The organism is Bartonella sp. AP30XZML (assembly GCF_042195945.1).
GTDB lineage: Bacteria > Pseudomonadota > Alphaproteobacteria > Rhizobiales > Rhizobiaceae > Bartonella.
The window spans coordinates 1-56,439 of the sequence record NZ_JBHIPJ010000044.1; the positions used below are offsets into that span (position 1 = coordinate 1).

Sequence of the window (56,439 nt, forward strand, 5' to 3'; positions counted from 1 at the left end):
TATTAAAGGGCGTAAAACAAAACAGTCCCTTCAGGGTATTTTAGGTGTACGCTATAGTTTCTAATTATATGGTTATTTTTTGATTGATTTCAATGATAATTTTGATAGGAAGCATTTAAGATTATGAAAGAAGATTCAATATTTATTGAGATTCGGTAGCGCATCTTTATGATGGGATAAGCAATTGCAGGTATTTGTATTAAAGTTTTCTTTATAATTTATTCTATGTTTTTGAGAATTTGTGTAGATTTTTGCAGAGTCACTTGGCAAAGGGCTCCTTGCTCGCTATAGAAATGGCTAGAGAATATTATAAATGAAATAAAGGTGGTTAAATGGCTTTAGAGCGTACTTTTTCGATGATTAAACCAGACGCAACCCGTCGTAATTTGACTGGCGCAATTACTAAAATGCTTGAGGATGCGGAGCTACGTGTTATTGCGTCTAAACGTGTCTGGATGAGCAGACGTGAGGCTGAAAAATTTTATGCTGTTCATAAAGAACGTCCTTTTTTTAGTGAATTGGTTGAATTCATGTCTTCTGGTCCAACCGTTGTACAAGTTTTGGAAGGTGAAAATGCAATAGCTAAAAACCGTGAAGTAATGGGGGCTACGAATCCTAGTGATGCAGAAGAAGGCACAATTCGTAAGGTTCATGCTTTATCGATTGGCGAAAATTCTGTCCATGGATCCGATAGTGCTGAAACGGCAAAAACAGAAATCGCCTTTTGGTTTTCTGAGGTAGAAATTGTTGGTTAATAAAGCGTTTATAATAATAAAGCGTATATAAGAAGCAAAAATCCGAAACACTATATTTCGGTTTTTTGCTTATGAGATTATAGATTTTTTTGAAAGCATATGGAGCATTAATCGTTTTTTTTAGCTTTTAATATTGCAGCTGCTTTTACGAAAATATAAAGCCTATTTACTGTTTTCTGAAGAGTTTTTATCTACACGCTACCCTTACTTGTAATGTGCAAAAAAGTGTTTTATTGATTTATCATTAATAGATTTAAAATAAATCAATCTTATGCTATTCTCATCTCTTATTTAAGTACAAAAAGATAAATCATCATTATAAAATTCCATACTATTCATAGGATAACGTGTTTTAAACCTGCACGAAAATAATCCCACCCTGTCCACAATGTAAGGAGGGCAGAAATCCACAGCATAGTAATGCCAAACTCTACTGTGTAAGGGAAAATTTTATTACCGGCTGGTCCAGCTAAAAGAAATACAATAGCGATCATCTGTACAAAAGTTTTCCATTTTGCAAGACGAGAGACAGGAACACTAACTTTTAACTCAGCCAAATATTCACGTAATCCTGATACAAGAATTTCTCTGCAAAGAATGATAATAGCTGCCCATAGTGTCCACCCAGCGATGGTACTGTCTGCGGCAAGCAAGAGCAGACAAGCAGAGACGAGAAGTTTATCGGCGATTGGATCTAACATGCGACCAATATTGGATGTTTGTTCCCAAATACGAGCAAGGTAACCGTCAAGAAAGTCAGTAATGGATGCAACGATAAAAATGGAAACAGCAATCCAGCGAGTGATATCACTTGATTGTAGTCGCCCTTCTAAAAAAAAGCATGCAACAACCATTGGGACTGCAACAATTCGTGCATAAGTTAAAATATTTGGAAAAGAAAAAGTATGATTTTTCATGGAGCCATTTTTAATTCTTGTGAAAGAGAATATATTTCCTAAACGTAACAAGGCGAAGGTTATGAAACAAGCCTATTTTTCATGAAAATGGTTATGAATTTTTTGTGCAATTGTCATAGAGATTCCCGTAACTTTTTTTAAATCTTCAAATGAGGCACTAGCAACAGATTTGGCACTTCCAAAATGATGAAGCAACGCACGCTTTCTTGTCGGACCGATATTTTCGATTTCATCAAGTGGGTTTTTGAATGTTGCTTTTTTTCGTTTTATCCTATGAGTTCCAATCGCAAAACGGTGTGCTTCATCACGCAGACGTTGCAAAAAATAGAGGATAGGATCACGTGGAGGAAGTGTAAAGGGGGAAATACCTTTTATAAAAAATCTTTCACGTCCCGCATGACGGTCAACACCTTTGGCGATTCCAACAACTGTGAAGAGATCATTTAATTGTAACTCAGCAAGTATTTCATGTACGCTGTTGATTTGTCCTTCACCACCATCGATTAAGATAAGGTCAGGCCAAATGGGAAAAAGATCATCATCTTTTATGTCATGACTTCTATTTGGCAGATCATACTCTTTGATAAGGCGTGAAAATCTTCGTTTAATCACTTCTTTCATCATGCCAAAATCATCGCCAGGCGTGATATCTGTTGAGCGAATGTTGAATTTTCGATATTGATTTTTAATAAATCCCATTTGACCAGCAACAATCATAGCCCCTACAGCATTTGTTCCCATGATATGAGAATTGTCATAGACTTCTATCCGGCGTGGAGGAAAAGGTAGTTGGAATGTTTTAGCAAGACCTTGAAGCAATTTTGTATGGGTGGCTGTTTCAGAAAGCTTATGTTCAAGTGCTTCATGAGCATTGAGATAGGCACGATTAACAAGAGTTTTCCGTTCACCTTGTTTGGGTAAAGAGAGGGATACTTTGTGGTTTGCTTTGAGACTAAATGCTTCTGTAAGAAGTGCTTTTTCTTCAATTTCTTCAGATAAAAGGATACTTTTGGGAAGTGGTTTATTATCGTAAAATTGGGCAAGAAAACTCGCTAAAATTTCAGTGCGGGAAAAAGAGGGATCTGCTTTAGGAAAATAGGCACGGTTTCCCCAATTTTGCCCCATGCGAAAAAAGAACACTTGAATACAAGTCATTCCTTCTTTTTGCGCAATTGCAAATACATCCGCTTCTTTTATCGTTTGAGGATTAATACCTTGATGGCTTTGTATGTGAGAAAGGGCTGATAAGCGGTCACGATAGGAAGCTGCTTGTTCAAAATCAAGATTTTCTGCGGCTTTATGCATAGCTTGAACCATATCGCTTTTAATAGATTGATCTTTTCCCGAAAGGAACGCTTTTGCTCCTTTCACCAGTTCTTTATAATCACTGTCACTAATTTCATGAGTACAAGGTGCAGAACATCGCTTAATTTGATAAAGCAAACAGGGGCGTGTACGGTTTTCAAAAACTGAATCAGTACAGGTTCGTAATAAAAAGGCGCGTTGTAAAACATGAACTGTTTGTGTCACTGCACCAGCAGAAGCAAAAGGACCAAAATAGTGAGCTTTTCGTGTTCGAGCACCACGATGTTTGTAAAGTGCAGGCACTCGATGATCATCTGTAATCATAATATAAGGGAAACTTTTATCATCACGCAGGAGTACATTAAAATGTGGATGCAATCTTTTGATGAGATTGGCTTCTAAAAGGAGTGCTTCTGTTTCTGTATGGGTGACGATAAATTCCATATGATATGTTGCACGAATCATGCGGGTAATACGATTATTGTGTCCTTGTTCACGTGTATAGTTTGAAACACGTTTTTTGAGATTACGGGCTTTGCCAACATAAAGAATATCACCATTTTCACCAATCATCCGGTAAACCCCAGGCTTATGCGGAAGGTGTCTAACAAACTCTTGTATGAACTTGATACCCTGGAATTGATTTTTCTCATTGCTTTGATTGGCATTATGCCATGTAATATTAGAGAGAAAAGAAAGATTTTCCCGTTCATTTTGCGGATAATTTGTATTATTTTTCAGGACCATTCCGTTTATTACGAATATGTTGTTTGTTTAATATATGAAATATTCTTTTTTATTAAATAATGATTATTCATGTCTTTATAATTTTTTTCTATAAATAATATCTTATAACATAAGAGTATGATTTTAGAGAGCCGATCTTTCATAAAAAAATATGAGAGTTGTTATTTTAAAACAGCTTTATGAATTTGCCTAATTTATCCATTAAAATGATTGAAATAAGAAATCCATAATGATTAAGAGGATAGGCTTTCTAAAAAAATAATTCACGCTGATCGTTATTAGCTTACTACTATAATATGTTGGTATTATTCAAAGAACTTTATCATTCAAAGTCTTTATATCTTACAACATGATATTTGATTTAGGAAAAATATCAGAGAAAGATCTAAAATAATAGATGTTCTTTTTGAAGCCACTTATGAGTTATTTTGGCATTTTCATCTTGTCCAAGACGGTTGATAAGAAAGGGGCTGAGTTTTTTCATTTCTTCTTCCAAAAGGTAGGGAGGGTTAATAATAATCATACCACTTCCATTCATTGTCGGTGGACTTGAACTTTTTCGGATACGCATTTCAAGCTGTAGAATCTTAGGAATTCCGGTTTGATAAAGCGCGTGAAGAAAACTTTCAATTTCTTTATCATATTTAACAGGATACCATAAAGCGTAGATCCCTCCAGAAAAGCGACGATAGGCTTTCGTTAATCCCTCAATAAGGCGGGAAAACTCACCAGCTTTTTCAAAGGGAGGGTCAACAAGGATAAACCCACGTTTTTCTTTTGGTGGTACATGAGCATTTAAGGAAAGCCAACCATCTAAATGCAGAACTTTTGTCTGATAATCTCCTGCAAAGTTTTTTGCTAAAATATGATAATCTTCATTGTGCAATTCTATTGCGGTGAGGCGATCTTGTTTCCGTAATAATTGACGAATAAGAACAGGAGATCCAGGATAAAATACAATTTCTTTTTCCCCTTTATTGAGGGCATCAATGATGTCACACCATGGACAAAGGAGTGTTTTTAAATCTTCTGGGATAGGAGTTGAAAAAAGTCGTTGGACACCTTCGCGCCACTCTCCTGTTTTATGTGCTTCTAAAGAAGAAAGGTCATAAATACCGATTCCAGCATGCGTATCTATAACGCGAAAAGCTTTTTCTTTGCGTTTGAGATATTCTACAATGCGAGTGACAATAATGTGTTTAAAAACATCAGCAAAATTGCCAGCATGATAAATATGCCGATAATTCATGGAGTAAACTCTATCATTATGTATAACTGTACCGGATTATTAGCATAGAATAATAGAATTGATATCCATAAAAATACTCTTGTAGAAATCAAACAATGCCCTCACCCCCCAATTATACACTACAGAAAAAATATTAATGTTATGGGAGCATTTATTCACAGAGCTATTTTTATATAATGAGATTAATCGTTAAAATTTTAATTTTTTTATATGAAAGATAGACAAGAAGAGATCAAACATTTCAATAGAGATATTTATGTTGTAAGAGAATTTTTTATGATCGCGGACTCTTTTAGGAAAACTATAAAAAACACTCAATTAACGAGAATATTAGTGAAGTTTGTTGAAAAATTGAAGGGTATCTTTCAAATTCATTCATAAATTTGCTTGTTTAAAGATTAAAGAATTTCAAATGCTTGATAAAAACATTGTTACATTGATCAGTTTTTTAGCGAGCGTAAAATTATGGAGAGAGCAATAAAGTGCTGGTGTTATAGTGATAGATTTTTGTAAAAGTATGAATGAATCTCATTGCTTTAAGCGGAGCCAAAGCTTTACATTATACACGCTAAATGGCTAGGTTATTGTGTATGACGCTAAAATAAAACTTTTGAAAATTGATATGCACTCTGCAAGCTATTTCAATAAAATGAGAATTTTAAACTAAAGTAAATAGGTTTATTTATCTCTAACACTGTATTATCGAGCGGCTTTATAAGGAAATCTTATAAAAAAGGCGAGGATAAGAAATTCTTTTTACATGAATTATGCTTCGATGCCATGCTTTTGATTGAATATAATTTTCTATTAATGCCCATTCTGGTTTCAATACTGAGATAGGTTAAACACATGATATTATGAGAACGCATGCCCAGAATCCGGAGACTTGTAATAGTTAGAGCATGCCGTGGCTTAGAGAGCTGGTTATATGGAGGTATTTTACTGAATAAAGGCACAAGCTGGTACCTTTTTTATTTTTTAGCAGTATTGCCATACCTCTTGGCACTTGAGTTGGTTCATAAAGTACATTTTTACTCTTTCCGCTAATAGTTTTTATTTACACGACAGATAGTTAATTGAATACGATGATGGCTCATATTTCGTATTGTATATGGAATAATGGATGATAAAATTCCTACCCCAACGCAAAGAATAAATGTTGTGCGTAAGATGATCGTTTTTGAAGAGACCGATGATGTGTTAAGAAAGTTTTTTAGAGATTTTTCTTTCTGATTTTTTTAATTGAATACGTAAAATGTTTTACAGCATGTTATGATTTTTATCAGTAAAGGATAATTTGGCGGAAATGTTTGTAATGATACGTACAACATTGTTTAAAAGGAAAGACATTGGCTATAGTATTTACAGGAAGATGAGTAACCTAAGAGATCAGATGAAGTTATTTTAGAAAAGTTTTTAAGTGTTTTGAACTTTGTATGAAGTGGTTTATCATTTTTGAATGGTTTGTGTTATAATACGCTAAAAAAGGATGAGAGGATAAAAAGTTCTTTTTGCAATAAAAGCGTGTAATTGCTTTTAAGTTAAGAAGAAAATATATAAGTAAGATATTATATTTGATACATTCTTCAGAGGAAGCATGAATAAATGAAATCAAATTTAAAAGCATAAAGTTAGAGAGAATAATGGGTAATATTTTTTCACCAACGCATTTAATTATAATTTTATTGATTATCTTTGTGCTTTTCGGTCGCGGTAAAATTTCTGAATTAATGGGCGATGTTGCTAAAGGAATTAAAGCCTTCAAAAAAAATATGAAGGAAGAAGATGATAGCATTGAGGATAAAGTTGAAATGGCTCCTAGTTCCCAAATGATTGATGTAGAATCTCAACAATCTCAGCCGTTATCGGTAAAACATGCAACAGCGCGCAGAAAGGTTTCTTCTGCTTCTAAAAAAAGCAAAACATCTGTTGCTAAAAAACAGTAACAAAAACGCAATCATCATTGTGCAATATTTTTTGATGAGAAAGTCGAATTAAGAGATGTTTGGGATTGACGGACCAGAGTTTATCGTAATCTTACTTGTTTTCATCATTGTCGTTGGACCAAAAGATTTACCTAAAATATTAAAGACAGTAGCAAAGATAAGAGCGTATGTGTATTCAACAGCAAATGAACTTCGTCATCAGTTTGATGATATAATAAAACAAATCGAGCGCGATGATTTGCAAAAAGTATGTTTGGATATTAGCGATTCAAGCAAGAAATTGGCAGAAACTTTTGATCCCACTCAAAATATATTAGAGGATATCCACGATAATTGGGATGTTAAGGAAACACATCATAAATCAAAAAAAGATAAAGAAATTTTGGAATGTGATCAAAAGGTAATCAAGAAAGATATGACAGTTTCTATAGCTTCTCATCATTCTGAAAACATTTTTGTTTCTCCTAAAGATAAAGAAAAAGAAGATGTGTCATGAATGTAAAAAAAGATGAAGTTGATGCTAATATGGCTCCACTTTTAGAACATTTAATTGAACTTCGTCAGCGAATTATTTCTGCTTTGGTTGCATTTATGATCGCTTTTATGATGTGTTTTCTTGTTAAAGATTATATCTTAAATTTTTTACTATGGCCATATCAGTGGGCAATGAAAATAGCAGGGGGTAACCCTGAGGGTATTCGTTTGCAATCAACGCAAGTATGGGAAACTTTTTTAACGAAGATGAAGCTTTCTGCTTTTGGGGGAATTATTTTATCTTTTCCCTATACGGCTTTTCAGTTTTATAGTTTTATTGCACCAGGGCTTTATAAAAATGAGCGGATGGCTTTTTTACCATTTGTCATTGGGGGGCCTATTTTATTTTGTATTGGGGGAGCGTTTGTTTATGGTCTATTAGCGCCAATAATACTATGGTTTAGCCTTTCTCAACAATTTCTTCCAGATGTTCATTTAAAAATAGAGTTTATAGTGCGTATTTCTGATTATTTGGGCTTTATGACATCATTTATCCTAATTTTTGGTTTGATTTTTCAATTACCTCTTGTCATCAGTCTTTTAACAAAAATTGGATTTTTAACGTCTCATGATTTGGTGTCTAAACGAAAATGGGCTATTTTACTCTCTTTTATCATTGCGGCAATCATAACGCCGTCGGATTTTTTTACGATGTTTGCAGTGGCTTTACCAACGATAGCACTTTACGAGATTTCAATTTTAATTGCTTACAGTATAGAAAAGAGAAGAAAATCCGCTTAAGAAAAGTGTATAATCTTATGCGATAAGGAATGAATAAAAACAATATAAATGAGGAATTTTTATGCTTGATATTAAGTGGATTCGTGACAATCCTGAGAAATTAGATAAAGCACTCGTAAGTAGAGGTCTTGAGCCACAAGCTGAAAGGTTAATACAACTTGATCTTGCACGTCGGTCGCATATTGCTAAGGTGCAATTGGCGCAGGAACGTCGCAATGCTGTTTCAAAGGAAATAGGACAGGCTTTAGCGGTATCGGATCAGCAAATGGCTGAACGTCTTAGAGCTGAAGTTGAAGAGATTAAAGCTTTTCTTTCCTCTGCAACAGTGGAAGAAAAACAGCTGACGGAGAGTCTTGAGAAAATTCTTTCAGCACTTCCAAATATTCCATTAGATGATGTTCCAGAAGGTAAAGATGAAAGTGATAATGTCGTCATTCGACATTTTGGTATACCTCCAACATTTAATTTTACACCAAAGGAACATTTTGATCTTGGTCAAGATCTCAAACAGATGAATTTTGAACGAGCTAGTCGTTTGTCTGGAACACGTTTTACAGTACTTTCAGGGGCGTTAGCACGGCTAGAACGAGCATTAGGCCAATTTATGCTTGATGTGCATGTCAATGAGAATGGTTACACAGAAGTCTCAACACCTCTTCTTGTTCGTGATGAGATTGTTTACGGAGCAGCACAATTACCGAAATTTGCTGAAGACCTTTTTCGTACAACAGATGGTCGATGGCTTATTTCCACAGCAGAAGTGCCATTAACCAATTTGGTCAACGATGAAATTCTTGAAATATCAGATTTACCACTGCGATTTTCTTCTTTATCTCCCTGTTTTCGTTCAGAGGCGGGAGCAGCCGGTCGTGATACGCGCGGTATGTTGCGTCAGCATCAATTTTGGAAAGTTGAAATGGTCTCGATTACCAGTGAAGAGCAGTCTTTAATTGAATTGGAACGTATGACGGAATGTGCAGAAGATATATTAAAACGGCTTGGTTTGCCTTTTCGCACAGTGGTTCTTTCTACGGGTGATATGGGGTTTGCAGCGCGTAAAACCTATGACATTGAGGTTTGGCTTCCTGGTCAAGAATGTTATCGTGAAATTTCTAGCTGTTCAGTTTGTGGAGATTTTCAAGGTCGTCGTATGAATGCGCGCTATCGTAAAGACGGCGATAAAAAATTGCATTTTGTTCATAGCCTTAATGGTTCTGGTACGGCTGTTGGACGTTGTCTTATTGCCGTACTTGAAAATTATCAACAGGCTGATGGATCAATTATTATTCCAGATGTTTTACAACCTTATATGGGAGGCATGCGCTGTATTACTGCTTAATTTTACGAAAGGAGAGACAATATGCGTTTATTGCCAAGAGGTGATGATACACAGACGCAAGTTTTTGCCATTTTAAAAGAAGCAGTTTGTCAGTGTGATAAAAGTGTACCTCCATTGGAGATTGAATGATACTATGGGGCAAAAGGGTATTTTACAATTTCGTGAGGAGTTAGCCGCTCTTGTACTGAAAATGCGTAGCAAAGGCATTGATGACGTGCGATTTTTTTCGGCATTAGAGAAAATTCCCCGTCAACAGTTTGTTGCTGCTCCTTGGTTCAATAGTGCTTATGATAATAAAGTTATTCCCCTTGAGTGTGGTGAATATATGGAACGTTTGGAAGAACAACTCTTAATTCTTTCGGCATTATCGTTGAAAAAAAGGCATCGTGTCTTAGAAATTGGTACAGGATCTGGTTTTTGTACTGCTCTTATGGCATGTCTGAGTGACCGTGTGACAACGATTGATCGTTATAAAACGCTTGTTGATTTAGCACGCCAAAAATTTCAAACTTTAGGAATTGAAAATATTGTTATACGGCAGATTGATGGAAGTCATAGCGTGACAGGCTTAGGATCATTTGATCGCATTCTTATTTGGCCATCACGGTTTGATGAACCAAAGGAATTTTTAGAACTTTTAGCTGAAAATGGAATTCTCATTCAGGCGATAGGACCTGACGAAGGGGTACAAACAGTGACGCGCTATACAAAAATTGGTAGTCGATTTGAGTGTTTAGAACTGTTCCAAGTGCGTTACCAACCTTTTATTAAAGGCATTGCGGAGATACTTTAATTTTTAAAAGCTAAGAAGTTTCTGCAAATTGTCTACGTTAAATTCATTTTAATCTTATATAAAGATATTTATGAATAAAACATCTCATTTTAACTCTTCGGTAATTTAAAAAAGCTTTAATGGATTGAGTTGATTATTGATGAGTGAGCAAAACGATGTATCTAAAAGCTTTGGATAATATTTTCCAGCATAATTTTCAGAGAATAACTTTTTTAGCGGTGGTAACTATTGTTGCTGGTTGTAGTTCTGGTACACAGCGTTTTTCCAATACGTTCTCTCATCGTACGGTATCATCTCAATCAAATATATCAAGCACTATGTATACAGACCCGCGAATGCTATCATACGGTAGTGGTATGATACAAAGCACTGAATTGCCACCTGTGGAATCAGGTGATGATTCGTGGGGAGATGACAATTCTCCCTATAATTTTCCACATCAAGATAGGATAACTTCTTCTGATGGTCGCGTTATGGGCTCCCCTCCACGTAATCTTGGAACACTTTCTCGTTCACAAATGGATAAATCTCCTATTTTTCGGCGGAATTCTTATATTGTCCAGAGTGGAGATACACTGCTCAGTATTGCACGACAAGTAGGGATTAGTGTTGAGGCATTAAAATTAGCAAATGGTATAAACAGCAATTCCATTTATATCGGTCAGGTCCTTGTTGTTCCAAGCAGGCGTACATTAGCAGCTTCAAATGCACACAATAATAACGATTGGGCAGTGTCAACAACAGAATCTGCATCCCAATCTCAAGTGATGTCCTCTATAAAAAACAAGAAGTCCTCTCCTATATATAAAGCTCCTGTAATAACGCCACCCTCTGCAAAGATGAACAAATCAAGCTCTGAGAAAAATTTTTCTAAACAGATGACGCAATTGAAATATGAGACTGGTTTGTCAAGTACTGTTACGAATACAGATAATATGATGACTCCGCAAGCCACAGGAATTTCTAAGATGCGTTGGCCAGTACGAGGGCGTTTATTAAGCCAGTTCGGTCAAAAAAAGGGAACAGTAATGAATCGAGGAATAGATATTGCAGTGCCTGAAGGGTCTTCGGTAAAGGCGGCAGAAAATGGTGTGGTTATTTATGCGGGAGATGGACTAAAAGAGCTTGGTAATGTTGTGATGATTCGACATGAAAATGATATTATCACTATTTATGGATGTAATAGTAAGCTTGTTGTTAACAAAGGACAAAGGATAAGGCGCGGTGATGAGATTGCTAAATCTGGTGTTTCAGGAAATGTTAAAACGCCACGTGTCTATTTTGAGATGCGTAAGAATTCATTACCTGTTGATCCCCTTAAATATTTAGAAAACTAATTTATTGATGACTTTTACATTTGAATAGTCTTACAGTTTATAGAAAATTAATGAAAAATAATTGATTTTCTTAAATCAATAACATTGCAGCAAAAAATCATTGGTTTTAGGAAAGTAGTTCGTTGGGGTCGGTAGATATTACCATTTTTGTATTTATGAAAGTGTAAGACAGTAGTATCATACTATTTGTCAGCTTTGAGTGTTTCAATTGCTCTTGCATTTGAGAGGAGCATGAAAAAAGATATTTCACGCCTTTCTTAAAAAGTTTTTATCTACAGGCTCATTTCATATGTGTGACGTGCAAGAAAATCGTTTTGATTAATTCAGAAGGTTTGAAATGAGAGCGTTTTATTGTATTTAGATCTGTCATTTGATATCAAAAACGATAAATTATCTATATAAATTAAAGTTTGTTCATTAGAAAAATTATCTTGTATAATTTATTGAGTTAGTGAAAAGATTTGTATTGTAGGATATACAATAGGGGAAAGTGAATCTATTTTTTAAGATTTTTCTCATTGTATTTTGGTATTCTGCCTCTTAAGGATTTATTGTATTTTTGTAAAGCTGTGATTAGATTATGTAGTTATTGCTTTTTATGATAAATTCTTTAGGAATTTTTTCTGTATCGGAATTTCATTTTAATAGAGTGGGAAATACCTGAGGTTTAACTATAGGAGATAAAAATGTTTATTACGAACGCTTATGCTCAAGTTGCAGGCGATGTTTCCGGTGGAATTTCATTTGCTAGCGCTGTCCCATTCATTTTAATTTTTGCAATTATGTATTTTTTTATCATTCGTCCACAGCGTGCCCAAATGAAAAAACGCCAAGAAATGCTTAATGCAGTACGTCGTGGTGATACAGTTATAACAGGTGGTGGTATTATCGGCAAGGTTACGAAGGTTCACGACGAGAGTGGTGAATTAGAGGTTGAAATTGGTGAGAGTATGAATATTCGTGTTATTCGCTCAACATTAGCTGATGTGCGCGTTAAAGGTGAGCCGATTGCAGAAAAAAAATCAAAACTTAATGCTAAAGCAAAAAGACCACAAAAGTCTAAATCTAAAACGACAACGAAAGAAGATATGAGTATCTCTAAAGAGAAAAAAGCTATATCAAAGGAAAATGCATCTTAAGGTGTAATGGCAGTTTATTACATTTTTTAAGCATTTTTATAAAAAGCTTGGCAAGATCAAGACAATTTCATTGAAAAAGGGGCTTTTATAGTGGCTACAGAAAATGGAGTTTTTGTTTTCTTTAGATGATTAAAATAGTTGTTTTATTTATGGAATATTACGCAATTTTTTCTGTTTTTAAAACAAGATCATTGTTTCTATAAAAAGAAATTTGCGAGTAAATAAGCTGAGAAAACTTTTTAAAAGATAGATTTATTTAAGCAGGTATAGCTTTTGATTGCGGTTTATTATCGAATTTTCATATACTTGTTGTATGAGAAGATTAGGGTTTTATATAAAATTTCCACTTCAATACTAGGCTATGGTTAAGATATCAATGTTTGTATCAGCCTTCCTTTAATTTTATGGTGAGAAGTAGCAAAGACAATTGGATTATTCAAAAATAAAGGGTGCTTGTTCATGTTCGATGCAATTCAAATTCGTGAAGCACATTTTCCAAGTCGCGCACCTATTGATGCTTATGGAAATGGTGGATTTCGTTTTGCTGATATGTCTCATAGAGGTTCTATTGTTTGTGTACCATCAGGTATTTATGGCATTGACATGGCAGGACCTATTCCCACTCAAGAGGATATATCTCGTATTTTAGAAGAAGCTTCTGAAATCGAAGTTTTATTAATAGGTACTGGAATTGAATTATTACGATTACCTGAAGAGTTACGGGTTCTTTTATGGGAAAAACGTATTTCATCAGATACAATGAGTACGGGAGCGGCGGTGCGTACATTTAATGTTTTATTGGCTGAAGATCGCGCTGTTGCGGCGTTATTATTTGCGGTAGAATAGAGTATTGTTTAATAAAACAAAGGCTCTGGTCTAGCATGAAAGACTTGTGTGATTATTTTCTGCGCTGTAAAATACTGTCGTTTAAGGCGGTGATATAAGGGTATAGAATATACATAACTTAACACATTAAGTGTTTTTAAATACAGCAGCAAGTATTCAGGACAAAGTTTGCTCATAGTTCCTAATGAATCACATGAGTGATCAGCTCTTGGCACTTAAGACAGTTCATAAGAGGCATTTTAATTCTTTCTTATACAGTTTTTACCTACAAGCCAGTTCCGCTTGTGACGTGCAAGGGAATAGTTTTTATTGATGTAACATGGAATTGGTTTGAAATGAAAGCATATCTACGATATTTGGGATTCTAATTTAACATACAAAACACAAAATTATCATTATAAATCAATGCGTTTATAGTAACAGAAATGCACCGAGAGCAATTGGATTTTTTACAAATTGGTGTTGGTAAGAACCTTTGTCTTTTAGGATGGGGAGGAGGTCAATGATTGATAAAGTTTTTGTGATCAGTGCATTTTTTATAAAATAACATTGTCATCTATCCACTGAAAAAGTGTTTTGCGTTGTTTGTTGTTCAAGTTTTACTATGCATGTTACGATTGGTTTTTAGCTTTTTTATTGCAAATGAAAACTTGAAGTCCGATAAGATAAGTTTTATCAGAAAAATTATTTATTTAATTTTTTTCTTTCTAAAACGAAAAGGGACTAGAAAAGAAATTTTAATTCATAATACAGTTAAGAGACACATTTAAAAATCTTATTTTCTGAACTGTATTTGCTTATCCTTCATTTTTTAATATGAATAAAAAGAGGGTATTAATTTAATTGCTAAAAAAGGGACGTTAATAGGTTCATAGAATGATAGGCTCTCTTCCTTATTGTCTTGATATTTTACGTACCATAGATCGTGATCGCTATATATCGGTTTTATTTGCACCTAAAAAAAAGCGCCAAGCATTGGCTGCTCTTTATGTATTTAATGCTGAAGTTTCTCGTATCCGCGAAAGTGTACATGATCCACTCATAGGAGAAATACGGTTACGTTGGTGGTATGATGCTATTGCTCATGGTGAAATGCAAACGAGTGGAAACAATCCGATTTTGAATGATTTATTAAAAGCAATGACTCTTTTTAATTTACCTAAGACAGCTTTTTTACGTTATTGTGATGCGCAAATTTTAGATCTTTATCACAATCCAATAGAAACACTTCATGATCTAGAGCATTATTGTGGTGAGACAGCAGGCATAATTTTACAGCTTTCTTGTCAGATATTAGATCCTGAAACTGCACAAGAGTTTACAGATATCTATGAACATGGAGGGATTTCTCAAGGATTAAGCGGTGTATTGCGTCTTTTATCATTCATGCAATCACGATATCAATATTATTTACCCACTGATATATTAAAGGCTGTAGGAGTGAATAGGGAAGCTTTGGAATCTCATCGTCTCAGTGATCAACAAAAGGGTTGTATTGTTGAAGCTATGGTAGCATTATCGCGCGATCATTATACCCAATTTTACGAGTATTCTTGTATTTTACCGAGAGTTCTTAAGCCAGCTTTTCTTCCATTGGTCATTGTACCGGCTTCTCTTCAAAAAGCTATACAGCTGGGGGCAGCAATTTTTCAAGAGAGCGCAACTTTGCCATTGATGTATCGCTATTGGTTGATAACAAGGGCAGCAATAAGCGGCAATTTTCCAAAGATATTGTAAAAGAATATTACTATGTTGGAATGCGTAACATGTAGACTGATTTTCTCATATGAAGATAAAGGAGCTATTGTGATTCCAAACCATTTTTTTTGTTATAAAAATGTTGATGTTTTGGTTGTTATGAACGCAAAAGAATAAGAAATTTTATGATCTTGAAAATACGCTGTATTTCTTCATCAGTAATATGTTTTATTCAGTGTATTGGATGGGTGAGATGCAGAGAAAGAAAAACATGAGATAAATCTTAATACATTGGTTTGTTTGAAGAAGAACTTTTAAGTACTCTGAATGTATTGATTGTATCTCATTTGCAAATGAAATAAAATTTCTATTTTATGAGAGAAGTTATCTTAGCAGTCTATAAGTCTATAAAAAACTCTTATTTTTGAGAAATTATAACATCATAATTGATGACTGTTATGATTGATGAATATATTGATTTATAATGATAATTCGTTTTTTCTCATATTGAATGAGAGTCTTGAATAGAAAAAGATTTCTCCATTTTTATAATGAATTTTAAAAATAGTTTTTTTATCTATTATAAGTTGGGTGTGTAAATGAAATCATTTAAGGAAGAAGCAATACGCTCCCTATGAATGAATATTAAGAGTAGCAATATGATAAGCTATGAATGAATGACGATAGGGATGATATTTATAGCTTAATGGGCGGCAACCTTTACAACCTTTGGATGGATAATGTTTTTTAATGCATTGCAAAAACGATTCTACATTCCATTGACTATTTTCTCGCAAATCCATACATGCACTGTTTTGCGAGAAAATGAATCATTATACAAACGCTGATCCTAAGATATGCAGACAAGAAACCCGTCTTACCTCTTCAACTATAGACGAAGAGCTGATGAAAACTTTATCAATAAGTTCTTAAAATTATGCACAATCTTTTTATTGGAGAGTGTTAAAGATCTGATTATAATTTGTGCTATTAATTTCCAAAGGATGTTCTTTATTGGCAACTTGTAGCATTTCTAGCTTGAGATCTTCTCTTATCATCATATCTATATTGGCGCGGACCTCAGTTGAAAGAGTATGAGACGTGATATCTTTAGGCATGGTTACAGTCTTTATTTGATAAATGATACGGTTTGTTGCAACCGGACCTTTTATGATGCCATAATGACCTTTGGGAGCGGAAAATAATGCTTTAATGCCTTCAACGCCAAGGGTTTCAGATGAGTCTTGACGCCGGAGGGTTGGTGTTGTTTGTTTTGTAACACCAAGGGTATGAGCAAGAGCAACAAGACTTTTTCCTTCCGTGAGCTGTTTGAGAGCATTTTGGGCTTTTTCATCAAGAAGACGTTGGATTTCCTCATTTTTCCATTGAGAAAGAACATCTAGCTTAGCCTCTTCAAGTGTCTTATCGCGGGCAGGAATAATTTTATCGACCTTGTACCAGAGATATCCACCATTTTGAAAAGAGAGAGGATCAAGATCGACTCCTTCGTTTGATTGATAGATGGCATTCAGTAAAATATCTTTTTGAGGTAAATCCGTGAGTATTGCACCTTCAAGCGTTTTTCCCGTTTTATCAATGGTAATTGTGCGCAAAGATAACTTGTATTGGTCAGCTAACTCTTTGAGAGAAGCACCCTCAAAACGAGCATTTTCAATGGCTACATAATTGTTACGGATATCATCAGTAGCACGATTTTTGGCAAGTATTTGGCGAATATTTTCTTCTACACTTTCAAAAGGAAGAGAGCTTGAAGGTTCAATATGCGTAACGCGAATGAGAACAGGTCCCTGTAAGTCATTTATCACAGGACTGACTTGGCCTTGTTGAAGTTCAAAAATTTCAGATATCAGATGATTAGGAAGTTCGTTTTCTGCGAGAGGACCTTTTTTTATGTCATTAAGAGTCTTTTTTTCAGCTTTTACCAGTTCATCAAAACTCAATCCATCAGCTATTTTTTTTGCTGCATTATCGGCTTCTTCGCGTGAGGGGAATCGCAGTTCTTCGAATGTACGCTTTTCAGGCGTTACAAAACGTGAAGCATTTTGTGTATAATAGGCTTTCGCCTCATCTGTTGAGATATCTTTAGGTTTTACAAAATCATTAAGTTCCATAGATAGCAAAGAGACAGTACGGTATTCTGGAGCACGAAATTGACTTTGATGTGTTTCAAACCATTTTTGTAATGTTTCGTAATCAGGATCAGCAATTGTTTCCTTTTCTTTTAGATCAATAACGAGATAATCAGCAATACGCATTTCTCCTTGATAAAGAGTAAGTGCTTTATAAAAGAGATTTGGTGCCTTCATATCAGAAAGTAAAGCAGCAATAAGCTGATTACGCTTTTCTTGTTTGGTGTAATAATTAAGAAAAGCACTTTCACTAATACGTAAATGCTGAAGATAGTTATAAAACAAGTTTTTATCAAAAGTGCCATTTACCTGGAACATCTTATCAGAACCAATCGTATGAGCTATTGTATCTTTTGAAAGACTTATTTTCATTTTACGTGCTTGTTCATCAAGCAGTACATTTTGTTGTAATTGATTAAATACAAAAGCAGGAATTTGGTATTGCTGCATTTCATTTGTTGTAAACATTCGTCCAAGATGAGCAGCATATGCTAAACGTGCGCTTTGATCGGCGAGTGCAAGACGATAATCATCGACAGTTACTGTGGACTTTCCAGAAGTAATAAGATCTCTTTCACTTTTTTTGTGTAACTGCGGTACCCCCCATAAAAGAATGAAGCATAAGAGTAAAATAGCAAGGAAAATTCTAAAAATCCAAGAATTTGTAGCATTTCTTATGATGTCAAGCATTGTTCAAGTCCATTTTTAATGTGAGTTATTATCAAAGCTGTAATGGAATTTGCAATAAAGAGATGAAAGATGCAAGCTTTAAAGACTTGCTTTCATTTTATAATTTGGTAACTACAGATAAACAATGTATTGTAAAAGCTCTTGAGGTGAAAATATGTCTCAAAATATTCGGCCTTTTCTTGCTGGAAATTGGAAAATGAATGGAACGAGTGAATCGCTTGGAGAGTTACGTGCTATTGCTACAGGCGTTAGCTCTGATCTAGGTCATCTATTTGAAGCCCTAATTTGTGTTCCAGCAACGCTTTTATCGCGTGCTTCTAATACGCTGAATGGTGAAAATCTCCTTTTGGGAGGACAAAATTGTCACTTTGATGATCATGGTCCTTATACTGGAGATATTTCAGCTTTTATGCTTAAAGAAGCAGGAGCAAGTCATGTTATTATTGGGCATTCAGAACGTCGTACAGTGTACCAGGAAAATGATGCGATTGTCTGTGCCAAAGTGCAAGCTGCGTGGCGAGCAGGTCTTGTGGCTCTTGTATGTATTGGTGAAACATTGGAGGAGCGTAATAATAATAAAGTACTGGATATTCTCACGCAGCAGCTTGAAGAATCTCTCCCAGATGATGCAACAGCAGAGAATACCATTATCGCTTATGAACCAGTTTGGGCGATAGGCACCGGCAATACAGCGACTCCAGAAGATATTGCAAAAGTACATCATTTCATTCGTGATAGGGTGCGCTCTCGTTTTGGTGATGAAGGTAATAAGATACGTTTGCTTTATGGTGGATCCGTAAAGCCATCCAATGCATTTGAGCTTTTAAGCATTGCTCATGTTAATGGTGCTTTGATAGGTGGAGCAAGCTTAAAAGCGATTGATTTTTTAACAATTTGCGATGTTTGTCGTAAACTATAGCAGAGAAATTTGAGTTTCCCCTTGGATTGTGCGTTATTTATGTGTAAATAGCTATTAAAGAGTTATTTGAAGAGCAGGGTTTATGCAAACAGTACTTATAGTTATTCATTTTTTGATTGTGATTACTTTGGTTGGTATTATATTAATTCAACCTTCAGAAGGTGGTGGGTTAGGTGTGAGTAATAGCTCAGGGTTGATGAAAACTCGTGGATCTCGAAACCCTTTAACACGTTTGACTGCTATTTTAGCCTGTTGTTTTTTTGTTGTGTCTATTGGACTTACCGTGGTGAGTAATATATCAAATTCTAGTTCTGATATTTTAAAGCGTATACCGGTTAATTCAGAACAGAATTCTACCAATAAAGACTCAGGATCAGTCCCATCAACAGATGGTGAGTCTTCCCCTTCTATTCTTGAACAGCTAGGAGGCACTTCGAATTCTCCGCAGGAACAGAAACAGTCCACAAATCCTGAAGCAGAAAGTCCAGTTCCTCAGGTTTTTGAAAATACAGTTCCGGATAACAGTACAAAATAGTTTTTTAAGAAAACATAGACTTTTTAAAAAAGGTGATTTTTTTCGCCTTTTTTATTTTAGAAGAAAAATTGTTTCTTTTTGCATTTTTTGCTGGAAAAATCATTATAAATTGCTTATCACCATAAGCCCATGGCACGTTATGTTTTTATTACTGGTGGTGTGGTTTCTTCCCTTGGAAAAGGCATCGCAGCGGCGGCGTTAGCAGCGTTATTACAGGCTCGTGGCTATCGCGTACGTCTTCGCAAACTTGATCCTTATTTAAATGTTGATCCAGGTACGATGTCACCTTATCAACATGGCGAAGTATTTGTGACCGATGATGGTGCAGAAACGGATCTTGATCTTGGTCATTATGAGCGTTTTACTGGGCGTTCTGCAAATAGCCAAGATAATATTACAACAGGGCGTATTTATCGCAATATCATTGAACGAGAGCGGCGTGGTGATTATTTGGGGGCAACAGTCCAAGTTATTCCTCATGTTACAGATGAAATTAAGAGATTCATTACGATGGAAAATGAAGAATTTGATTTTGTTTTGTGTGAGATAGGTGGAACGGTTGGTGATATTGAAGCAATGCCTTTTCTAGAAGCGATTCGTCAGCTTCGCAATGAGCTACCGAGACAAAATGTCGTTTATGTCCATCTCACATTAATGCCTTATATTCCTTCAGCAGGTGAATTAAAAACGAAACCAACACAACATTCTGTCAAAGAATTGCAAGCAGTTGGTATTTCTCCTGATATTTTGCTTGTACGTGCAGATCGATCTATTCCAGAAACAGAACGGTGCAAATTATCACTTTTTTGCAATGTTCGCTCCAATGCAGTCATTCAGGCATTAGATATGCCAACAATTTATGATGTTCCTATGGCATACCATAAGGAGGGTTTGGACTCTGAAGTTCTTTGCGCTTTTGGAATCGATTCGGCACCTTCCCCAAAGATGGATCGTTGGGAAGATATTACGCATCGTATTCACCATCCTGAAGGAGAAGTTACGATTGCTGTTGTAGGAAAATATACGGGCTTAAAGGATGCTTATAAATCTCTTATTGAAGCGATTGCACATGGTGGTTTAGCGAATAGAGTGAAGGTTAATATTGAGTGGATTGATTCGGAGCTTTTTGAAAAAGAAGATTCTGTTTCAGCTTTACAAAAAGCCCATGGAATTTTGGTTCCAGGTGCTTTTGGGGCACGAGGGGCAGAAGGGAAGATTCGAGCAATTCAATTTGCGCGAGAGCGTAAAGTTCCATTTTTAGGGATTTGTTTTGGGATGCAATTAGCTTGTATAGAAGCTGCGCGCAATATTGCACAGATTGAGAATGCTTCATCAAGTGAGTTTTGCGAAACAGACAATCCAATTGTAGGTTTAATGACAGAATGGCTTAAAGGAGACGTTCTTGAAAAACGTACAAGAAATGGTGCTCTCGGCGGTTCAATGCGCCTTGGTGCTTTTGCTGCTGAATTAAAAGAAGCGAGTCATATTGCTCAAATTTATGGGATGACCAAGATTGTCGAGCGACATCGTCATCGTTATGAGGTCAATATTGATTATAAGGATAAGTTAGAACAGTGTGGTTTGATTTTTTCTGGGATGTCTCCTGATGGTATTTTACCAGAAACGATAGAATATGTAGATCATCCATGGTTTATTGGTGTTCAATATCATCCAGAATTAAAATCTCGTCCTTTCGATCCACATCCGCTTTTTTCTTCTTTTATTGAAGCCGCTGTAGAACAAAGTCGATTAGTTTAATGCGTAAATTGGATTACTTTGCTTTTGAGGGATAAAATGACTAAACCAAATGCACGTGTGAAAGTTGGAAATATGATTTTTTCAAATGAAATGCCTCTTTCATTAATTGCAGGGCCGTGTCAGATGGAAAGTCGTGATCATGCTTTTGAAATGGCTGGTCGTATTAAAACAATTACCGATCAGCTTGGTATCAGGTTTGTTTATAAATCAAGTTACGATAAAGCCAACAGAACCTCTTTGAATGCGGCACGTGGTATTGGTCTTGAAAAAGCAATGTCCATTTTTTCTGATTTAAAAAAAGAGTTTGATTGTCCCATATTAACTGATGTGCATACAGAAGAGCAATGTACAATTGTTTCTTCTACAGTTGATATTTTACAAATACCGGCTTTTTTATGTCGTCAAACAGATCTTTTGGTAGCAGCCGCCAAAACAGAATGTGTTATTAACATTAAAAAAGGTCAGTTTTTAGCGCCGTGGGACATGGAGAATGTTTTAAAAAAGGTTGTTTACAGTGGTAATCCGAATGTTATGCTTTGTGAGCGAGGCACGTCATTTGGTTACAACCGACTTATTTCTGATATGCGTTCGTTGCCTATTTTACGTTCATTTGGAGCTCCTGTTATTTTTGATGCAACGCATTCTGTTCAAGAACCTGGGGGGCAGGGGGCTTCATCTGGTGGACAGCGTCAATTTGTTGAAATTTTAGCGCGTGCAGCTGTCTCTGTTGGGGTAGCTGGTATTTTTTTAGAAACACATCAAGATCCAGATAATGCACCTTCTGATGGACCCAATATGGTTAAAGTTGATGATTTACAAAGATTGCTTGAGACTTTAATGGAATTTGATTATCTGTCAAAAAAGTTGAGTTGAGAAGAGAAAAAATATTTCATTAATAGGGCATTATAAATGAATCGAGACTTTTATTGGATAAGGAAACACATATGACTATAATTGTCGATATCATTGGGCGTGAAGTTCTTGATAGCCGTGGTAATCCAACGGTAGAAGTTGATGTTCATTTGGAGAATGGAGCTTTTGGTCGCGCTCTGGTTCCTTCGGGAGCTTCAACAGGAGCATACGAGGCTATAGAGCTTCGTGATGGTGGTTTGCGCTATCAAGGGAAAGGTGTTGAAAAAGCGGTTGCTGCAGTTAATGGCGAAATTCTTGAAGAACTTGGTGGGCGGGATGCAACAAATCAAATTGCTATTGATCAAGCAATGATTGCTTTGGATGGAACGCCAAACAAAGCCCGTCTTGGTGCCAATGCACTTCTTGGTGTTTCATTAGCTGTTGCAAAAGCAGCTGCGGATTCATTAAATTTACCTTTGTATCGTTATATTGGTGGTACACAAGCGCATATTCTTCCAACCCCCATGATGAATATTATTAATGGTGGCGTTCATGCTGATAATTTGATTGATTTTCAAGAGTTTATGATTATTCCTATAGGAGCTCCTACTATAAGAGAAGCGATCCGTTATGGCGCTGAGATTTTCCATGCATTGAAAAAGCGTTTAAAAGATGCGGGTTATAATACCAATGTTGGTGATGAAGGTGGTTTTGCTCCTCAATTTAAAAGTGCTGATCAAGCAATTGATTTTATTATGGAATCTATCATGATATGTGGCTATAAACCAGGTGAACAAATTGCCATTGGTTTAGACTGTGCTTCAACCGAATTTTATAAAAATGGTTCGTATTTTTATAAAGGTGAGGGGAAATGCCGTGACACCCAAGAGCAGGTAGATTATTTAGCGCAGCTTGTGAAAAATTATCCTATTATTACAATTGAAGATGGAATGGCAGAGGATGATTGGGAAGGTTGGAAGCTACTTACTGACACAATGGGAGAAAAATGTCAGCTTGTTGGCGATGATTTGTTTGTAACGAATTCAGCACGTTTGCGTGATGGTATCAAAATGGAGGTAGGCAATTCTATTCTCATAAAAGTTAATCAAATTGGTACATTGAGTGAAACACTTGATGCTGTAGAGGTAGCACATAAAGCAGGTTATCGTGCCATTATATCTCATCGTTCAGGCGAGACAGAGGATTCTTTCATTGCAGATCTTGCTGTTGCAACGAATTGTGGACAAATTAAAACAGGTTCTCTTGCACGTTCGGATAGATTAGCAAAATACAATCAACTTATCCGTATTGAGGAAATGCTAGGAGCCCAAGCACATTATGCTGGTGATTTATATCGTGTATAGTTGTGAGCAAAAAATATGAAAGTATACAATCATTTAGATTATGAAATTGAGATTTCTTATCAAAGGCATATACGCAATAATTTTTAAGTATTTAAATTTATAGGGATTAAGATGAGAGGTATAATTATTAGTCAAGATCAAGGAACTTATCTCGTTTCGGGTGATGATGGTAAACGTTATCAGTTTGCGACTTGGGATTGGTTGGGAAAGAATCCACCAAGGATTGGTAATGCTGTTGATTTTGTCTGTGAAGGGGGGGGGTCAGTTCTGTTTTTCCATTGTTGAGACCAGGTACAGAGAACTCAAAGATAATGTTCGCACTCCTTTGTTGGTGTGCAGGTATCTTTGGTGTCCATCGTTTTATGGTTGGTAAAGTTAGGACTGGTGCTTTAATGCTGGTTCTATCTTTATCATTGTTTGGATTGATAATTACCGGAATTTGGGCAGTTGTTGATTTTATAGTCATTCTTGGAGGAAGATTTACGGATAAAGATGGGAATCAGATTACAGATTTTTAAAAATTTTATAATAAAGAGAAAGTAATTCAGTTCGCTTTTTATTTTTATAAATAATTAAGTTGCATCATGCAAAATTATTGTACTATATTTATTTAATATGAGATATTAAAAAACATGTACAGCTAAGTAAAAGTATTGAAAAAGACAATGCTATTTTATACGGGTAAAGCAAAGACGCAAATTAATTAAGGCGTGCATTGTTTTTCTGCTTATAGCAGTGGATAGCATTAGATTATTGGAGGCTCCAAACTATCCTAATTTCACGTTTATTACGGCTGCTATAAATTGTATTTACACCGTGAGGTTAATCCGCATATTATCAAATTAGAAATAATCTCTTTATGAATAACACATAAGGAGCGTGGGTAAGGATGAAGGGTGAAATTATGGTTCAAAATCAAGGGGTTTATCTCGTTTTGGGAGGTGATGATAAGCGTTATCAATTTGAGGATTGGAATTGGTTAGGAAAAAACCACCAAGCATAGGGGATACCGTTGATTTTATCTTTATTTTAATAGGAAATTTTAGGAAAAAGCTACAAATTAGAGGATATCCAATATTTATAATATAAAAAGTAGGTCATTCAGCTTACTTTGATTGTATTAAGGGGGATAAATTGAAAATAACAAATTATTTAGTGTAGATTTGGTAATGAGGTATTAATCAAAATCATGCATAGTTGGGCAAAATATTAAGAAATTTGTGCTGTAAAGACTGTGCTATTTTATGTGGACAAAGCAGAAACGTCGATCAATCAAAGTACGCTTTGTACTACCTCTTATGACGGTGGGAGTCTTAAGCTATTTCAGTTATCACATTTATCATGGTGAGTATGGATTGTATTCACGCAGTGAAGTTAATCAGCATATTAGCGAATTAGAAAAGGAGCTTCATAAAATAGAAGCTGAGCGGATATTCATGGAAAAGCGTATTTCTCTTTTACGCAACGGGCATATAGAAAAAGATATGTTGGATGAGTATGTCCGAAAGAACTTGAACTTCTCTAAGTCAAATGAACTGACAATCTTAATACCTTGAAATGATACTAAAGGTAAATGAAAAATCGCTTAATTTAAACAACAATCAGCAATGATATTGTTTAAGCCGATTGATAAGGCTTGTAACTTTTGTTCGTAAAGGTTATTCCTAAATAATCATAAAAGGGAGTTTAATATGGCAGAACGACTTAAAAAAAATTCTGCGTCGGCGGCGCGCACTGCATTATCAAGCACCACAAAGAAAGCACCAATAGCAGATTTTACAAAAGAAGAAGAAATTGATGCTTATCGTGAAATGCTTTTAATTCGCCGTTTTGAAGAAAAAGCAGGACAACTTTATGGTATGGGGCTTATAGGGGGATTTTGTCACCTTTATATTGGTCAGGAAGCCGTTGTTATAGGAACATTGAAAGCGGCAAAAGAAGGTGATCAGGTTATTACGTCTTACCGTGATCATGGACATATGTTAGCGGTTGGGATGAGACCGCGTGGTGTTATGGCAGAATTAACGGGACGTCAAGGTGGCTTTTCCAAAGGGAAAGGTGGCTCGATGCATATGTTCTCTAAAGAAAAGAACTTTTATGGGGGACATGGTATTGTTGGTGCGCAGGTTCCAATTGGTTCAGGTTTGGCATTTTCGAATCAGTACCTTGGTAAAGATAATGTGACATTGGTTTATTTTGGTGATGGTGCTGCAAATCAGGGGCAGGTTTACGAGAGTTTTAATATGGCTTCACTTTGGAAGCTTCCTGTTGTTTATATTATTGAAAACAATCAGTATGCTATGGGAACGTCAGTTTCACGTGCATCTGCAGAAACTGATTTTTCCCGACGTGGTCTTTCTTTTGAAATTCCAGGTATTGTTGTTGATGGTATGGATGTTCGATCAGTAAAAGGAGCTGCTGATGAAGCAATTTCTTGGGCACGCTCAGGTAAAGGACCGATCATTCTTGATATGCAGACCTATCGCTATCGTGGTCATTCCATGTCTGACCCAGCAAAATATCGTTCAAAGGAAGAAGTCCAAAAAATAAAAGAGGAGCACGATCCGATTGATCAAGTAAAAAGTCGGATTCTTAAAAAAAATTGGGCGAGCGAAGACGATTTAAAATCTATTGAGAAAGAGGTCCGTGCAATTGTTGCTGATGCGGTAGATTTTGCACAAAGTGATCAAGAGCCAGATGCTTCTGAGCTCTATACTGATATTTTAGTTTGATGCGAGGGAAGCAAGTATGTCTATTGATATTTTGATGCCGGCGCTTTCACCAACTATGGAAGAAGGTAAACTGTCTAAATGGCTCAAGAAAGAAGGTGATAAGGTTAGCTCTGGCGATGTTATTGCTGAAATTGAAACGGATAAGGCTACAATGGAAGTAGAGGCCGTTGATGAAGGTACTCTTGGTAAGATTTTTGTGCCTGAAGGTTCAGAAGGCGTAAAGGTTAACACTGTTATTGCGATTTTGTTAGAAGAAGGTGAGCGTGCTGAGGATATTTCGCAACCTATTGATACAGCACAAAAAACTAAGGAATCTCCTCTTTCTCTGGCTTCGTCAGTTCCGCAGGCTGCTCCTAATTTTGATATTCCGGCGGGAACACAAATGGTTACAATGACAGTTCGTGAAGCGCTTAATCAGGCTTTGGCTGAAGAAATGCGGCGTGATGAAACAGTTTTTCTTATGGGGGAAGAAGTCGCGCAATATCAAGGTGCTTATAAGGTTAGTCAAGGTTTGTTGGAAGAATTCGGAGAACGCCGAGTTATTGATACCCCAATTACAGAGCACGGCTTTGCTGGGCTGGCTGTCGGGGCTGCTTTTGGTGGGTTACGTCCCATTGTTGAGTTTATGACATTTAATTTTGCGATGCAGGCGATGGACCAAATTATTAACTCAGCAGCCAAAACACGTTATATGTCTGGTGGACAAATGACCGCTCCTATGGTTTTCCGAGGTCCCAATGGCGCGGCTGCCCGTGTTGGTGCTCAACATTCTCAATGTTATGCTGCATGGTATAGTCATGTACCAGGTCTGAAAGTTGTCATGCCTTATAGTGCTGCAGATGCAAAAGGTTTGCTGAAAGCTGCTATTCGTGATGATAATCCTGTTATTTTCCTTGAAAATGAGATTTTGTATGGGCATCAATTTGATGTTCCTCAACTGGATGATTTTCTTTTGCCTATTGGTAAGGCACGTATTCATAAGTCTGGACAAGATGTGACGATTGTTGCATGTGGAATTGGGATGCATTATGCTGTTCAAGCGTTACCAGAAATTGAAAAACTTGGTATTGATGTTGAATTGATTGATTTACGAACCATTCGCCCGATGGATTTTCCAACAATTCTTTCGTCAGTTAAAAAAACAGGTCGTTTGGTAACAATTGAAGAGGGATTTCCTCAGTCATCTGTGGGAACTGAAATAGCAACGCGTGTTATGCAGCAGGCTTTTGACTATCTTGATGCGCCAATTGCTACGATTTCTGGCAAAGATGTTCCGATGCCTTATGCCGCTAATCTTGAGAAGTTGGCTTTGCCTAATACTGCTGAAATTATTGAGGCCGTTAAGGCTGTGACATACAGAGCATAACGGAGGAAAGCATAATGCCCATTAAAATTACAATGCCAGCGCTTTCCCCTACGATGGAAGAGGGAAATTTAACAAAATGGAATATTAAGGAGGGAGATAAGGTTTCCTCTGGTGATGTTATTGCTGAGATTGAGACGGATAAAGCGACAATGGAAGTCGAAGCCGTTGATGAAGGTAGGGTTGCTAAAATTGTTGTTCCTGCTGGAACACAAGGCGTTAAAGTAAATGCTTTAATTGTTGTTTTAGCAGAAGAAGGTGAAGATTTAGCTGAAGCTGCAAAAGTTACAGAAGAAATCTCTTCTTCTACAAGACAAAAACCAGAGGGCATCAAACAGACAGATTCTCTGAAACAGACGGACTCAAAGGGAATAAAAATGTCTCATGAATCATCAACTGGGCAATTAATACAGCAAGATAAAAAGGAAGCTCGTCTTTTTGCCTCTCCCTTAGCGCGGCGATTAGCATCTCAGGCAGGTCTTGATTTATCCCTTATTTCTGGAAGTGGTCCGCATGGGCGTATTATTAAGCGCGATGTAGAAAAAGCTGTGAGCAGCGATATGTCTAAAGTGTCTTATTCCTCACCGATAGGGGAGCTAATAGCTACAGGTGCTTCGGACAAACAGATATTGAAACTCTTCAAAGAGGATGAATATAGCTTCGCTCCCCATAATAATATGCGTAAAACAATCGCGACACGTTTGGTAGAATCAAAACAGAGAGTCCCACATTTCTATGTAACGGTAGATTGTGAACTTGATGCGCTATTAGCACTGCGTACACAACTAAATGCTGCTGCTCCAATGGTTAAGGGGCAGGAAGAAACTCAGCCTACTTATAAGCTTTCTGTTAATGATATGGTGATCAAAGCTGTCGCACTTTCTTTGAAAGCGGTTCCTGATGCGAATGTTTCTTGGCTTGAAGGCGGGATGCTTCATCATAAACATTGTGATGTTGGGGTTGCTGTTTCTATTCCCAATGGATTAATTACACCGATTATTCGCCATGCAGAGGAAAAGCCGTTATCACTTATTTCCAAAGAGATGAAGGATTTTGCAAAGCGTGCGCGCGAGGGCAAGTTAAAAATGGAAGAATATCAGGGTGGAACAACAGCTGTATCAAATATGGGGATGTATGGTATAAAAAGTTTTTCGGCTATTCTTAATCCACCGCATGCGACGATTTTTGCGATTGGTGCAGGGGAGCAACGCGCCGTTGTTAAAAATGGTGCATTAGTTGTTGCGACAGTTATGTCAGTTACGCTTTCTGCGGATCATCGTGCTGTCGATGGTGCTTTAGCAGCAGAGCTCGCGCGGACTTTTAAGAAGATGATTGAAAATCCATTAGCAATGTTGGTTTGAACTGTTTAACAGTTCTTCACGTAAATTGTGAGAAAGCGTGTTAAGAGAATAGAAACAAATTTAAAGAGTTTAAAGAGCAATGTTATTGCTATTTCTGGTTTGGATAAAGCATTTGCGTGAAGCTTAAAGCAAAAGACATAAGATAATTCTCTCATGTTGTTTTACAGACTTAAGTTCAAAAAATGCATATCCATTTTATATATATCCATGGAGGAATTACTGTGGTAAATCTTTATGATGTAATTGTGATTGGATCAGGTCCAGGCGGATATGTAACCGCAATTCGTGCAGCACAATGTGGCTTTAAGACTGCGATTGTTGAACGTGAACATTTGGGAGGGATCTGTTTAAATTGGGGATGTATTCCAACAAAGGCCCTTCTACGTTCAGCGGAAATGAAACATTTTGCTGAACATGCGACAAATTATGGATTAAAAATTAATGGTTCAATTGAGGCAAACATCAAAGATGTTGTGGCACGTTCACGGAGTGTTTCAGCACGTTTAAATGCTGGTGTTGGTTTTTTAATGAAAAAAAACAAAATTGATATTATCTGGGGTGAAGCAAAGCTTACTAAAGAAGCAAAGGGAAGCCTTCCTGCGGAAATTATGGTTTCTTCATCCTCCAAACCGATTATGCAACCGCAAAATCCAGTCCCTAAAGGGACGTTAGGGGAGGGAACTTATCAAGCAAAGCATATCATTATTGCAACGGGCGCACGTCCTCGTGTCCTTCCTGGTATTGAGCCAGATGGAAAACTCATTTGGACTTATTTTGAATCTATGATACCGCCAGCAATGCCAAAATCGCTTTTGGTTATAGGGTCTGGGGCTATTGGCATTGAATTTGCTTCTTTTTATCATGATATGGGGGCGACAGTAACTGTTGTTGAAATAATGCCCCATATCATGCCTGCTGAAGATATTGAAATTTCAACGTTTGCTCGTAAACAGTTAGAGAAAAAAGGTTTACGCATTCTTCGTCAAGCAAAAGTAACAAAGGTTGAAAAATCTTCCGATTCTGTAAGTGTACATATTGATGTTCAAGGTAAAATAGAGTCAATGACTGTTAACCGGTTGATTTCCGCTGTTGGGGTGCAAGGTAATATTGAGAATCTTGGTTTAGAAGCTTTGGGAATAAAAACCGATCGCGGCTGCATTGTAACTGATGAATGGAGTTGGACGGGGGTGGAAGGTATTTATGCTATTGGTGATGTAGCAGGCCCTCCTATGTTGGCCCATAAAGCAGAAGAAGAAGGTGTGATATGTATTGAGCATCTTGCAGGTTTGAAAAGCGCTCATCCGCTTGATAAAAGAAAAATTCCAGGGTGTACATATTGTACACCACAGGTTGCCTCTGTAGGGCTTTCAGAAGCGGCTGCAAAAGAAGCAGGTTATGATATACGTATTGGTCGTTATTCTTTTGCTGCGAATGGTAAGGCGATTGCTTTGGGTGAAGATCAGGGGTTAGTAAAAACGATTTTTGATAAAAAAACAGGACAGCTTCTCGGGGCCCATATGGTAGGGGCTGAGGTAACAGAATTGATACAGGGTTTTGTTATTGCTATGAATCTTGAAACAACAGAAGAAGAATTAATGCATACTGTCTTTCCACATCCGACCTTATCGGAAATGATGAAAGAAAGTGTATTGGATGCTTATGGTCAAGTTTTAAACGCTTGATGACTGGATTGTATGAAAAATTTTATATTTTTGATTGTTACTTCGTATTTATAAGGCAAAGGCTTAAATGGTTACGGTTGTTGATAGAGTTGCAAATAGACGATTGCGTCATCCTGAAAAGGCACATCGTCCTGATACAAGCGTTCAAAAAAAGCCAGATTGGATTCGTGTAAAAGCGCCAACATCACCAATTTATAAGGAAACACATGGTATTGTACGTACGCATAAGTTAGTGACTGTATGTGAAGAAGCTGGTTGTCCTAATATTGGCGAATGTTGGAGCCAGAGGCATGCTAGCTTTATGATTTTAGGTGAAATATGTACGCGTGCTTGTGCTTTTTGTAACGTTGCAACAGGTATTCCACTTGCCGTTGATGATAATGAGCCAGAACGTGTCGCTGATGCTGTTGCACGGATGGAATTAAAACATGTTGTCATTACATCTGTTGATCGTGATGATCTTGCTGATGGTGGTGCTGAGCATTTTGCAAAAGTTATTTATGCGATTCGTCAAAAAACTCCTAAAACAACAATTGAAGTTCTTACACCTGATTTTCGTCATAAGGATGGCGCTTTAGAAGTTGTTGTTGCTGCTAAGCCTGATGTTTTTAATCATAACTTAGAAACAGTTCCTTCTAAATATTTGAAGGTCCGTCCAGGGGCACGTTATTTTCATTCAATTCGTTTGTTACAACGTGTTAAAGAACTTGATCCAACAATTTTTACAAAATCGGGAATTATGGTTGGCCTCGGGGAGGAGCGAAATGAAGTTTTGCAATTGATGGATGATTTGCGCGCTGCTGATGTTGACTTTATGACAATTGGACAATATTTGCAGCCTACACGAAAACATCATCCAGTTGTTCGTTTTGTGCCTCCTGAAGAATTTGAGTCTTTTGCCAAGATTGGTAAAGTAAAAGGATTTTTACATATGTCCTCCAATCCTCTAACGCGTTCATCTCATCATGCTGGAGATGATTTTGCCATTTTGCAAAAAGCGCGTGATGAAAAATTTTCCTTACAGAGATAATTATGCCGATTTTTACAATACATCGGCAGATCACCCATAGTGCCAGTGAAATGTTTGATCTGGTTTCAGATATTGAGCGTTATCCTGAATTTTTACCAATGTGTGAGTCTTTAATAATACGTTCTCGAAAAGAATATGGAAAAAAAATATTGCTTCTTGCGGATATGACCGTTGGCTATAAGATTATTCGTGAAACTTTTACGACTCAAGTATTTCTTCAGCCGGAAAAAAGTCTTATAGAAGTTAAATATATTGATGGTCCATTCAAATATCTTGAAAATCGTTGGGCCTTTCATGATATTGAAAATACCAATGCATGTAATGTAGAGTTTTTTATTGATTATGAATTTAAAAGTAAAACGCTTGGATTAGTGATGGGCTCAATGTTTGATATTGCGTTTCGTAAATTTACCGAGGCTTTTGAGAAGCGTGCGCATCAGATTTATGGCTCTACGGTAACATAGTCTATTCTGTTATTTTTTAACAATACGTATTGCTTAAACAGCGTGAAGGTGAAAACCGGTTTCCATCTTTACTATTTGTTTTTAATTCAGCTTTCAAAAGCATATTGAGGGAATATCATTTTAAATGATGAAGATGATGCACAGCTTCATGCTTTTGTTTCTCTCTTTTTTAATAGATGCACACTCGTTAAACAAAACGCCCAAATAGAACATGCTTGCGTCATACCCATTTCATAATAGTGCTCATAATAAATAGTATAGATTCTCGTAAAAGTATATAAAATCTACATCTGTACACTTATGAAGAAGTTCTCCTGTATCATTTATTTGCCATCTCTCAAGATGTTGTACCAGCTCTTAGCACTTGAGAGAGAGGTACAAGTTTTCCTTTCATTAATCATTTTATTTATACAGTTTTTTCTCTTGTGGCGTGTAAGTGAATAAATTTGATTAATTCAACCTACACAGGACTAAAGTGAGATAATTTTACGCTAGTCAGATCGTTCATTTTCAAGTTGTGATACAATAAATTTTTTTCAAGATGTTGACGATTATAGACTCGATGGAGAATAAAGAATTTTGAAATTAGTATGGGGAATTCAGTGAAGCAATTCCAGAATCATTTTAAAAGCATTTTCAACAGTTGCATGGCGGATAGCATTGCGATTAAGATGAGCAAAGTGCATTTCTTTGTGCAGGGGGGAGTGGTTTTTATAAGCTACTGCGCAATGCACAAGTCCTACAGGTTTATCAAGACTTGCACCTCCTGGACCAGCAATTCCTGTTACAGAAACTGCAATGTCAGCTTGTGAATGTTTTAATCCACCCTCAGCCATTGCAAGAGCAACTTCTTTTGAAACGGCACCATAGGTTTTTATAAGTTCAGCACAAACGCCAACAAGGCGTGTTTTAGATTCATTTGAATAAACAACAAATCCACAATCGAGAACATCTGATGATCCTGCTATATTTGTGAGGCATGCAGCAATGAGTCCCCCTGTACAAGACTCTACAGTTGTTAACAGCAAACCTTTTTGGCGAAAGGTATTAAGGACTTCATGTGCTTGTTTTTCACAAAGATATGTCATTGGGGAAGTTCTCCTGAATAAAGAACGCTCGCTGTTGCAAGAGCAGCAATTCCTTCACCACGACCAATAAATCCAAGCCTTTCATTTGTTGTTGCTTTGATAGAGATTCGATCAGGTGTCATTGAAAGTATTGTCATAAGATTTTCTGTCATGGCATGACGATAGGGACCAATTTTAGGATTTTCAGCGATAATTGTGATATCAACATTGGCAATACGTCCACCTGCTTGTTTAATAATATCAAGAGCATGACGGAGAAAAATTTCTGATGATACATTTTTCCATTGAGGATCAGAGGGAGGGAAATGTGTGCCAATATCTCCAGCACCTCGCGTAGCGAGCAGGGCATCTGTTAGCGCATGAAGAGCAACATCCGCATCGGAGTGTCCATTTAATTTTTTATGAAAAGGGATTTTTATACCACATAAAATAAGAAAATCACCATCCTCGAAAGAGTGAACATCATAACCATTGCCGGTGCGGATATCAGGAAACATTTGCATTTTCTTTTGGAGATATAAATGTGCAGTATTAAAATCTTCATGCCATGTAATTTTTATGTTGTTAGGATCCCCAGGAATGGCACGCATAGGAATTCCAAACCATTCGGCAATTGCAGAATCGTCAGTGAATTCTTGTTTGCAAGCTTGTTTTGCTTGTTTATGGGCCGCTAAGATATGTTCAAAGGGAAAACACTGTGGAGTTTGTGCACTATAAAGATGGGTACGGGGAATTGTTTCTAAAATATGCTGATTATTTATACGTTTAAGGGTATCAGAGATGGGCAGAACAGGAAGAACACCTTCTTGAGGCGTGATAGTGTTGTGAATGTTATTAAGAAGCTTGTTTTCGATAAAAGGGCGTGCACCATCATGAATATGCACATATTGGGGGGCAAATTTTTTGAGTGCATGAAGTCCATATAAGGTAGAGATTTGACGTGTATTGCCTCCTTCAACGATAATAAGGCGCTCTTTAAAATCGTCAATAGCTTGTTCACAGATTTGACGATCTTCTGGATGAATAACAAGAATAATTGTTGTGATAGCTGGATGCTGCAAAAAACAATGCACGGTATGATAAATAATTGGCTTTTGTCCTAGAAGCCGATATTGTTTTGGAATTTTATGGGGAGATCCTGCTCTTTCACCCCGTCCAGCGGCTAATATTATTGCTGCAATAGAAATACTTAATCTCCTTGTATTATAATCTTAGTTTGCTTTTTTGTCATTAATTTTAAAATGATTTTGAAAGGATGGTTGTTGTAGATCAGCAAGGGATATCACGGATAATACCTCAAAAAAAGCATTTAATGCTTTTTGAAGTGCGGTATTTAAACCACAAAAATCAAACAAGGGGCAAGTTGGTTCTGCAGTATCGAAGCATTCTGCGAGGGAAAAGTTGTCTTCTGTTACTTTCACAACATCCGCGACTGAAATCTCTGCTGCGGGTTTAGCCAATCTAACTCCACCATTGCGTCCACGCACTGTTTGTATAAAACCTGCTTGAACAAGCAGCTGAAGGATTTTAAATAAAAAAAGCTCTGAAACGGCATATGCTTTAGCGATTTCTGGAACACGACTGAGAGTTCCCTGATTATCTGCACAATACATGAGCATTCTAAGAGCATAATTTGTTTGTTTTGTTAATCGCATCTCATTTCCTTCGTAAAGTATCGTCGAACACAGTCTATTTTAAAGATATTTTGCAAAATGTAGAAGTTTTTTCTCGTTGACTATATTTGCTCTATTTTAAATGTAGTATTAGTTTTAAATGTAGTATTAGTATTGTCAATTTTTGCTACAAAAGGTTATATGAGAATAATGGGATAAGGGTATGTAAGCTCATGACGAATATAACATCTGTGACGAATCTTCAAGACATAGATAAAAATACTTATAACGATGAGTTGTATCGTTTAAGTAAGGTATATATTTTTTTAGGGATTACAATTATTGTATTGGCTTTACTTACGGCCTCTGTTTCATTTATTATTCTTATTGGATTAACTCCTGTTGTTCCCAGTAGAACAGTAACCCTTATTCTTATAGGAATTAATAGTTTTTGGGTTTTAGGGCTTATTGTCATCGTTTTTTATGAGATGATACCGATCATTCGTGCTTGGCGTTCAAGGCGTGCAGGATCGCGTCTTCATGTGCGCCTTATTTCATTGTTTGCACTTGTTGCGACAATGCCAGCTGTTGCTGTAGCTCTTGTATCGGGTCCAGCACTAAATTTGGGACTTGATCGATGGTTTGATACAACAACGCGGCAAATTGTGGGCTCTTCTATTGATTTAGCAAATGCTTATGCAGATGAAATGCTTCAAAATTTAAAAAATTTATCCTACGCGATGGCATTTGCACTTGATAACAAAAAACTCTTAGAACGTAATCCAGCTGAATATAGGATGCAATTGACGCGTCATGCTCTAGGACGCAATTTGCGTGGTGCATTTTTGTTAAGTTCTAGCGGAGCTATTTTTGTATCGAGTGCTCTTGGTGATGAAGATAAACTGCCAATTCCTCCTTCCCATCTTATTGAACGTGCAACCAGTGCGAGACCTTTTTCTTTTCAACCAGGCGTTCATGATTATTTTGGTATTATTTTAAAATTTACCAATATTCCAAACACATTTTTATATTTGGTGCGTGACGTTGATAAAGGTGTTTTATCTGCTTTGCGTTTGACAGAAGTTAATACAGATCGTTATCGTGATTTAAATGAAAATCGCCTGCTGACACAGATTGCATTTGGTATGCTTTATTTGTGTCTTTTTTTTAGTTTATTCTTATCAGCCATTTGGGCTGCTATTGCTGTTGCTGATCGCTTAGTACGTCCTATTCGTCTTCTCATTAGTGCTGCCGATGATGTTGCTTCTGGAAATATGGAAATTTTCGTGCCAGTACGAGCAAAAGATGGTGATATTGGGCAATTATCCAAAACTTTTAATTACATGGTCAGTGAATTGAAAAGTCGGCGTAATGAATTGATTGCAGTGCGTGATCAAATTGATGAAAGACGGCGTTTTTCTGAAGCTGTGTTATCGGGTGTAACAGCGGGAGTAGCAGGTATAGATGATAATGGTGATATCACCATTATCAATCGGTCTATTGAAGCGATGTTTGATATTCGCTCAGAGCACGTTGTTGGAAAAAGTCTTTTATCTTTAAGCGCTGAAATTTGGCAGGTTTTTCAGTTTGTGCGTTCATTGGATCGTAAAAACCATCGTGAGCAGGTCACTTTAAACGTTGCAGGAAAAGAGCGTGTCTGTAATGTCCAAGTTACGATGGAGGAGGATGATGGACAAGGGCAATCTTGGGTTCTAACAATTGATGATATTACAGACCTTGTTGCAGCGCAACGTACAGCGGCGTGGGCGGATATTGCGCGGCGTATTGCACACGAAATTAAAAATCCTCTTACACCTATTCAGTTATCCGCTGAACGCATTCGTAAACGTTATAACAAAGCTATTACACAAGATAGAGAGGTCTTTGAGCGGTGTATTGACACAATTATTCGGCAGGTTGGAGATATTGGGCGTATGGTTGATGAGTTTTCCTCTTTTGCACGTATGCCCAAACCAAAAATGCATATTTTAGATATACGAGAATTGTTGCGCGAAGCATGTTTCTTGATAGAAGTGACGCGACATGATATTCATTTTGAGCAAGATTTAGGAACTCTACCACTTATGGGTGCATTTGATAACCGTCTCATTGTACAGGCTTTTTGCAATGTTATCAAAAACGCGAGCGAATCCATAGATTCAGTTATGCGAGAGGAAAATATTCACGGTCATATTCTTATCCGTTCTTATCGTCAGGAAGAATGGGTGGTTGTGGATGTTGTTGATAACGGAAAAGGACTTCCTAAAGAGCAAAGACAAAAGTTATTAGAACCCTATATAACAACGCGGGAAAAAGGAACAGGGCTGGGGTTAGCTATTGTGCGCAAAGTTATTGAAGATCACGGTGGTTTCATGGAGCTTCATGATGCACCGGAGAGTTTTTATGAAGGTCGTGGTGCGATGATCCGTTTGATATTTCCAGCGGATGGGGGTAAGCAGGGTAATATTATACAAGCCATAAATCATAAGATAGGGGAATAGTATGGTATCAGATATCTTGATTGTTGATGATGAAGCAGATATTCGTGAGCTTGTTGCTGGTATTTTAGATGATGAAGGTTATGAAACGCGTGTTGCTTGTAACTCTGATGAAGCATTGGCTCAAATTAGTGAGCGTATTCCAAAGCTCATTTTTTTGGATATTTGGCTACAGGGTAGTCGTCTCGATGGTTTAGCACTGCTTGATGAAATTAAAACACAATATCCGGCTCTTCCGGTCGTTATGATCTCTGGTCATGGTAATATTGAGACGGCTGTTTCCGCTATAAAGCGAGGAGCATATGATTTCATTGAAAAACCTTTTAAAGCTGATAGACTTGTATTGGTTGCAGAGAGAACACTTGAAAATTCAAATTTAAAACGTGAGCTTTTAGAATTGCGAAAGCGTTCGAACGAGACATTAGAGTTGCTCGGAAAATCGACAGTTATAAAAAATTTGCGTCAAATCATAGAAAAAGTAGCACCAACCAATAGTCGCATCATGATAACAGGTCCTTCAGGGGCAGGAAAAGAGACTGTTGCACGAACTATTCATGCGCTCTCAACGCGTTCGAATGGGCCATTTGTTACAATAAATGCTGCAACGATTACTCCAGAAAGAATGGAAATAGAGCTGTTTGGCAGCGAAATGGAGGGAAGAGAGCGTAAAATTGGTGCCTTAGAGGAAGCTCATGGCGGTATCTTATATCTTGATGAAATTGCTGACATGCCGCGTGAGACTCAAGGGAAGATTCTTCGAGTTTTAACGGGGCAAACATTTGAGAGAATTGGCGGCACAAAACGTGTTAAGGTGGATGTCCGTATCATTTCTTCGACAGCGCAAAATCTTGAAAACCTCATTTCTGATGGGCGCTTTAGGGAGGATCTTTTTCACCGTCTTTCCGTTGTTCCTATTGTTGTTCCGCCCCTTTCAGCGCGTCGTGAAGATATTCCAGAACTTGTACATCATTTTGTAAAAACAATATCACAGCAGGTTGGGATTAAACCGCGTGCAATCAGTGATGATGTGATTGCTATTTTGCAAACGCACGCTTGGCCGGGTAATGTGCGGCAATTACGTAATAATATTGAGCGTCTTCTTATTCTTGTGCGGGATGGTGATGGTCCTATAACAGCGGACTTTCTTCCCAGTGAAGTAAGTGATTCTTTGCCACGTCTTCAAATGGATTCAGATGAAAGTATAATGGATTTGCCGTTACGTGAAGCTCGAGAATTATTTGAAAAGAGATATTTAGTGGCGCAGATTGGGCGTTTGGGTGGAAATATATCACGTACTGCTGAATTTATAGGCATGGAGCGTTCAGCTTTGCACCGTAAACTTAAAGCGCTTGGAGTTTCTTAAAGCGATGCGTATTATTATTTGTGGAGCAGGACAGGTTGGTTATGGGATAGCAGAGCGTCTTGCTGCTGAAAATCACGATGTTACTGTTATTGATATTGAAACGAGATTAATTGAAAAGATTCGCGATACATTGGATGTGAGAGGTTTTGTTGGTCACGGTTCACGGCCTGAAGTTCTTTTGGCTGCAGATGCAGACAAAGCTGATATGTTGATTGCTGTCACTTTGTTTGATGAAGTTAATATGGTAGCTTGCCAAGTAGCACATTCATTATTTAATGTGCCCACAAAAATTGCTCGTATTCGCTCACAATCTTATTTAGAACCACGTTATAAGACGCTTTTTTCCAGAGAGAATATTCCCATTGATGTGGTTATTTCGCCAGAAGTTGAAGTTGGGGAAATGGTTTTGCGCCGTATTGCTTTACCTGGTGCAATAGATGTTCTTTATTTTTGTAATGATGATATTGTGGCACTAGCTTTGGAATGCATGGAAGATTGTCCAGTTATTAATACACCTTTGCGTCAATTAACAGAGCTTTTTCCAGATCTTCATACGACGGTTACTGCTATTAAACGTGGCGCGGAATTATTGGTTGCACATTCAGAAACGCAATTACGCGTTGGTGATATAACCTATCTTGTTGTTTCTCGTGAACAGATGCGTCGTGCTGTTGGGCTTTTTGGTCATAAAGAACAAGATGCCCACCGCATGATTATTGCAGGGGGTGGTCACATTGGCCTTTATGTTGCACAGGCTATTGAAAAGCGTTTCCATAAATTAAAATTGAAGATTATAGAAGCGCATAGAGAAAGAGCCCTCACAATTGCTGATCAGCTTGAAAAAACAACAGTTTTATACGGTAACGTGTTAGATCCAGTGATTCTTCAAGATGCGGGAATTGATCAGTCCGATTTAATGATTACATTGACCAATCAAGATCAGGTTAATCTCTTAAGCGCTATTATTGCTAAAAGATTGGGCTGCAAAGCCAATATGGTATTGATTAATAATGTTGCCTATCAAGAATTTAGTCGTGCTGTTGGTGTGGATGCATATCTTAATCCCCATAGTGTTACAATATCGAGAATTTTGCAACAAATGCGCCGTGGGCGTATTCGTTCTGTTCATTCAGTTTTTAATGGCCGAGCAGAAATTATTGAAGCTGAAGTGATGCAAACATCTTCATTGGTTGGTAAGTCATTATCAGAGCTCAATTTATCAGATGGTTTGAGAATTGGTGCAATTTATCGCAATAAGACAATAATACAGCTTTCGGCAGATACGCGCATTTTGTCTGGTGATAGAATAGTGATTTTTGCTCTTGCTGATAGGGTTCGTGATGTTGAACAACTCTTTCGCGTAAGTTTAGAATATTTTTGATATATTATCTATGGATATTTGTACTTTTTGGTATAGTGGACAATTAAGATTGGTGGATAGGCTTTGTTTGTCCTCAATGGTTAAAACTGGACAGCGAGTTAAGCTTTTTAGTTATGATAAAAAAATAGATAATCTCCCTGCTGGTGTTGAGCTGCATGAAGCCGAATCAATTTTACCACGCTCAGCAATTTATCGCCTTGATCCCGATTTTTCTGATGATAAACTAGGGTGTACAATTGTTCAGTTCTCGGATTTTTTTTCGTGTTATGCTGATGAAATATCAACAAGGTGTTTGGTTAGATACAGATGTTTACCTTGTTAAACAATTTCATCCAGATGCGGATAAGGTTTGGTTGGCAAGAAAAATAATACAAGAGTAGGCGTTTCTGCACTTTATTTTCCGCCCAATAACCCTATTATAAAAATATTTGAGGATTATTGGGCTGGCACAGAAATTATTCCTCATTGGCTTGGGTTTAAGCGTCGTGTTTGGAGACCGTTCTGGTTAAAGAGGAAAAAAATGCCGATTTTACCGGGAAATCTTGGCGTTACAATATTTGGCAATGATGGTATTTCACGATTAGCAAAACGATATGGTTTTTTTCATGAAGCAAAGGAAAAGGAAACTTTTTATTATTGGACTGGGCGAAAAACTGAACGTATTTTTGAACCAGCTTTTGGTGTAAAGCCGCTTACAGATTCACGCTTGATAGGCTTTCATATTCACAGAAAGACAAAGACTACGAAAAGACCTCAGGAAGGAAGTTTTTACCATTGGGTGGTATCTCGCATTCTGGATGTTCATCATTTATTTAGGTAGAGTTATTATTGCTATTTTAACTATTGAGATTTTAATCTATCTTATACAATCTCTTGATTGTAGCTTGCACAAGAGAGTAATGTTAACATATGGATAAAAACATTGAATGTGTAAAGAGCGGTTGTTATATGAACGGAAAGTAAAAATATGAGTGATCCAATGAAAACAGCATTAAGCCTTGTTCCTATGGTTATTGAACAAACCAATCGTGGTGAGCGGGCCTATGATATTTTTTCCCGTCTTTTAAAGGAGCGGATTATTTTTATTAATGGTCCTGTTGAAGATGGTATGGCAATGCTTGTTTGTGCACAATTGCTTTTCTTGGAAGCGGAAAATCCTAAAAAAGAAATTAGTCTTTATATTAATTCTCCAGGTGGAGTCGTAACATCTGGTATGGCTATTTATGATACTATGCAGTTTATTCGCCCTCCTGTTTCTACGCTTTGCATGGGGCAAGCGGCATCTATGGGGTCTTTATTGTTAACGGCTGGAGCAAAAGGTCATCGTTTTACATTGCCAAACGCACGTATTATGGTGCATCAACCATCTGGTGGTTTTCAAGGTCAAGCTTCAGATATTGAGCGACATGCGCAAGATATTATAAAGATGAAACGGCGTTTAAATGAAATTTATGTTCAACATACGAGTCAAGATTATGAGGTTATAGAGAGAACTCTCGATCGCGATCATTTTATGACAGCAGAAGAAGCCAAAGCGTTTGGCTTAGTTGATGATGTTATACAATACCGTGCAGAAACTGAAAAAGAAGAAAAAGATTAAGAATTTTTATAGAAAAAACAGCTACTTTAAATCAAAGAGTTTTATAAAAAATATAGCAAAATAAGAGAAACACCTAAAAGTATTGAGACATGCATGGTTTTCTATATGTCTTTTAGTTTTCATGATGAAAGGCTTCCTTTGAAAAGGCAAAGTGTTCATATATTGTGGTGAAAGGAAAGAAAAATGAGCAAAATTAGCAATAGCGGGAACGAATCAAAAAATACTCTCTATTGCTCGTTCTGCGGCAAGAGTCAGCATGAGGTGCGTAAGCTCATTGCGGGGCCTACTGTATTTATCTGTGATGAATGTGTAGAGCTTTGCATGGATATTATTCGGGAAGAAAATAAGTCTTCTGGGGTTAAGGTGCGTGATGGTGTTCCTACGCCACAGGAAATTATAACAGTTCTTGATGACTATGTTATTGGTCAGCAGCATGCAAAGCGTGTTCTTTCTGTTGCTGTTCATAATCATTATAAACGGTTGGCGCATCAGTCTAAAAGCAATGATATTGAGTTGGCTAAATCAAATATTCTTCTTGTTGGTCCAACGGGTTGTGGTAAAACTTATCTTGCACAAACATTAGCACGTATTATTGATGTGCCTTTTACGATGGCGGATGCGACCACTTTGACTGAAGCGGGTTATGTGGGAGAAGATGTTGAAAATATTATTTTGAAGCTTCTTCAAGCAGCAGATTATAATGTTGAACGTGCGCAGCGTGGTATTGTTTATATTGATGAGGTTGATAAGATTTCTCGTAAAGCAGACAATCCTTCTATTACAAGAGATGTTTCGGGGGAAGGAGTTCAGCAAGCGTTATTAAAAATTATGGAAGGAACGATTGCTTCTGTTCCTCCTCAAGGTGGACGTAAGCATCCGCAACAAGAGTTTCTTCAGGTTGACACCACAAACATCTTATTCATTTGTGGGGGAGCTTTTGCAGGTTTAGAACGGATTATTTCAGGGCGTGGTGAAAAAACTTCTATTGGTTTTTCTGCGACTGTTAAGGCTCCGGATGAGCGTTGTGTCGGTGAAATTTTTCGTGATTTAGAGCCTGAAGATCTTATTAAATTTGGTTTAATACCAGAATTTATTGGGCGCCTTCCTATAGTCGCTACCTTAGAGGATTTAGATGTTAACGCCCTCATGCAAATTTTATCCCAACCTAAAAATGCGTTAGTAAAGCAATATCAGCGTCTTTTTGAAATGGAGAATGTCGAGTTAGCATTTCATGAAGATGCTTTACGTGTTATTGCAAAGAAAGCAATTGAACGTAAAACTGGTGCTCGTGGTTTACGTTCTATTATGGAGAAGATCCTTCTTGAGACGATGTTTGAGCTACCGGCTCTTGAAGGCGTTCAAAAAGTGGTTATTTCGAGTGATGTCGTTGATGGTAAAGCGCGTCCTCTTTATATTTACTCAGAACGTGCAGAAGATAAAGAAAATGTATCAGCATGACATTGTGTGATGCACAATATAAAAGGTGGTAATGAACGGTATTTGATAGGTGTTTCTAATAATATCATTATAATGCTTGATTTATGTATGAGTAATTACCACTTCATGTACAGTGAAGAGCTGAGATTTTCTAAGGTGGGCTAATTGTTGTAGATAGCTCATAGGCTCCAGAAAGGAGAGTTATGCAATATATTGATGAAAAGACAGATGAAGTAAGAGATGGGGTTTATGCTGTTTTACCTCTTCGTGATATTGTTGTCTTCCCCCATATGATTGTTCCACTTTTTGTGGGCCGCGAAAAATCAATTCGTGCTCTTGAAGAAACGATGGCGGTTGATAAGCAAATACTATTGGTGACACAAAAAAATGCTTCTGATGACGATCCAAAATCAGAGGATATTTATCATATTGGTACATTTGCTAATATTCTTCAACTTTTAAAGCTTCCTGATGGTACTGTAAAGGTTTTGGTTGAAGGAACTGCACGTGCAAAAATTAGTCAATTTGCTTTAAGTGAAGGTTATCATCAGGCTTTTGCAACTGTTACAGAAGAACCTAGAGAGAGTGATGTTGAGATTGAAGCTCTTTCAAGGTCAGTGATTGCTTATTTTGAAAACTATGTAAAGCTTAATAAAAAAATCTCTCCTGAAGTTGTGAATGCGATTGGCCAGCTTGATAATCCTTCTAAGCTTGCCGATACGATTGCTTCTCATTTGATGATTAAACTTGCAGAAAAACAGGAAATATTAGAGCTCTTACCTGTGCGGTCCCGTCTTGAACGTGTTTTGTCCTTCATGGAAGGAGAAATTTCTGTTTTGCAGGTTGAAAAACGTATTCGTTCGCATGTTAAACGGCAAATGGAAAAAAACCAACGAGAATATTATCTCAATGAGCAGATGAAGGCTATTCAAAAAGAGTTAGGAGCAGGTGATGATAGCCGAGATGAACTCTCTGAATTAGAAGAACGTATCAAGAATACAAAACTATCCAAGGAAGCACAGGAAAAAGCTGGAGCAGAATTGAGAAAATTACGGAACATGTCTCCTATGTCTGCAGAAGCGACAGTTGTACGTAACTATCTTGATTGGTTATTAGCAATGCCTTGGGGTAAAAAATCTAAGATTAAAAACAATTTAGATTTTGCTGAAAAGGTCATGAATAATGAACATTTTGGTCTTGAAAAAGTTAAGGAGCGAATTATTGAATATTTGGCCGTACAAAGTCGCGCGTCAAAGATAAAAGGTCCCATTATTTGTTTGTTAGGTCCTCCAGGTGTAGGGAAAACATCATTAGCGCGCTCTATTGCAAAGGCAACGGGACGTGAGTATGTTCGTATCTCATTGGGAGGTGTCCGAGATGAAGCAGAAATTCGTGGACATCGCCGAACATATATTGGATCGATGCCTGGAAAAATTATCCAGTCTATGAAAAAAGCAAAAAAATCTAATCCGCTTTTCTTGCTTGATGAAATTGATAAAATGGGCCAGGATTTTCGTGGCGATCCTTCATCCGCTTTATTAGAAGTTCTTGATCCTGAACAAAATGGTACATTCATTGATCACTATTTGGAAGTTGAATATGATCTTTCTGATGTCATGTTTATCACAACTGCCAATACACTTAATATTCCAGGTCCGTTAATGGATCGTATGGAAATTATTCGTATCGCTGGTTATACTGAATATGAGAAAATGGAAATTGTTAAACAGCATCTTTTACCAAAGGCACTAAAAGATCACTGTTTATCTAAAAAAGAACTCAGTATTTCTGATGGAGCACTAAGGTCAATTATTCAGTTTTATACACGTGAGGCAGGCGTTCGTAACCTTGAACGTGAACTCATGAAAATTTCCCGCAAATCCGTTACAAAAATTCTCAAAACACATCAAAAATCTGTAAAAGTTACAGAAAGTAATATTCATGATTTCTTGGGTGTTAAACGTTATCATTACAATCAGATTGAAGGAGAAAATCAAATTGGTGTTGTAACAGGTCTTGCGTGGACAGAAGTCGGTGGAGAGTTATTGACCATTGAAGGAGTTATGATGCCCGGCAAAGGGAAGATGACTGTAACTGGAAATTTACGTGATATTATGAAAGAGTCCATTTCAGCGGCAGCATCTTATGTACGTTCTCGTGCTGTTGATTTTGGTATTGAACCTCCACTTTTTGAAAAACGCGATATCCATGTTCATGTTCCAGAGGGTGCGACACCAAAAGATGGCCCATCGGCTGGGATTGCAATGGTGACAGCAATTGTTTCGGTCCTTACAGGAGTAGCTGTGCATAAAGATATTGCAATGACTGGTGAAATTACTTTACGTGGACGCGTTTTACCCATTGGTGGATTAAAAGAAAAACTCTTAGCAGCTCTTCGAGGAGGGATAAAAAAAGTACTTATTCCTGAAGAAAATGCAAAAGATTTGGTTGATATTCCTGATGATGTCAAAAATAATATGGAAATTATTCCAGTAAATCATGTGAGTGAAGTTTTGAAACACGCTTTGGTTCGTTTTCCAGACACTATTGAATGGAAAGAACCCTCTACAGGAGCTGTGCCAATCCGGTCAGAGAGCAGTGATAGTGAAGGAATACAGATTGCGCACTGATTCACTTATCTCATTTATAACGGCATTTTTTAGGTGGTAGAAGGTGTTGTTGAGGTTATTATTCTGTTTTTTGTTGGAAAAAGTGAAAAATTCCGTGAATAACTGTGATTATTGCTAAAAAAACAATGTTTTGGATAAAAATAAGACTTCTGTTTGCTGTACTTTTCAATAAACTGACCAATAACATGATTAAGTCATGTTCAGGTAATATAGGGAAAGGAAATATTTTATGAATAAAAGTGAATTCGTTAGCTCCGTTGCTGAAAAGGCAGGTGTTTCGAAAGCGCAAGCTGGTGTTGTTGTTGATGCTTTTATGGCTTCTGTAACAGAAGCTTTGGCTTCAGGGGGAGATGTTCGTCTTCCAGGTTTTGGCACTTTTGAAGTTTCTCATCGTGCTGCAACAAAGGGGCGTAATCCTTCAACTGGTGCTGAAATCGATATTCCAGCACGTTCTGTACCCAAATTTTCTGCAGGAAAAAGCCTTAAAGAAGCAGTTAATAAAAAATAATTTAAGCTACATTAAAAAAACCCGATTTATTTATAAACGGGTTTTTTTAACACATGTGTTATGCTTGTTTTTCACATAAAACTTTGAGATCTTTGCGATGCTTTTTATTTTCATGTATTGCTGGAAATATATTGTTTTTAGTCTTTTCAATAAAATATTGCACTGTATTAATTGAGCGCGGGTATGAGTTATAAAATGTAATATTAACTTTTGTTACGCTGAAGTGTTACGGTATTTATTTCAAAACAAGATCCGTAAATAATATGAGGCGGAAAACTCTGTAAAGTCTATAAAAGTTATTATATATCACCATTTACGCTTAATAAAAGCGCATGTTCGTGCCACCGTGCTATCTATTTTTCTCACTTCCTATAATGTTGCGACTAGCCCCAGATATCTGAGACGAGTGCATAAGGGATAGTTTTATTCTTTTACTCTTATACGCCAACCTTTCTTGTGACGCACCAAGAGGATAATTTTATTGATTTATTATAAAATCCTGAAATAAAAGAATCTTATGATATTCAGATTTCGCTTTCAATATTGGGATTTTTCTTGGCATTTGAGAGGGGAGAGATAGCTCCAGCTCTATCCTACAAATATTTTTTCCATATCTTTATTTCACTTGTGATATGCAAGCGCGTATTTTTCCTTCATCATACAGAGTTAAAATAAGAGAACATCACAAATTTTGAGGGAGGAAGTTAAAAACAGAAAAATTACTCTTATAAAATAATATACATTACGTAATATAAAAACTATTAATAAAGATAGTACAGTATTACTTGTGTATTTTCCATTTATTTATTTTTTTGATTATTCATAATATATTTATATGATTATTTTGTTTTAGTCATTAAATCATATTAAATTGTTGATAGCGGTAAAGTTTTTTTATAGCCAAAAGTTATTTTACAGCATCTACATAATTGAATAAATGATGAAACGTAGGGTAGTATTTATTGATTGGGGGAGGCAGTCTTTAAAAGGCTTTAGGGTGATTTTTTCATGAGGGGCATAAAGATCTATTCAGTAGGTGAGAGGCGAATCGTGTGTTTTTTATAAACAGGAGCTCTTTGATTCTTTATTTGCTAACCACTGAGTACAATCATTGAGAGCTCTCGCTGTTATGGCTTGTTTTTTTACTAATTTTTTTTCTTTACTTGGTAAGCGTTTTCCTGAATGTTTAATAGAAGCAATAGGGGGAAAGAGTCCGAAATTGATATTCATTGGCTGAAAAGATTGTGTTTCTGCTTTTTCATCTATGATGTGTCCCCCTGTAATATGATTCAAAAGGGCTCCGAATGCTGTAGTTTGTGGGGGTAGGCAAGGGGAAATATGATGATATTCGGCAGCAGCAAAACGTCCAGCAAGAAGCCCTATTGCCGCTGATTCTACATAACCTTCACATCCGGTAATTTGCCCTGCAAAGCGTAGTTGTTTTTTTTGTTTTAAACGAAGGGTTTGATCAAGAATAATTGGCGAGTTGAGGTAGGTATTGCGGTGAAGACCACCAAGACGCGCAAACTCTGCTTTTTCAAGACCGGGAATCATTCTAAAAATGCGAATTTGTTCACCATATTTTAATTTTGTCTGAAAGCCGACCATATTATAAAGCGTTCCAAGTTTATTATCTTGGCGTAATTGAACGACAGCATAGGGTTTAACTGTAGGGTTATGGGCATTAGTTAAGCCCATAGGTTTCATAGGACCATGTCTTAACGTTTCAAGTCCGCGCTCAGCCATAATTTCAATGGGGAGGCATCCATCAAAATAGGGTGTTTTTTCAAAGTCACGAAACTCTGTTTTTTCAGCATTTTTTAACGCTTCAACGAATGTTTCATATTGTTCTTTGTTGAGGGGACAATTAAGATAATCTTTTCCTGTTCCCTCAGGACCAATTTTATCATAGCGAGACTGATACCAACAAATGTTGATATCAATACTGTCGGTATGGATAATAGGCGCAATTGCATCAAAAAAAGAAAGAGCTTTTATACCGGTTATTGCTTGTAATTTTTGAGCAAGTGCAGGCGATGTAAGGGGGCCTGTTGCAATGACAACATGTTTCCAAGCTTTAGGAATTTCTTGAACTTCTTCACGTCTGATTGTTATAAGAGGGTGATTTTCAAGTGCTGTCGTAACGGTTTTTGAAAATCCATCACGGTCAACAGCAAGAGCACTACCTGCGGGAACTTTGTTGGCATCAGCAGCTTTCATAATTAACGATTTTGCTAATCGCATTTCAGCATGTAAAAGCCCTACGGCATTTGTTAATGAATCATCGCAACGAAACGAATTTGAACAAACCAGTTCTGCCAATTTATCGGTTTTATGGGCATCTGATTTTTTTTCGGGTCGCATTTCATGCAAAACAACAGAAATTCCTGACTGAGCGATTTGCCAGCTTGCTTCACACCCCGCAAGACCGCCACCGATGATATGAATTGGGATATCAAATGTCTTTAACATAATTGACTTTTAGCGTAAGCAGTTATGTATGAAAAGCATAGATTTTGTTTTTTTTAATATATTTGTTTGCTTTTTTTCTGTAATTAATGGTATAGAAACGCCGCTTGTATAAGGTTATTAGCTTGTAAGTTTGAGCGGATGTGGCGAAATTGGTAGACGCACCAGATTTAGGTTCTGGCGGGAGACCGTGGGGGTTCGAGTCCCTCCATCCGCACCAAAGCAATCCCTTAAGTGCTACGGATTTCTACGTGTCTGAAATTCCGCTTCATGGTAAATGTAACACTCGAAGTGTTAGAATGTAATGATTATTAGAGTGGGTTGATCCCTCTCCTTAGAAAAATGAAGGTGTTTAATGCAGGTTACCGAGACGCTTAATGAAGGACTGAAGCGCGAAATTAAGATCGTGGTTCCAGCGAAAGATTTAGAAGAAAAGTTGAATGAACGATTGGATGATACCAAGGGAAAAATCAAGCTTAATGGTTTTCGTCCCGGTAAAGTGCCTAGTGGGCATTTGCGAAAAATGTATGGTAAATCCTTTATGGCTGAGATTCTCAATGAGATACTCAGTGATGCACCCCGTTCTATTTTAGCAGACCGCAATGAACGTACAGCGATGCAGCCAAAAATAGATATAGATGAAGATGAAAAAATTCTAGATGGCAAGGCTGATTTTACTTTTAGTTTAAAGTATGAAGTTTTACCAAAAATTGACATTAAAGATTTTGAACATATTAAGGTTATCCGTGAAATTGCAACTATTCCTGAACAGGATATTGATGATCAAGTCAATCGCGTCCTTTCTTCTACGCGTAATTATTCTCTAAAAGAGGGGAATTCTGAAGAAGGTGATCGCATTACCATAGATTATCAAGGTAAGCTTGAAGGCATTCCATTTGAAGGTGGGGCAGATAGTGATGCACAACTGATTCTTGGGTCAAAACAATTTATTCCTGGTTTTGAAGAGCAATTGGTTGGTGTGAAAGTTGGGGATGTAAAAACGATTTTTGTTAAATTTCCTGATAATTACAGTGCGGCACATTTGGCGGGACGGGAAGCAGAGTTTGACATTACTGTCAAAGCTGTCTTTAAACCAGATGAATTAAAAATTGATGATGAAGCGGCACAAAAAGTTGGTTTAGAGTCTCTAGATCGCTTACGTGAGGTCGTTCGTGGGCAGATTGAAAGCCAATATGGTTCAGTGACACGTCAAAAAGTTAAGCGTCAAATTCTTGATGCTTTAGATGCTGATTATAATTTTGAGATTCCTGAAGAGCTTTTAGAGGTTGAGTTTAACAATATATGGGCTCAGGTTAATGATGATTTGAAAAAGGCTGGGCGCAGTTTTGAAGATGAAGGTATTACAGAAGAAAAGGCACGGGAGGAATATCGTGTCCTTGCGCAGCGTCGTGTTCGTCTTGGTTTGGTGCTTTCTGAAATTGGAATGAAGGTTGGTGTTAAAGTTAGTGAGGATGAGCTAAAAGCAGCCGTTTTTGATCAGGTTCGCCAGTATCCTGGACAAGAGAAAGAGATTATGGATTTTTTCCGTAAGACTCCGGAAGCTGTTGAAAATCTACGTGCTCCGATTTTTGAAGAAAAGGTCATTGATCATTTATTAGCACAGATAAAAGTCACAGATAAAGAAGTGACGGTTGAAGAGTTGATGAAAGAATATGACGAATCAGATGTCCTTGAAGAAAAGCCGGCAAAGAAAAAGTCAGCAGTGAAAGAAACGTCTACAGAGAAAAAAACAGCTAAGAAAAAGGCTCCTAAAAAAGCTTAATGTTTATGCAAACAACACAAGCCCGATAAAATCGGGCTTGTGTTGTAAGATTTATATCCTAGGATTGCACTGAGAGAATGGTTTTAGATAAGCCATGAGTGAATTTTAAAATATTGGTAGTGGATTGGCAATGAGCATCATTGATACGCGTACTCCTGATTCTAAGCGTTTTATTTCTGGAGTTACAGGTGATTGGGAAGTCATCATTGGCATGGAAGTTCATGCGCAAATCATATCAAATTCGAAACTTTTTTCAGGAGCATCAACCAAATTTGGTGCAGAGCCGAACAATCATGTATCACTTATTGATGCAGCCATGCCAGGTATGTTGCCTGTTCTTAATCAAGAATGTGTTCGTCAAGCGGTTCGAACGGGGTTAGGATTAAAGGCGCATATTAATTTAAAATCTGTTTTTGATCGCAAAAACTATTTTTATCCAGATTTACCGCAGGGGTATCAGATTTCTCAATTTCGCTATCCCATTGTAGGAGAGGGAAAGATTATTATATCTGTTGGTCCAGATTCGAATGGCCAATTTGAGGATATTGAAGTGGGAATTGAGAGGTTGCACCTTGAACAGGATGCTGGAAAATCGATGCACGATCAACATCCAACGATGTCTTTTGTAGATCTTAATCGTTCTGGTGTTGCTCTTATGGAAATTGTTTCTAAGCCTGATATGCGCTCATCAGATGAAGCTAAAGCCTATATGACAAAATTGCGTACGATTGTTCGTTATTTGGGCACTTGCGATGGCAATATGGATGAAGGTTCTATGCGTGCAGATGTCAATGTATCTGTTCGTCGTCCTGGTGAAGGTTTTGGAACGCGCTGTGAAATTAAAAACGTTAATTCTATTCGCTTTATTGGTCAAGCAATTGAATATGAAGCGCGTCGTCAGATTGCAATTTTAGAAGATGGAGGCGTCATAGATCAAGAGACTCGGCTTTTTGATGCCGCTAAAGGTGAAACGCGCTCTATGCGCTCAAAGGAAGAAGCGCATGACTATCGTTATTTTCCTGATCCTGATCTTTTACCATTAGAATTTGATCAAGCATTTGTGGATGCTTTGGCAGCAGACTTACCAGAGTTGCCTGACGCTATAAAAGCACGTTTTGTTAAGGAAATGGGATTGACAGTGTATGATGCATCCATTCTTGTGACAGAAAAGGCTATTGCTGATTATTTTGAAGAAGTAGCACGTGGGCGTGATGGAAAAATAGTTGCCAATTGGGTGATTAACGACCTTTTAGGGGCTTTAAATAAAGATAATCGTGAGATTGAAGAGTCACCAGTATCGCCAAATCAATTGGGAAGCATTATTGATCTTATAAAAGAAGGAGTTATTTCTGGAAAAATTGCCAAAGATCTTTTTGAGATTATTTGGAATGAGGGGGGAGATGCACGCCAAATTGTAGAAGAACGAAATATGAAGCAGGTAACGGATACAAAGGCTATTGAAAGAGCTGTTGATGAGATCGTTGCCAATAATTCTGATAAAGTTGCGCAAGCAAAGCACAAACCTGCTTTAGCTGGTTGGTTTGTTGGACAGGTAATGAAAGCAACAGGTGGTAAGGCAAATCCCCAAGCTGTTAATGAATTGGTGAAGATGAAACTTGGCATAGATTAAATTTTATGGGGTGGAGAAGAAGCCATACATATGATATCTTCTTGAAATTAAAGGATAGCACGTTAACCTATCAATTGGAATTGTAGTTGAATTTACTAGTAACTTTTTCGATAATTTCAATCGTTAATAATTTTATTCCAACGATTAATTTCATGAACGCACTAAATGAATGGAATAGCAGATGGCTCGTTTTTTTAAGCAAATCTTCACATGGTGGAATGGCAATACCATTGGTACGCGTTTTTTCACATGGCGCAAAGGTAAGCGGATAGGGGAAGATCAATTTGGAAATATATATTATGAAGGAGGACTTCATAAGGATGGTTATCCGCACCGTTGGGTTATCTATAAAGACTATTCTGAGGCCTCTACTATTCCACCAGGTTGGCACGGCTGGATTCATCATCGCTGTGAGTGTCCACCAACACAAGAGGATTATCATCCTTATGAATGGGAAAAGCCTCATGTTGCAAATATGACAGGAACAAGTGAGGGCTATCGACCAAAGGGGGCTATCACCTCCAATGGAGAGCGTTCTTGTGTGCATGAAGATTATGATGCGTGGTCACCTAAAAAATAACATGTTTTAATGTGCGTGTGTATTTTTGTCTTATTTGACTCTATGTTATGAAAAGAATTATTTTTTAAGGTGCGATTGATTTTGATATGATGAGATTTTTTTTATTGTTAGGGGTGAGGCATTTTATATATATTTTTTTTATGGGAATTTTAGTGTTTTTATCCTTAAATAATGGGGTGCGGGCTGAGCGTATTAGCAATGGAATTGCTGTTTTTGCAGGTCTTGACAAAATCACGGGACGGACCACACGTTTTGAAGTTACTCTTGGTAAAATTTATCAGTACGGCGCATTACAGGTAACACCACGTGCGTGTTATACGAGCTCTAAAGATGAACCCACGCGTACAACTGGTTTTATTGAAGTCAATGAAGTAACATTAGATAAAAAAATACGGCGTATTTTTACAGGATGGATGTTTGCAGATAGTCCTGGTTTGAACGCTGTTGAGCATCCTATTTATGATGTGTGGTTAAAGGATTGCAAACAGAATTCTCAAGATCGTCCTCTTCAATAATTAGTGTGTTATCTATTTATAATTCATTGGTTTATAATGGTCCTTTATCATTTTGCAACTTAATAGGAAGGTTCAAATTCCTATGATTGCCTCATTTAAATTTTTTATATTGAATTAATCCGGACTATTCTCTTGCACGTTACAAGTGGCGGATGTATCAATAAGACTGTCTAAGAAAGGAATAAAAAATTCTGTCATGAACTGTTTAAATTCAAAGATGCATCATTAGAATCAACATATTTTTTCAGTGTTTCATAAGAGACAGTTCTTGAATTATATCTGTTAAAGGTTGAAATGAAAGGCTTGTTTATATTTGTTAAAGAGATGAACTGACGCTTTTGCATGTATGAAGGAAACAGACTATCAAGTAAGTAATTCATCATGAAACACCAATTAGTACATCTAGAGAACGCTGTATTGGTATTTTTTCTCATAGAGATGTCGTTTTTCGTTCAAAGCGTAGAAGCAATGCAGGACATATTAATGGAAAAATTGAGATTTAAGATTCTTTAAAGTTTATCAATCGAAGTATAGCTTGGTTAAAAAATGCAATAATCAATATATTTCTAGTAAGAAAATAATGTTTATATATTTTTATTATACACCACCTCATAAGTGAGTTTGTCTATTCGTAAGTTCTTGTATATTGCATGGTAACTTCACATTTAAGTAAGCAGGATACCACTAAGTTTGTAAATCATATTCTTGATATCCATGCTTTTTAAAATCTTTTGTATAAAATACACGTGTTTTCATGTAGAGCTATTGAAAATTTAAAAAAGGGCTTCGAAGAGGCGTTGAGAAGATTCTGCATCACTGGGAATGGTATATTTATTTTGTATAAAGAATAACCCATTTTCTAAAAAATACGAGATTTCATACAATGAAAGTTTCTAGTCACCAACATGATGATGTTTCCCGATTGCCGAAACAACCTAAAGAACCCTTATTGAATGTTCCATTTATTATAGTTGTTTTGATAGCATTTTGTTTTTGTCTTTATTGCATTTCTCAGTATTTTTTTTCTCATCAGGTTTATGTTGAAAGCCTTGAGTTTTTTTCATTTATACCAGCATTGTTTAAGAGGGATCCTGTAGCATTTTGTTATACCATGGTGAGTTATTCATTTATGCATAGTAGTTTTAAACATGTTGCTCTTAATATGGTTTGGCTTTTGGTTTTCGGCTCTCCTTTAGCAAGGCATTTTGGTGTTTTACGTTTTTTAATTTTTTGGGTGTTAACGGCAGTTATTTCTGTTTTGACTTATTTTACATTTCATCAAGAAAGTACCATATCACTTATTGGGGCGTCAGGTGCCGTATCTGGAATGATGGGGGCTATTGCACGTTACGGTTTTCCTAGTGGTAATCTAGCTGTCAATGTGCAGAACGAAAAACTTTTGGGATCTTTATTATCTGTCAAAAAAGCTCTGTGTTCTAAGGGGGTTCTTGTTTATATGAGTGTATGGCTGACGACTGATTTGATCATAGGTATTTCTTCTATTTTGTTTGAAGAAAATGGCATCTCAATAGCATGGGAAGCTCATATTGGCGGTTTTTTTGCGGGTTTTTTGTTGGTTGGTTTTTTTGATGTTTCACAAAAAATTAAAAACTAGAATCTAAGATATTGATGTGCCACATAAAGAGCTATTGTTGCTGCATTTGAAACATTTAATGATTTAATATTTCCAGGCATGTCAAGGCGTGTTAAAGCGCAAACGGTTTCGCGTGTTTTTTTACGTAAACCTTTACCTTCTGCTCCTAAAACAAGAGCAATTTTATTCCCTGTTAATGCTGTTTCTAGAGGTTGGTCACCTTCTGAATCGAGACCAAAGCTTGTAAAACCTGTTTGATGAAGTTCTTGAAGAGCTTCAGCAAGGTTTCGTACGGTAATATAATGAATCATTTCCAGAGCTCCAGATGCCGCTTTCGCAAGAACACCGCTTTCGTGGGGAGAGTGACGGCAAGTTGTAATAAGTGCTTTAGCTTTCAATGCAACTGCAGAGCGCATAATAGCACCAACATTATGTGGATCGGTAATTTGATCCATGACAATGACCAGATCAGTATTGGTTAGTTCCGACAGTTTGCATGGTTTGAGGGGGAGAGTTTCCAAAACAATACCTTGATGAACAGCCTCATTTCCAACAAGCGAATCAAGATATTTGGGGGTGCATAATGTAACAGAGCAAGGATAATCTGATTCGGATATATTTAATCGTTTTAAGGCATTTTGTGTAACGTAAAGACATTTTAAAATTCTTTTTGGGTTTTCTAAAGCAGCCTGAACAGAATGAATACCATAAAGATGGATGATCTCTTGCTGTAAAGAAGCAGCTTTCTTCTTTGGGTGTGTAAAAGATCGAGAAGGAGAGCCTTTTGTATCGCGATATCGGCGACGCAAACGAGCATAATGAGAATTTTGTGATGTTTTTTCTTTCATAGCTTCTTTATAACGTGTTAATAAGAAAAATAGAGAGAAAAAATCTATAATTTAAAATTATGAGCAGGAAATTTGTACAGAATTGTATTTATTCTGTTGACAGATACAATAGTAATCGTCATAACCACTTCGCAATCAGATTGAATTGAATGGGTATTCAAGATGGTTGTCGTGATGTCTCATTGCGCGACTTTATCGGTGTAATGGAGGGGTGCCCGAGTGGTTAAAGGGGGCGGACTGTAAATCCGTTGCGTATGCTACGTTGGTTCGAATCCAACCCCCTCCACCATTCATCGAAGGAGAGTTAGTACGTGGGTCATGCGGGTATAGCTCAATGGTAGAGCAGCAGCCTTCCAAGCTGAATATGCGGGTTCGATTCCCGCTACCCGCTCCAAATGGTTGTTGATGATTAGGCAAATAGGTATGATGGAGGATATTCCATTTATAGATTTGGTGGGGTTTTCCGTCTAAGAGTTGTGGTGATTGGGCTGTTTACAGTCTGGTCAGACTTAAGTTTTGCAGAACTGTCCCTAGGTGCTAATAAAAATTAGGGAATAAAACAAGAGATTAATAGCAATGGCGAAGAGCAAGTTTGAACGAACAAAACCGCATGTTAATATTGGTACGATTGGTCACGTTGATCATGGGAAGACCTC

General features: G+C 37.0%; 43 protein-coding genes, 3 tRNA genes and 3 pseudogenes. 40 read left to right on the top strand and 9 right to left on the bottom strand.

Features of this window, described 5'->3' with window-relative positions; genetic code table 11:
- The first annotated feature begins 332 nt into the window (after nucleotides 1-332).
- Nucleotides 333-755 (top strand): nucleoside-diphosphate kinase, encoded by a 423-nt coding sequence (ndk, locus tag ACFIL2_RS02955; RefSeq protein ID WP_375633115.1) that lies wholly within the window; start codon nucleotides 333-335, stop codon nucleotides 753-755.
- A 335-nt stretch (nucleotides 756-1,090) separates the two neighbouring features.
- Here the strand turns inward: ndk and pgsA are convergent, their stop codons facing one another.
- From pgsA to ACFIL2_RS02970, 3 genes are all read right to left on the bottom strand, one after another.
- Nucleotides 1,091-1,672, bottom strand: coding sequence for a CDP-diacylglycerol--glycerol-3-phosphate 3-phosphatidyltransferase (gene pgsA / locus ACFIL2_RS02960; RefSeq protein WP_273723320.1), 582 nt, complete (start codon nucleotides 1,670-1,672; stop codon nucleotides 1,091-1,093).
- A gap of 72 nt (nucleotides 1,673-1,744) precedes the next feature.
- Nucleotides 1,745-3,724, bottom strand: coding sequence for an excinuclease ABC subunit UvrC (gene uvrC, locus ACFIL2_RS02965; RefSeq protein ID WP_375680418.1), 1,980 nt, complete (start codon nucleotides 3,722-3,724; stop codon nucleotides 1,745-1,747).
- A 385-nt stretch (nucleotides 3,725-4,109) separates the two neighbouring features.
- Nucleotides 4,110-4,973, bottom strand: coding sequence for a 23S rRNA (adenine(2030)-N(6))-methyltransferase RlmJ (locus ACFIL2_RS02970; RefSeq protein ID WP_375633113.1), 864 nt, complete (start codon nucleotides 4,971-4,973; stop codon nucleotides 4,110-4,112).
- 1,643 nt (nucleotides 4,974-6,616) lie between these two features.
- On the opposite strand from ACFIL2_RS02970, the gene tatA reads away from it, so the two are divergent.
- The 9 genes from tatA (at nucleotide 6,617) to ACFIL2_RS03015 (ending at nucleotide 15,385) form a co-directional block, all read left to right on the top strand.
- Entirely contained in the window at nucleotides 6,617-6,919 is a 303-nt protein-coding gene (gene tatA, locus ACFIL2_RS02975) for a twin-arginine translocase TatA/TatE family subunit (protein WP_375633111.1), read from the top strand.
- 55 nt (nucleotides 6,920-6,974) lie between these two features.
- Nucleotides 6,975-7,415: a twin-arginine translocase subunit TatB gene (locus ACFIL2_RS02980; RefSeq protein WP_375680419.1), complete on the top strand. Its 441-nt coding sequence runs from the start codon at nucleotides 6,975-6,977 to the stop codon at nucleotides 7,413-7,415.
- Nucleotides 7,412-8,194, top strand: a complete 783-nt coding sequence (tatC, locus tag ACFIL2_RS02985) for a twin-arginine translocase subunit TatC (RefSeq protein WP_375680420.1) — start codon at nucleotides 7,412-7,414, stop codon at nucleotides 8,192-8,194. Before ACFIL2_RS02980 ends, tatC begins: the two co-directional genes overlap by 4 nt.
- 61 nt (nucleotides 8,195-8,255) lie before the next feature.
- Nucleotides 8,256-9,533 (top strand): serine--tRNA ligase, encoded by a 1,278-nt coding sequence (gene serS / locus ACFIL2_RS02990; protein ID WP_375680421.1) that lies wholly within the window; start codon nucleotides 8,256-8,258, stop codon nucleotides 9,531-9,533.
- 133 nt (nucleotides 9,534-9,666) lie between these two features.
- Entirely contained in the window at nucleotides 9,667-10,326 is a 660-nt protein-coding gene (locus tag ACFIL2_RS02995; RefSeq protein ID WP_273791164.1) for a protein-L-isoaspartate(D-aspartate) O-methyltransferase, read from the top strand.
- A gap of 155 nt (nucleotides 10,327-10,481) precedes the next feature.
- Nucleotides 10,482-11,663, top strand: coding sequence for a peptidoglycan DD-metalloendopeptidase family protein (locus ACFIL2_RS03000; RefSeq protein WP_375680422.1), 1,182 nt, complete (start codon nucleotides 10,482-10,484; stop codon nucleotides 11,661-11,663).
- Between the two features lie 686 nt (nucleotides 11,664-12,349).
- The gene (gene yajC, locus ACFIL2_RS03005; RefSeq protein WP_375633099.1) at nucleotides 12,350-12,802 is read left to right on the top strand and encodes a preprotein translocase subunit YajC; all 453 of its coding nucleotides are present in this window, start codon (nucleotides 12,350-12,352) and stop codon (nucleotides 12,800-12,802) included.
- A 459-nt stretch (nucleotides 12,803-13,261) separates the two neighbouring features.
- Nucleotides 13,262-13,648 carry an Mth938-like domain-containing protein gene (locus ACFIL2_RS03010; RefSeq protein ID WP_375633097.1) on the top strand — a complete coding sequence of 129 codons (387 nt, stop codon included), beginning with the start codon at nucleotides 13,262-13,264 and terminating at the stop codon, nucleotides 13,646-13,648.
- Nucleotides 13,649-14,524: 876 nt separating this feature from the next.
- Entirely contained in the window at nucleotides 14,525-15,385 is an 861-nt protein-coding gene (locus ACFIL2_RS03015) for a phytoene/squalene synthase family protein (RefSeq protein WP_375639423.1), read from the top strand.
- A 911-nt stretch (nucleotides 15,386-16,296) separates the two neighbouring features.
- Here the strand turns inward: ACFIL2_RS03015 and ACFIL2_RS03020 are convergent.
- Nucleotides 16,297-18,186: a peptidyl-prolyl cis-trans isomerase gene (locus tag ACFIL2_RS03020; RefSeq protein WP_375680423.1), complete on the bottom strand. Its 1,890-nt coding sequence runs from the start codon at nucleotides 18,184-18,186 to the stop codon at nucleotides 16,297-16,299.
- A gap of 154 nt (nucleotides 18,187-18,340) precedes the next feature.
- On the opposite strand from ACFIL2_RS03020, the gene tpiA reads away from it, so the two are divergent.
- From tpiA to ACFIL2_RS03085, 13 genes and pseudogenes are all read left to right on the top strand, one after another.
- Complete coding sequence (gene tpiA / locus ACFIL2_RS03025) at nucleotides 18,341-19,105, top strand: triose-phosphate isomerase (RefSeq protein ID WP_375612907.1); 765 nt, start codon at nucleotides 18,341-18,343, stop codon at nucleotides 19,103-19,105.
- 82 nt (nucleotides 19,106-19,187) lie between these two features.
- The gene (gene secG / locus ACFIL2_RS03030; protein WP_375680424.1) at nucleotides 19,188-19,640 is read left to right on the top strand and encodes a preprotein translocase subunit SecG; all 453 of its coding nucleotides are present in this window, start codon (nucleotides 19,188-19,190) and stop codon (nucleotides 19,638-19,640) included.
- Between the two features lie 129 nt (nucleotides 19,641-19,769).
- Complete coding sequence (locus ACFIL2_RS03035; protein ID WP_375633089.1) at nucleotides 19,770-21,398, top strand: CTP synthase; 1,629 nt, start codon at nucleotides 19,770-19,772, stop codon at nucleotides 21,396-21,398.
- 36 nt (nucleotides 21,399-21,434) lie between these two features.
- Nucleotides 21,435-22,271 (top strand): 3-deoxy-8-phosphooctulonate synthase, encoded by an 837-nt coding sequence (gene kdsA, locus ACFIL2_RS03040; RefSeq protein WP_375680425.1) that lies wholly within the window; start codon nucleotides 21,435-21,437, stop codon nucleotides 22,269-22,271.
- A 71-nt stretch (nucleotides 22,272-22,342) separates the two neighbouring features.
- A complete protein-coding gene (gene eno, locus ACFIL2_RS03045) occupies nucleotides 22,343-23,614 on the top strand; it encodes a phosphopyruvate hydratase (protein ID WP_375633085.1) in 1,272 nt (423 codons plus the stop codon).
- 111 nt (nucleotides 23,615-23,725) lie between these two features.
- Nucleotides 23,726-24,132, top strand: a pseudogene (locus ACFIL2_RS03050) (TM2 domain-containing protein).
- Nucleotides 24,133-24,858: 726 nt separating this feature from the next.
- Entirely contained in the window at nucleotides 24,859-25,170 is a 312-nt protein-coding gene (locus ACFIL2_RS03055; RefSeq protein WP_375617692.1) for a septum formation initiator family protein, read from the top strand.
- A 135-nt stretch (nucleotides 25,171-25,305) separates the two neighbouring features.
- Nucleotides 25,306-26,346, top strand: coding sequence for a pyruvate dehydrogenase (acetyl-transferring) E1 component subunit alpha (pdhA, locus tag ACFIL2_RS03060; RefSeq protein ID WP_375680426.1), 1,041 nt, complete (start codon nucleotides 25,306-25,308; stop codon nucleotides 26,344-26,346).
- A 16-nt stretch (nucleotides 26,347-26,362) separates the two neighbouring features.
- Nucleotides 26,363-27,712 carry a pyruvate dehydrogenase complex E1 component subunit beta gene (locus ACFIL2_RS03065; protein ID WP_375680427.1) on the top strand — a complete coding sequence of 450 codons (1,350 nt, stop codon included), beginning with the start codon at nucleotides 26,363-26,365 and terminating at the stop codon, nucleotides 27,710-27,712.
- Between the two features lie 14 nt (nucleotides 27,713-27,726).
- On the top strand, nucleotides 27,727-29,070 hold the full coding sequence (locus tag ACFIL2_RS03070; RefSeq protein WP_375633079.1) for a pyruvate dehydrogenase complex dihydrolipoamide acetyltransferase: 1,344 nt from the start codon (nucleotides 27,727-27,729) through the stop codon (nucleotides 29,068-29,070).
- Between the two features lie 221 nt (nucleotides 29,071-29,291).
- On the top strand, nucleotides 29,292-30,752 hold the full coding sequence (gene lpdA / locus ACFIL2_RS03075; RefSeq protein ID WP_375680428.1) for a dihydrolipoyl dehydrogenase: 1,461 nt from the start codon (nucleotides 29,292-29,294) through the stop codon (nucleotides 30,750-30,752).
- A gap of 67 nt (nucleotides 30,753-30,819) precedes the next feature.
- The gene (gene lipA, locus ACFIL2_RS03080; RefSeq protein ID WP_375633075.1) at nucleotides 30,820-31,782 is read left to right on the top strand and encodes a lipoyl synthase; all 963 of its coding nucleotides are present in this window, start codon (nucleotides 30,820-30,822) and stop codon (nucleotides 31,780-31,782) included.
- A gap of 2 nt (nucleotides 31,783-31,784) precedes the next feature.
- On the top strand, nucleotides 31,785-32,246 hold the full coding sequence (locus ACFIL2_RS03085; protein WP_273791149.1) for a type II toxin-antitoxin system RatA family toxin: 462 nt from the start codon (nucleotides 31,785-31,787) through the stop codon (nucleotides 32,244-32,246).
- A gap of 599 nt (nucleotides 32,247-32,845) precedes the next feature.
- Here the strand turns inward: ACFIL2_RS03085 and ACFIL2_RS03090 are convergent.
- Genes ACFIL2_RS03090 through rirA form a run of 3 tightly spaced genes read right to left on the bottom strand, consistent with a single transcriptional unit; the run spans nucleotide 32,846 to nucleotide 34,989 of the window.
- Nucleotides 32,846-33,334, bottom strand: coding sequence for a CinA family protein (locus tag ACFIL2_RS03090; RefSeq protein ID WP_375628982.1), 489 nt, complete (start codon nucleotides 33,332-33,334; stop codon nucleotides 32,846-32,848).
- The gene (locus ACFIL2_RS03095; protein WP_375633118.1) at nucleotides 33,331-34,521 is read right to left on the bottom strand and encodes a bifunctional 2-C-methyl-D-erythritol 4-phosphate cytidylyltransferase/2-C-methyl-D-erythritol 2,4-cyclodiphosphate synthase; all 1,191 of its coding nucleotides are present in this window, start codon (nucleotides 34,519-34,521) and stop codon (nucleotides 33,331-33,333) included. The genes ACFIL2_RS03090 and ACFIL2_RS03095 overlap by 4 nt, the downstream gene beginning before the upstream one ends.
- A gap of 24 nt (nucleotides 34,522-34,545) precedes the next feature.
- Complete coding sequence (rirA, locus tag ACFIL2_RS03100; protein WP_375611276.1) at nucleotides 34,546-34,989, bottom strand: iron-responsive transcriptional regulator RirA; 444 nt, start codon at nucleotides 34,987-34,989, stop codon at nucleotides 34,546-34,548.
- Nucleotides 34,990-35,180: 191 nt separating this feature from the next.
- On the opposite strand from rirA, the gene ACFIL2_RS03105 reads away from it, so the two are divergent.
- From ACFIL2_RS03105 to ACFIL2_RS03140, 8 genes and pseudogenes are all read left to right on the top strand, one after another.
- The gene (locus ACFIL2_RS03105; RefSeq protein ID WP_375631782.1) at nucleotides 35,181-37,448 is read left to right on the top strand and encodes an ATP-binding protein; all 2,268 of its coding nucleotides are present in this window, start codon (nucleotides 35,181-35,183) and stop codon (nucleotides 37,446-37,448) included.
- 1 nt (nucleotide 37,449) lies between these two features.
- Nucleotides 37,450-38,808, top strand: coding sequence for a sigma-54-dependent transcriptional regulator (locus ACFIL2_RS03110; protein ID WP_375617700.1), 1,359 nt, complete (start codon nucleotides 37,450-37,452; stop codon nucleotides 38,806-38,808).
- A 4-nt stretch (nucleotides 38,809-38,812) separates the two neighbouring features.
- Complete coding sequence (trkA, locus tag ACFIL2_RS03115) at nucleotides 38,813-40,189, top strand: Trk system potassium transporter TrkA (RefSeq protein ID WP_375611279.1); 1,377 nt, start codon at nucleotides 38,813-38,815, stop codon at nucleotides 40,187-40,189.
- Nucleotides 40,190-40,199: 10 nt separating this feature from the next.
- Nucleotides 40,200-41,009 (top strand): annotated as a pseudogene (locus ACFIL2_RS03120) (hypothetical protein).
- 147 nt (nucleotides 41,010-41,156) lie between these two features.
- On the top strand, nucleotides 41,157-41,789 hold the full coding sequence (clpP, locus tag ACFIL2_RS03125; RefSeq protein ID WP_375611281.1) for an ATP-dependent Clp endopeptidase proteolytic subunit ClpP: 633 nt from the start codon (nucleotides 41,157-41,159) through the stop codon (nucleotides 41,787-41,789).
- Between the two features lie 183 nt (nucleotides 41,790-41,972).
- On the top strand, nucleotides 41,973-43,247 hold the full coding sequence (gene clpX, locus ACFIL2_RS03130; RefSeq protein WP_273723371.1) for an ATP-dependent Clp protease ATP-binding subunit ClpX: 1,275 nt from the start codon (nucleotides 41,973-41,975) through the stop codon (nucleotides 43,245-43,247).
- Between the two features lie 182 nt (nucleotides 43,248-43,429).
- Nucleotides 43,430-45,856, top strand: coding sequence for an endopeptidase La (lon, locus tag ACFIL2_RS03135; protein ID WP_375680429.1), 2,427 nt, complete (start codon nucleotides 43,430-43,432; stop codon nucleotides 45,854-45,856).
- Between the two features lie 229 nt (nucleotides 45,857-46,085).
- Nucleotides 46,086-46,364, top strand: a complete 279-nt coding sequence (locus ACFIL2_RS03140) for an HU family DNA-binding protein (RefSeq protein WP_375617702.1) — start codon at nucleotides 46,086-46,088, stop codon at nucleotides 46,362-46,364.
- A 1,059-nt stretch (nucleotides 46,365-47,423) separates the two neighbouring features.
- Here the strand turns inward: ACFIL2_RS03140 and trmFO are convergent.
- The gene (gene trmFO, locus ACFIL2_RS03145; RefSeq protein ID WP_375617703.1) at nucleotides 47,424-48,836 is read right to left on the bottom strand and encodes a methylenetetrahydrofolate--tRNA-(uracil(54)-C(5))-methyltransferase (FADH(2)-oxidizing) TrmFO; all 1,413 of its coding nucleotides are present in this window, start codon (nucleotides 48,834-48,836) and stop codon (nucleotides 47,424-47,426) included.
- 134 nt (nucleotides 48,837-48,970) lie between these two features.
- On the opposite strand from trmFO, the gene ACFIL2_RS03150 reads away from it, so the two are divergent.
- The 6 genes from ACFIL2_RS03150 to ACFIL2_RS03175 all read left to right on the top strand — a co-directional run bounded on the left by ACFIL2_RS03150 (nucleotide 48,971) and on the right by ACFIL2_RS03175 (nucleotide 54,956).
- Nucleotides 48,971-49,053: transfer RNA gene (locus ACFIL2_RS03150), tRNA-Leu, on the top strand.
- A gap of 135 nt (nucleotides 49,054-49,188) precedes the next feature.
- Nucleotides 49,189-50,616, top strand: a complete 1,428-nt coding sequence (tig, locus tag ACFIL2_RS03155) for a trigger factor (RefSeq protein ID WP_375617704.1) — start codon at nucleotides 49,189-49,191, stop codon at nucleotides 50,614-50,616.
- A gap of 130 nt (nucleotides 50,617-50,746) precedes the next feature.
- Complete coding sequence (gatB, locus tag ACFIL2_RS03160) at nucleotides 50,747-52,246, top strand: Asp-tRNA(Asn)/Glu-tRNA(Gln) amidotransferase subunit GatB (RefSeq protein WP_375617705.1); 1,500 nt, start codon at nucleotides 50,747-50,749, stop codon at nucleotides 52,244-52,246.
- Between the two features lie 181 nt (nucleotides 52,247-52,427).
- Entirely contained in the window at nucleotides 52,428-52,826 is a 399-nt protein-coding gene (locus tag ACFIL2_RS03165) for an NADH:ubiquinone oxidoreductase subunit NDUFA12 (protein WP_375612891.1), read from the top strand.
- A gap of 89 nt (nucleotides 52,827-52,915) precedes the next feature.
- Nucleotides 52,916-53,341 carry a DUF2155 domain-containing protein gene (locus ACFIL2_RS03170; protein WP_375633117.1) on the top strand — a complete coding sequence of 142 codons (426 nt, stop codon included), beginning with the start codon at nucleotides 52,916-52,918 and terminating at the stop codon, nucleotides 53,339-53,341.
- A gap of 883 nt (nucleotides 53,342-54,224) precedes the next feature.
- Complete coding sequence (locus ACFIL2_RS03175; protein WP_375680430.1) at nucleotides 54,225-54,956, top strand: rhomboid family intramembrane serine protease; 732 nt, start codon at nucleotides 54,225-54,227, stop codon at nucleotides 54,954-54,956.
- Here the strand turns inward: ACFIL2_RS03175 and ACFIL2_RS03180 are convergent.
- Nucleotides 54,953-55,783 (bottom strand): TrmH family RNA methyltransferase, encoded by an 831-nt coding sequence (locus ACFIL2_RS03180; protein ID WP_375633060.1) that lies wholly within the window; start codon nucleotides 55,781-55,783, stop codon nucleotides 54,953-54,955. The two genes, ACFIL2_RS03175 and ACFIL2_RS03180, sit on opposite strands and share 4 nt — an antisense overlap.
- Nucleotides 55,784-55,988: 205 nt before the next feature.
- Between ACFIL2_RS03180 and ACFIL2_RS03185 the strand changes: the two genes are divergently transcribed.
- The 3 genes and pseudogenes from ACFIL2_RS03185 to ACFIL2_RS03195 all read left to right on the top strand — a co-directional run.
- A tRNA-Tyr gene (locus tag ACFIL2_RS03185) sits at nucleotides 55,989-56,072 on the top strand.
- 31 nt (nucleotides 56,073-56,103) lie between these two features.
- A tRNA-Gly gene (locus ACFIL2_RS03190) sits at nucleotides 56,104-56,177 on the top strand.
- A 182-nt stretch (nucleotides 56,178-56,359) separates the two neighbouring features.
- A pseudogene (locus ACFIL2_RS03195) lies at nucleotides 56,360-56,439 on the top strand (elongation factor Tu); the annotation flags it as partial.

Coding starts and splice junctions, on each gene's coding strand:
- lipA (WP_375633075.1), top strand. CDS start 30,820: ATGGTTACGGTTGTTGATAGAGTTGCAAATAGACGATTGCGTCATCCT.
- ACFIL2_RS02970 (WP_375633113.1), bottom strand. CDS start 4,973: ATGAATTATCGGCATATTTATCATGCTGGCAATTTTGCTGATGTTTTT.
- serS (WP_375680421.1), top strand. CDS start 8,256: ATGCTTGATATTAAGTGGATTCGTGACAATCCTGAGAAATTAGATAAA.
- tpiA (WP_375612907.1), top strand. CDS start 18,341: ATGTCTCAAAATATTCGGCCTTTTCTTGCTGGAAATTGGAAAATGAAT.
- pdhA (WP_375680426.1), top strand. CDS start 25,306: ATGGCAGAACGACTTAAAAAAAATTCTGCGTCGGCGGCGCGCACTGCA.
- ACFIL2_RS02995 (WP_273791164.1), top strand. CDS start 9,667: ATGGGGCAAAAGGGTATTTTACAATTTCGTGAGGAGTTAGCCGCTCTT.
- ACFIL2_RS03110 (WP_375617700.1), top strand. CDS start 37,450: ATGGTATCAGATATCTTGATTGTTGATGATGAAGCAGATATTCGTGAG.
- rirA (WP_375611276.1), bottom strand. CDS start 34,989: ATGCGATTAACAAAACAAACAAATTATGCTCTTAGAATGCTCATGTAT.
- clpP (WP_375611281.1), top strand. CDS start 41,157: ATGAGTGATCCAATGAAAACAGCATTAAGCCTTGTTCCTATGGTTATT.
- ACFIL2_RS03165 (WP_375612891.1), top strand. CDS start 52,428: ATGGCTCGTTTTTTTAAGCAAATCTTCACATGGTGGAATGGCAATACC.
- ACFIL2_RS03105 (WP_375631782.1), top strand. CDS start 35,181: ATGACGAATATAACATCTGTGACGAATCTTCAAGACATAGATAAAAAT.
- ACFIL2_RS03055 (WP_375617692.1), top strand. CDS start 24,859: ATGTGGACAAAGCAGAAACGTCGATCAATCAAAGTACGCTTTGTACTA.
- ACFIL2_RS03140 (WP_375617702.1), top strand. CDS start 46,086: ATGAATAAAAGTGAATTCGTTAGCTCCGTTGCTGAAAAGGCAGGTGTT.
- ACFIL2_RS03090 (WP_375628982.1), bottom strand. CDS start 33,334: ATGACATATCTTTGTGAAAAACAAGCACATGAAGTCCTTAATACCTTT.
- tatA (WP_375633111.1), top strand. CDS start 6,617: ATGGGTAATATTTTTTCACCAACGCATTTAATTATAATTTTATTGATT.
- ACFIL2_RS03170 (WP_375633117.1), top strand. CDS start 52,916: ATGAGATTTTTTTTATTGTTAGGGGTGAGGCATTTTATATATATTTTT.
- trkA (WP_375611279.1), top strand. CDS start 38,813: ATGCGTATTATTATTTGTGGAGCAGGACAGGTTGGTTATGGGATAGCA.
- ACFIL2_RS03085 (WP_273791149.1), top strand. CDS start 31,785: ATGCCGATTTTTACAATACATCGGCAGATCACCCATAGTGCCAGTGAA.
- gatB (WP_375617705.1), top strand. CDS start 50,747: ATGAGCATCATTGATACGCGTACTCCTGATTCTAAGCGTTTTATTTCT.
- clpX (WP_273723371.1), top strand. CDS start 41,973: ATGAGCAAAATTAGCAATAGCGGGAACGAATCAAAAAATACTCTCTAT.
- ACFIL2_RS02980 (WP_375680419.1), top strand. CDS start 6,975: ATGTTTGGGATTGACGGACCAGAGTTTATCGTAATCTTACTTGTTTTC.
- ACFIL2_RS03020 (WP_375680423.1), bottom strand. CDS start 18,186: ATGCTTGACATCATAAGAAATGCTACAAATTCTTGGATTTTTAGAATT.
- yajC (WP_375633099.1), top strand. CDS start 12,350: ATGTTTATTACGAACGCTTATGCTCAAGTTGCAGGCGATGTTTCCGGT.
- ACFIL2_RS03065 (WP_375680427.1), top strand. CDS start 26,363: ATGTCTATTGATATTTTGATGCCGGCGCTTTCACCAACTATGGAAGAA.
- ACFIL2_RS03015 (WP_375639423.1), top strand. CDS start 14,525: ATGATAGGCTCTCTTCCTTATTGTCTTGATATTTTACGTACCATAGAT.
- ndk (WP_375633115.1), top strand. CDS start 333: ATGGCTTTAGAGCGTACTTTTTCGATGATTAAACCAGACGCAACCCGT.
- ACFIL2_RS03175 (WP_375680430.1), top strand. CDS start 54,225: ATGAAAGTTTCTAGTCACCAACATGATGATGTTTCCCGATTGCCGAAA.
- ACFIL2_RS03010 (WP_375633097.1), top strand. CDS start 13,262: ATGTTCGATGCAATTCAAATTCGTGAAGCACATTTTCCAAGTCGCGCA.
- lon (WP_375680429.1), top strand. CDS start 43,430: ATGCAATATATTGATGAAAAGACAGATGAAGTAAGAGATGGGGTTTAT.
- tatC (WP_375680420.1), top strand. CDS start 7,412: ATGAATGTAAAAAAAGATGAAGTTGATGCTAATATGGCTCCACTTTTA.
- uvrC (WP_375680418.1), bottom strand. CDS start 3,724: ATGGTCCTGAAAAATAATACAAATTATCCGCAAAATGAACGGGAAAAT.
- tig (WP_375617704.1), top strand. CDS start 49,189: ATGCAGGTTACCGAGACGCTTAATGAAGGACTGAAGCGCGAAATTAAG.
- ACFIL2_RS03035 (WP_375633089.1), top strand. CDS start 19,770: ATGGCACGTTATGTTTTTATTACTGGTGGTGTGGTTTCTTCCCTTGGA.
- kdsA (WP_375680425.1), top strand. CDS start 21,435: ATGACTAAACCAAATGCACGTGTGAAAGTTGGAAATATGATTTTTTCA.
- ACFIL2_RS03070 (WP_375633079.1), top strand. CDS start 27,727: ATGCCCATTAAAATTACAATGCCAGCGCTTTCCCCTACGATGGAAGAG.
- trmFO (WP_375617703.1), bottom strand. CDS start 48,836: ATGTTAAAGACATTTGATATCCCAATTCATATCATCGGTGGCGGTCTT.
- ACFIL2_RS03000 (WP_375680422.1), top strand. CDS start 10,482: ATGTATCTAAAAGCTTTGGATAATATTTTCCAGCATAATTTTCAGAGA.
- secG (WP_375680424.1), top strand. CDS start 19,188: ATGCAAACAGTACTTATAGTTATTCATTTTTTGATTGTGATTACTTTG.
- pgsA (WP_273723320.1), bottom strand. CDS start 1,672: ATGAAAAATCATACTTTTTCTTTTCCAAATATTTTAACTTATGCACGA.
- ACFIL2_RS03180 (WP_375633060.1), bottom strand. CDS start 55,783: ATGAAAGAAAAAACATCACAAAATTCTCATTATGCTCGTTTGCGTCGC.
- eno (WP_375633085.1), top strand. CDS start 22,343: ATGACTATAATTGTCGATATCATTGGGCGTGAAGTTCTTGATAGCCGT.